The organism is Gemmatimonadota bacterium (genome assembly GCA_026387915.1).
Classification (GTDB): domain Bacteria; phylum Gemmatimonadota; class Gemmatimonadetes; order Gemmatimonadales; family Gemmatimonadaceae; genus Fen-1231.
The window spans coordinates 230687-287295 of record JAPLKS010000013.1 but is presented as its reverse complement, the minus strand read 5'-3'; the positions used below and the strand labels follow the sequence as shown (position 1 = coordinate 287295).

Annotated in this window: 55 protein-coding genes and 3 tRNA genes (2 of these 58 running past the window's edge); 37 read left to right on the top strand and 21 right to left on the bottom strand. The window is 65.0% G+C overall.

Annotation, left to right across the window (positions count from 1 at the left end; all coding sequences use genetic code 11):
- From NTZ43_08205 to NTZ43_08175, 7 genes are all read left to right on the top strand, one after another.
- On the top strand, positions 1 to 590 hold the end of the coding sequence (locus NTZ43_08205; protein MCX5767186.1) for an asparagine synthase-related protein. 1207 nt of this gene lie to the left of the window's left edge; 590 of the gene's 1797 nt are visible here — the last part of the coding sequence; its start codon lies off the left edge, out of view; it ends in the stop codon at positions 588 to 590.
- Between the two features lie 131 nt (positions 591 to 721).
- On the top strand, positions 722 to 901 hold the full coding sequence (locus tag NTZ43_08200) for a hypothetical protein (GenBank protein MCX5767185.1): 180 nt from the start codon (positions 722 to 724) through the stop codon (positions 899 to 901).
- Positions 902 to 967: 66 nt separating this feature from the next.
- Entirely contained in the window at positions 968 to 1150 is a 183-nt protein-coding gene (locus tag NTZ43_08195) for a hypothetical protein (protein MCX5767184.1), read from the top strand.
- Positions 1151 to 1187: 37 nt separating this feature from the next.
- Positions 1188 to 2177: a 50S ribosomal protein L11 methyltransferase gene (locus NTZ43_08190; GenBank protein ID MCX5767183.1), complete on the top strand. Its 990-nt coding sequence runs from the start codon at positions 1188 to 1190 to the stop codon at positions 2175 to 2177.
- On the top strand, positions 2170 to 3132 hold the full coding sequence (locus NTZ43_08185; GenBank protein MCX5767182.1) for a hypothetical protein: 963 nt from the start codon (positions 2170 to 2172) through the stop codon (positions 3130 to 3132). Before NTZ43_08190 ends, NTZ43_08185 begins: the two co-directional genes overlap by 8 nt.
- Positions 3125 to 4396, top strand: coding sequence for a nucleotidyltransferase family protein (locus NTZ43_08180; GenBank protein MCX5767181.1), 1272 nt, complete (start codon positions 3125 to 3127; stop codon positions 4394 to 4396). Before NTZ43_08185 ends, NTZ43_08180 begins: the two co-directional genes overlap by 8 nt.
- On the top strand, positions 4393 to 6180 hold the full coding sequence (locus NTZ43_08175) for an ABC transporter ATP-binding protein (GenBank protein ID MCX5767180.1): 1788 nt from the start codon (positions 4393 to 4395) through the stop codon (positions 6178 to 6180). The genes NTZ43_08180 and NTZ43_08175 overlap by 4 nt, the downstream gene beginning before the upstream one ends.
- Before the next feature lie 34 nt (positions 6181 to 6214).
- On the opposite strand, the gene ychF is transcribed toward NTZ43_08175, so the two are convergent.
- Positions 6215 to 7315, bottom strand: a complete 1101-nt coding sequence (gene ychF / locus NTZ43_08170; GenBank protein MCX5767179.1) for a redox-regulated ATPase YchF — start codon at positions 7313 to 7315, stop codon at positions 6215 to 6217.
- 141 nt (positions 7316 to 7456) lie between these two features.
- Here ychF and NTZ43_08165 point away from each other — a divergent pair, with 141 nt between their 5' ends.
- Positions 7457 to 7852: a four helix bundle protein gene (locus tag NTZ43_08165; protein ID MCX5767178.1), complete on the top strand. Its 396-nt coding sequence runs from the start codon at positions 7457 to 7459 to the stop codon at positions 7850 to 7852.
- Positions 7853 to 7944: 92 nt separating this feature from the next.
- Here the strand turns inward: NTZ43_08165 and pth are convergent, their stop codons facing one another.
- The 8 genes from pth to NTZ43_08125 all read right to left on the bottom strand — a co-directional run bounded on the left by pth (position 7945) and on the right by NTZ43_08125 (position 15203).
- Positions 7945 to 8532 (bottom strand): aminoacyl-tRNA hydrolase, encoded by a 588-nt coding sequence (gene pth, locus NTZ43_08160; GenBank protein MCX5767177.1) that lies wholly within the window; start codon positions 8530 to 8532, stop codon positions 7945 to 7947.
- A gap of 20 nt (positions 8533 to 8552) precedes the next feature.
- Positions 8553 to 9224, bottom strand: a complete 672-nt coding sequence (locus NTZ43_08155) for a 50S ribosomal protein L25 (GenBank protein ID MCX5767176.1) — start codon at positions 9222 to 9224, stop codon at positions 8553 to 8555.
- A 168-nt stretch (positions 9225 to 9392) separates the two neighbouring features.
- Positions 9393 to 10352 (bottom strand): ribose-phosphate pyrophosphokinase, encoded by a 960-nt coding sequence (locus NTZ43_08150; protein MCX5767175.1) that lies wholly within the window; start codon positions 10350 to 10352, stop codon positions 9393 to 9395.
- A gap of 379 nt (positions 10353 to 10731) precedes the next feature.
- A tRNA-Gln gene (locus tag NTZ43_08145) sits at positions 10732 to 10802 on the bottom strand.
- A 15-nt stretch (positions 10803 to 10817) separates the two neighbouring features.
- The gene (ispE, locus tag NTZ43_08140; protein ID MCX5767174.1) at positions 10818 to 11696 is read right to left on the bottom strand and encodes a 4-(cytidine 5'-diphospho)-2-C-methyl-D-erythritol kinase; all 879 of its coding nucleotides are present in this window, start codon (positions 11694 to 11696) and stop codon (positions 10818 to 10820) included.
- 2 nt (positions 11697 to 11698) lie between these two features.
- Positions 11699 to 12703, bottom strand: a complete 1005-nt coding sequence (locus tag NTZ43_08135; GenBank protein MCX5767173.1) for a lysylphosphatidylglycerol synthase transmembrane domain-containing protein — start codon at positions 12701 to 12703, stop codon at positions 11699 to 11701.
- Positions 12704 to 12709: 6 nt separating this feature from the next.
- Positions 12710 to 14359 (bottom strand): hypothetical protein, encoded by a 1650-nt coding sequence (locus NTZ43_08130; GenBank protein MCX5767172.1) that lies wholly within the window; start codon positions 14357 to 14359, stop codon positions 12710 to 12712.
- A gap of 115 nt (positions 14360 to 14474) precedes the next feature.
- Positions 14475 to 15203, bottom strand: coding sequence for a pyridoxine 5'-phosphate synthase (locus NTZ43_08125; GenBank protein MCX5767171.1), 729 nt, complete (start codon positions 15201 to 15203; stop codon positions 14475 to 14477).
- A gap of 128 nt (positions 15204 to 15331) precedes the next feature.
- Between NTZ43_08125 and NTZ43_08120 the strand changes: the two genes are divergently transcribed.
- A complete protein-coding gene (locus NTZ43_08120; GenBank protein MCX5767170.1) occupies positions 15332 to 15778 on the top strand; it encodes a hypothetical protein in 447 nt (148 codons plus the stop codon).
- Between the two features lie 32 nt (positions 15779 to 15810).
- On the opposite strand, the gene mce is transcribed toward NTZ43_08120, so the two are convergent.
- Positions 15811 to 16221: a methylmalonyl-CoA epimerase gene (mce, locus tag NTZ43_08115; protein MCX5767169.1), complete on the bottom strand. Its 411-nt coding sequence runs from the start codon at positions 16219 to 16221 to the stop codon at positions 15811 to 15813.
- 118 nt (positions 16222 to 16339) lie between these two features.
- On the opposite strand from mce, the gene trxA reads away from it, so the two are divergent.
- From trxA to NTZ43_08055, 12 genes are all read left to right on the top strand, one after another.
- Complete coding sequence (gene trxA, locus NTZ43_08110) at positions 16340 to 16666, top strand: thioredoxin (GenBank protein MCX5767168.1); 327 nt, start codon at positions 16340 to 16342, stop codon at positions 16664 to 16666.
- 137 nt (positions 16667 to 16803) lie between these two features.
- Positions 16804 to 17787, top strand: a complete 984-nt coding sequence (locus tag NTZ43_08105; GenBank protein MCX5767167.1) for a hypothetical protein — start codon at positions 16804 to 16806, stop codon at positions 17785 to 17787.
- Positions 17769 to 18608 (top strand): 16S rRNA (cytidine(1402)-2'-O)-methyltransferase, encoded by an 840-nt coding sequence (gene rsmI, locus NTZ43_08100; protein ID MCX5767166.1) that lies wholly within the window; start codon positions 17769 to 17771, stop codon positions 18606 to 18608. The genes NTZ43_08105 and rsmI overlap by 19 nt, the downstream gene beginning before the upstream one ends.
- Positions 18605 to 19357, top strand: a complete 753-nt coding sequence (locus NTZ43_08095; protein ID MCX5767165.1) for a DUF4159 domain-containing protein — start codon at positions 18605 to 18607, stop codon at positions 19355 to 19357. The genes rsmI and NTZ43_08095 overlap by 4 nt, the downstream gene beginning before the upstream one ends.
- Positions 19354 to 22848 (top strand): DUF4175 family protein, encoded by a 3495-nt coding sequence (locus NTZ43_08090; protein MCX5767164.1) that lies wholly within the window; start codon positions 19354 to 19356, stop codon positions 22846 to 22848. The genes NTZ43_08095 and NTZ43_08090 overlap by 4 nt, the downstream gene beginning before the upstream one ends.
- Positions 22845 to 24554 carry a hypothetical protein gene (locus NTZ43_08085; protein MCX5767163.1) on the top strand — a complete coding sequence of 570 codons (1710 nt, stop codon included), beginning with the start codon at positions 22845 to 22847 and terminating at the stop codon, positions 24552 to 24554. The genes NTZ43_08090 and NTZ43_08085 overlap by 4 nt, the downstream gene beginning before the upstream one ends.
- Entirely contained in the window at positions 24551 to 25855 is a 1305-nt protein-coding gene (locus NTZ43_08080) for an asparagine synthetase B (GenBank protein MCX5767162.1), read from the top strand. The genes NTZ43_08085 and NTZ43_08080 overlap by 4 nt, the downstream gene beginning before the upstream one ends.
- A complete protein-coding gene (locus NTZ43_08075; protein MCX5767161.1) occupies positions 25852 to 28467 on the top strand; it encodes a hypothetical protein in 2616 nt (871 codons plus the stop codon). Before NTZ43_08080 ends, NTZ43_08075 begins: the two co-directional genes overlap by 4 nt.
- A 17-nt stretch (positions 28468 to 28484) precedes the next feature.
- The gene (locus NTZ43_08070; GenBank protein ID MCX5767160.1) at positions 28485 to 29102 is read left to right on the top strand and encodes a fumarylacetoacetate hydrolase family protein; all 618 of its coding nucleotides are present in this window, start codon (positions 28485 to 28487) and stop codon (positions 29100 to 29102) included.
- A 2-nt stretch (positions 29103 to 29104) separates the two neighbouring features.
- Positions 29105 to 29992: a hypothetical protein gene (locus tag NTZ43_08065; protein ID MCX5767159.1), complete on the top strand. Its 888-nt coding sequence runs from the start codon at positions 29105 to 29107 to the stop codon at positions 29990 to 29992.
- Positions 29993 to 30151: 159 nt separating this feature from the next.
- On the top strand, positions 30152 to 30934 hold the full coding sequence (locus NTZ43_08060; protein ID MCX5767158.1) for an ABC transporter permease: 783 nt from the start codon (positions 30152 to 30154) through the stop codon (positions 30932 to 30934).
- Positions 30931 to 31938, top strand: coding sequence for a hypothetical protein (locus tag NTZ43_08055; GenBank protein MCX5767157.1), 1008 nt, complete (start codon positions 30931 to 30933; stop codon positions 31936 to 31938). The genes NTZ43_08060 and NTZ43_08055 overlap by 4 nt, the downstream gene beginning before the upstream one ends.
- Here the strand turns inward: NTZ43_08055 and NTZ43_08050 are convergent, their stop codons facing one another.
- The 3 genes from NTZ43_08050 to NTZ43_08040 form a co-directional block, all read right to left on the bottom strand.
- Positions 31939 to 32268, bottom strand: coding sequence for a hypothetical protein (locus tag NTZ43_08050; protein MCX5767156.1), 330 nt, complete (start codon positions 32266 to 32268; stop codon positions 31939 to 31941).
- A 114-nt stretch (positions 32269 to 32382) separates the two neighbouring features.
- Positions 32383 to 33663 (bottom strand): Nramp family divalent metal transporter, encoded by a 1281-nt coding sequence (locus tag NTZ43_08045; protein MCX5767155.1) that lies wholly within the window; start codon positions 33661 to 33663, stop codon positions 32383 to 32385.
- Complete coding sequence (locus NTZ43_08040; protein ID MCX5767154.1) at positions 33650 to 34360, bottom strand: hypothetical protein; 711 nt, start codon at positions 34358 to 34360, stop codon at positions 33650 to 33652. The genes NTZ43_08045 and NTZ43_08040 overlap by 14 nt, the downstream gene beginning before the upstream one ends.
- A 111-nt stretch (positions 34361 to 34471) precedes the next feature.
- Here NTZ43_08040 and NTZ43_08035 point away from each other — a divergent pair, with 111 nt between their 5' ends.
- Positions 34472 to 36370 carry an ATP-binding cassette domain-containing protein gene (locus NTZ43_08035; protein ID MCX5767153.1) on the top strand — a complete coding sequence of 633 codons (1899 nt, stop codon included), beginning with the start codon at positions 34472 to 34474 and terminating at the stop codon, positions 36368 to 36370.
- Between the two features lie 46 nt (positions 36371 to 36416).
- On the top strand, positions 36417 to 37244 hold the full coding sequence (locus NTZ43_08030; GenBank protein MCX5767152.1) for an FkbM family methyltransferase: 828 nt from the start codon (positions 36417 to 36419) through the stop codon (positions 37242 to 37244).
- On the opposite strand, the gene NTZ43_08025 is transcribed toward NTZ43_08030, so the two are convergent.
- Positions 37219 to 37677: a YaiI/YqxD family protein gene (locus tag NTZ43_08025; GenBank protein MCX5767151.1), complete on the bottom strand. Its 459-nt coding sequence runs from the start codon at positions 37675 to 37677 to the stop codon at positions 37219 to 37221. The genes NTZ43_08030 and NTZ43_08025 overlap by 26 nt on opposite strands.
- A 47-nt stretch (positions 37678 to 37724) precedes the next feature.
- On the opposite strand from NTZ43_08025, the gene NTZ43_08020 reads away from it, so the two are divergent.
- Positions 37725 to 37970 carry a VF530 family protein gene (locus NTZ43_08020; protein MCX5767150.1) on the top strand — a complete coding sequence of 82 codons (246 nt, stop codon included), beginning with the start codon at positions 37725 to 37727 and terminating at the stop codon, positions 37968 to 37970.
- Positions 37971 to 38038: 68 nt separating this feature from the next.
- Here the strand turns inward: NTZ43_08020 and NTZ43_08015 are convergent, their stop codons facing one another.
- The 3 genes from NTZ43_08015 to NTZ43_08005 all read right to left on the bottom strand — a co-directional run bounded on the left by NTZ43_08015 (position 38039) and on the right by NTZ43_08005 (position 40269).
- Complete coding sequence (locus NTZ43_08015; protein ID MCX5767149.1) at positions 38039 to 38656, bottom strand: hypothetical protein; 618 nt, start codon at positions 38654 to 38656, stop codon at positions 38039 to 38041.
- A complete protein-coding gene (gltX, locus tag NTZ43_08010; protein ID MCX5767148.1) occupies positions 38653 to 40116 on the bottom strand; it encodes a glutamate--tRNA ligase in 1464 nt (487 codons plus the stop codon). The genes NTZ43_08015 and gltX overlap by 4 nt, the downstream gene beginning before the upstream one ends.
- Positions 40117 to 40179: 63 nt before the next feature.
- Positions 40180 to 40269 (bottom strand) — tRNA-Ser (locus NTZ43_08005).
- A 527-nt stretch (positions 40270 to 40796) separates the two neighbouring features.
- Between NTZ43_08005 and NTZ43_08000 the strand changes: the two genes are divergently transcribed.
- From NTZ43_08000 to NTZ43_07970, 7 genes are all read left to right on the top strand, one after another.
- Positions 40797 to 41171 carry a hypothetical protein gene (locus NTZ43_08000; protein MCX5767147.1) on the top strand — a complete coding sequence of 125 codons (375 nt, stop codon included), beginning with the start codon at positions 40797 to 40799 and terminating at the stop codon, positions 41169 to 41171.
- Between the two features lie 98 nt (positions 41172 to 41269).
- Positions 41270 to 41938, top strand: a complete 669-nt coding sequence (locus NTZ43_07995; protein ID MCX5767146.1) for a hypothetical protein — start codon at positions 41270 to 41272, stop codon at positions 41936 to 41938.
- Between the two features lie 80 nt (positions 41939 to 42018).
- Positions 42019 to 42279 (top strand): hypothetical protein, encoded by a 261-nt coding sequence (locus tag NTZ43_07990; protein MCX5767145.1) that lies wholly within the window; start codon positions 42019 to 42021, stop codon positions 42277 to 42279.
- Positions 42280 to 42317: 38 nt separating this feature from the next.
- A complete protein-coding gene (locus tag NTZ43_07985) occupies positions 42318 to 43562 on the top strand; it encodes a serine hydrolase (GenBank protein ID MCX5767144.1) in 1245 nt (414 codons plus the stop codon).
- 21 nt (positions 43563 to 43583) lie between these two features.
- Positions 43584 to 44216 (top strand): HupE/UreJ family protein, encoded by a 633-nt coding sequence (locus tag NTZ43_07980; protein ID MCX5767143.1) that lies wholly within the window; start codon positions 43584 to 43586, stop codon positions 44214 to 44216.
- Positions 44217 to 44362: 146 nt separating this feature from the next.
- Positions 44363 to 46480 carry a M1 family metallopeptidase gene (locus tag NTZ43_07975; protein MCX5767142.1) on the top strand — a complete coding sequence of 706 codons (2118 nt, stop codon included), beginning with the start codon at positions 44363 to 44365 and terminating at the stop codon, positions 46478 to 46480.
- On the top strand, positions 46477 to 47076 hold the full coding sequence (locus tag NTZ43_07970) for a hypothetical protein (protein MCX5767141.1): 600 nt from the start codon (positions 46477 to 46479) through the stop codon (positions 47074 to 47076). Before NTZ43_07975 ends, NTZ43_07970 begins: the two co-directional genes overlap by 4 nt.
- A 1-nt stretch (position 47077) precedes the next feature.
- On the opposite strand, the gene NTZ43_07965 is transcribed toward NTZ43_07970, so the two are convergent.
- Positions 47078 to 47983 (bottom strand): M55 family metallopeptidase, encoded by a 906-nt coding sequence (locus NTZ43_07965; protein MCX5767140.1) that lies wholly within the window; start codon positions 47981 to 47983, stop codon positions 47078 to 47080.
- Positions 47984 to 48229: 246 nt separating this feature from the next.
- Between NTZ43_07965 and NTZ43_07960 the strand changes: the two genes are divergently transcribed.
- Together NTZ43_07960 and NTZ43_07955 are read left to right on the top strand one after the other, a co-directional pair.
- Complete coding sequence (locus tag NTZ43_07960; protein ID MCX5767139.1) at positions 48230 to 49432, top strand: amidohydrolase family protein; 1203 nt, start codon at positions 48230 to 48232, stop codon at positions 49430 to 49432.
- A 1-nt stretch (position 49433) separates the two neighbouring features.
- Complete coding sequence (locus NTZ43_07955; protein ID MCX5767138.1) at positions 49434 to 50711, top strand: amidohydrolase family protein; 1278 nt, start codon at positions 49434 to 49436, stop codon at positions 50709 to 50711.
- An 85-nt stretch (positions 50712 to 50796) separates the two neighbouring features.
- Here the strand turns inward: NTZ43_07955 and NTZ43_07950 are convergent, their stop codons facing one another.
- Positions 50797 to 51519: a chromophore lyase CpcT/CpeT gene (locus NTZ43_07950; GenBank protein ID MCX5767137.1), complete on the bottom strand. Its 723-nt coding sequence runs from the start codon at positions 51517 to 51519 to the stop codon at positions 50797 to 50799.
- A 375-nt stretch (positions 51520 to 51894) separates the two neighbouring features.
- Between NTZ43_07950 and NTZ43_07945 the strand changes: the two genes are divergently transcribed.
- Genes NTZ43_07945 through NTZ43_07935 form a run of 3 tightly spaced genes read left to right on the top strand, consistent with a single transcriptional unit; the run spans position 51895 to position 55560 of the window.
- Positions 51895 to 52986: a cobalamin-dependent protein gene (locus NTZ43_07945; protein MCX5767136.1), complete on the top strand. Its 1092-nt coding sequence runs from the start codon at positions 51895 to 51897 to the stop codon at positions 52984 to 52986.
- The gene (locus NTZ43_07940) at positions 52983 to 55037 is read left to right on the top strand and encodes an ATP-binding protein (protein MCX5767135.1); all 2055 of its coding nucleotides are present in this window, start codon (positions 52983 to 52985) and stop codon (positions 55035 to 55037) included. The genes NTZ43_07945 and NTZ43_07940 overlap by 4 nt, the downstream gene beginning before the upstream one ends.
- Complete coding sequence (locus tag NTZ43_07935) at positions 55030 to 55560, top strand: response regulator (GenBank protein ID MCX5767134.1); 531 nt, start codon at positions 55030 to 55032, stop codon at positions 55558 to 55560. The genes NTZ43_07940 and NTZ43_07935 overlap by 8 nt, the downstream gene beginning before the upstream one ends.
- 49 nt (positions 55561 to 55609) lie before the next feature.
- Here the strand turns inward: NTZ43_07935 and NTZ43_07930 are convergent.
- Positions 55610 to 55694, bottom strand: a tRNA-Ser gene (locus NTZ43_07930).
- Between the two features lie 131 nt (positions 55695 to 55825).
- Here NTZ43_07930 and NTZ43_07925 point away from each other — a divergent pair.
- Positions 55826 to 56179, top strand: a complete 354-nt coding sequence (locus tag NTZ43_07925) for an Hpt domain-containing protein (GenBank protein ID MCX5767133.1) — start codon at positions 55826 to 55828, stop codon at positions 56177 to 56179.
- 2 nt (positions 56180 to 56181) lie between these two features.
- On the opposite strand, the gene NTZ43_07920 is transcribed toward NTZ43_07925, so the two are convergent.
- Positions 56182 to 56609, bottom strand: the end of a protein-coding gene (locus NTZ43_07920) for a DUF2723 domain-containing protein (protein MCX5767132.1). Its footprint extends 1846 nt past the window's final position; 428 of the gene's 2274 nt are visible here — the last part of the coding sequence; its start codon lies off the right edge, out of view — the gene reads right to left on this strand; it ends in the stop codon at positions 56182 to 56184.

Genomic DNA, 56609 nt, shown 5'->3' with positions numbered 1-56609 from the left:
CGCACGGTCGCGTGCCGCATACTGGGCTTTGGCTCCGTCGCCGCGTCCGCGACGCGTGGCGTGAGCGCGGGGCCGCGCCGCCGTCGTTCGTGCGTCGTGACGTGGCGCGCAGGGTGGGGGAGGTGCCGATCGTCACGGCGTTGCGGCATCCCACCAGACCTGAGGCGGTGGAGTTTTTGTCGAGCACGTTCTGGCAAAATCTTATTGAGCTGTCGCGCCCCTCGTGGACGGGCGCGCCGGTGGAGACCGTGTGGCCCTTCCGGGATTCTCGCCTGCTGGCGTTTGTGTTCTCGATTCCGCCGATCCCGTGGTGCCAGCGAAAAGCCTTGATCAGGGTAGCATTTCAGGGCGAGCTGCCGGATGAGGTGTTAGCTCGGCCGAAAACCCCATTGCGGTGGATGGGGGAAGTAACGGAAGCTGATGTACGGGAGAGGTTTACGGGTCGATCTGTAAAACTAACCGCTCAAAGCGATAGTTTTCTTGACACTGCCAAATTATTGCATACCTTTTCAGTGTGGAGAGAAGGGCCGGAGTTTTGGCCTGCCTTGAGAGCGTTGCAACTTGATCGCTGGCTGGCGGGACTCGACTAAGGTTTCGCGCGGATGAGTCGCGTGCAATGGAAGCCGTCGCTATTGATTATGTATGCCCTGATCGTCGTTTGCTGCGAACCGGATGCTTCCTGTAACTAGTTCGCACTCCCCCTTCCCCCCGAGGGTAGTACATGACCGATGCACTGGAAGTGAACGGAACGGCTTCGTCGTCCGAAACTACAAAGGTTCGTGGTGCCTACGCGACACCGGTTTTACAACGTTTTGGTGTGCTCAGTCAGCGCACCGGCGCGGCTGCCAACACGAGCACCGTGGCAGATGGTGGAACAGGTAGCATGCGGAAGACGCGATAGCTGCGGCCGGCACTCGCCTTCCGTGTGTAGCGTTCGGCCGTAAGAACCGACACACCGTGGAGAGTGATGAAAACGATCGATGCCGTCCAGCAACAGCCCCGCACGCCGAAGACCGGTGTGGATCGCGCTCCGTATGCCACGCCCACGTTGCGGCGCTTTGGCTCGCTGAGCGAGCACACCAAGAGCGCGGGAACCAGGAACTCCGCCGCTGGCGATGGCGGAACGGGGTTCCGTAGAAAGACGCGCTGACCTCGCACGGCCGCGCTGCGGTCCCTCTGCTCTCAATATGATGAAGTACGACCTGCACGATTACGACGCGATGCTGGCGGACCCCGAGCGGACCCAGGCGTACCTCGCCGCAATCGCCGCGGCCGTGCGCCCGGGCGATGTGGTCGTCGAGATTGGAACCGGCGCCGGGTTTTTTGCGGTGGCCGCGGCGCGCGCTGGTGCGCGCCGCGTGTATGCCATTGAGTGCAGCGACGTCGCCGATGTCGCGCGCGAGTTGGTGGCCGACAACGGCTACGCGGACATCGTCGAGGTGTTGCACGGTGATGCGCTCACACTCTCGCTCCCCGAACGGGGCGATGTGCTGATTGAGGATCTGCGCGGTGTGTTGCCGACCTTCAGTAATCGGTTCGCCGTCATCGCCGATGCGCGCGCTCGGCATCTAGTCCCACACGCGCGCGTGACGGTGTTGCGCGACACCCTGTGGGCCGCCCCGTGTCAGACGCTCGCGTCGGACGCGTCGCTTGGCGAGATGCCATACGGGATCAGTCGCCGCGCCGTGGCGCGCCGCATCCGCGATGTGTGGCGGCGTGTGCGACTCGGTGCGTCCGATCAACTGGCCGCGCCGCGTGAACTGGCGCGCATCGATCTCGAAACCGTCTCGTCCCCCAATGTCGCGGGCGACGTGCAGTGGACGATCGAGCACCGTGGGCTCATGGAGGGGATCGCGGTCTGGTTTGATGCGGAGATGGCGGGCGGCGCCGCCATCTCGAACGCGCCGGCCGCACCGCGCGCGCTCTACGGGCAGGCACTCTTTCCGCTCACGACCGCGTTACCGGTGGCGCCCGGTGATCGCGTGCACTTCGCGTGGCGCGCCCTGCTCGTGGGCGACACATACGTGTACACGTGGGACACGACGCACGAGTCTGCCGTTGATGGTCGGGCGACGGCGTTTCGCCAATCGTCGCTGGCCGAATTGCTGCCGGCGCGTTCGGTGCGCGAGCAGGAGGCACGGCGGGCCAACGGTTCTACTGGCGACACGCATGCCTGATTACGCGTTGTGCGGACTCACGGTTCGGATCGACGGGGCGCTCTCGGGTCTTCGCGCCGCGGCCAATTGCTCGGTGCCAGATGTGGAGGTGCACCTGCAGCGCGCGCCGTTGTGGGCCAATGAACCATTGGCGGAGGACGGCGTGGTGTACCGCGCCGACACGCGGGACGAGGACGCGCCGGTGCTTGAGGCCGTCTGGCTCCGCGGTCGCGACGGCGTGCGCCTCAGCTATGACGACGGCACCACGTTTTATGTGCGTGCCGACGGCCGCGAAGTTTGGGCGGTGTGGCCGACCACCATGACGCTCGCCGACACCACGGTCTACTTGCTCGGACCGGTGCTCGGCTATGTGCTGCGTCGGCTCGGCGTGCTCTCGTTGCATGCCAGTGCCGTGGTGATCGACCGGCAGGTTTTCGCGTTCTGCGGGGCGCCGGGGGCAGGGAAGAGCACCACCGCCGCCGCATTTGCTTTGCGCGGCCATTCCGTGATGACGGACGATGTGCTGGCGTTGCGCCTGACGGGTGGCATCGCGATGGCGTCCCCGGCGTATGCGCACTTGCGGCTCTGGCCGGAGTCGGCGCATGCGCTCGTGGGTGATGACGCGCGCCTCACCGCCTTGGCGCCGGGGTGGCCAAAGCTTGCGTTTCCACTCGACGAATTCGGCGCCGGATTGTCGGGAGAGCCATTGCCGTTGGGCGGCATATTTTTGCTCATGCCGCGGTCGACGGACGAGCGGGCGCCGTATGTCGAGCCGGCGCGCGGCGCGGAGGCGTTGCTGGATCTCGTCTCTGAAACCTCGGCGAACTACCTGCTCGACGGCGACATGCGAGCAGCGGAACTCACCATGATCGCGCGCGTCACCGAACGGGTGCCGCTGCGTCGTGTGACGCCGCACGCGGACATGGCGCGCCTGTCGACCCTCGTCGACGTCGTGCTCGGAGCGAGTCGTGCCTAGTGCTCGCATCCGTGAAGCCGCGCACGCGGCGCAGACGGCAAGTCCAACGAAGGCTGAGGTGATGGCCATCGAGAGCCGGATCGCTCCGCACGAGCCACCCGCTTTTGCGTTACTGGTGGCGGCCGGTCGCCTACAGGTGGGTGTGGGTTCGGTGCGAGCGTTTGAACAGGCGGCCGGATGCGTGACGGATTGGTTCGAGGTGTTGCAGCTGGCGCACACCCATCGCATGGTTGCGCTGGTGGGGTCGCGTCTCGATCGGCTTCCGGCCGCATTGATTCCGGCGGACGCAACAGCGGCGTGGCGTCTGGCGCGCCGCGACAATGCGGTAGAGGCGCTTCGCGCCACCGGGGCGCTCGCGCGCGTGGCGGCGGCGTTTGCGAAGGCGGGGGTCGATGCGCTCGCGTACAAAGGCCCCGCGCTCGCGCTTGCCGCGTACGGCGATTCAGGCGCGCGGACCTGTGTGGATCTTGATTTTGTTGTGGCGCCGTCCGAGTTTCGAGCGGCGCGGCGCGCGCTGGTGAGCGCCGGGCTGCGCTCGCGCAGCGGCATGTCGCCGGCGCAGGAAGCCGTCGTGTTCGCCGCGCAGGGGCACGCGGCGATGGCGTGGCCCTCGGCAGACGAGCCGTTTGTTGAGCTGCACTGGCGCTTCGCGTCCGAGCGTGTGCCGTGGAGTCCACCGGTGGCCGAGGTCTGCGCCCGCGCGATTCGCACACGCATTGGCAACACGGAGGTCTTGGCGCCCTGTGACGCCGATCAGGTACTCTTGTTGGCCTTGCACGCCACGCGTCACCACTGGGAAGAGCTCGAGTCGCTAGTGGCGTTCGCCACGTTCCTGCAGCGGGCGACGTTTGATGCCGCGGCGGTGTGGCAGCGCGCGCGCGACGTCGGAGGATGCACCGCGTTACGCATCGGCGCCGCACTCGCGCGCCGGGTGCTGGGCGTGTCCGTCCCCGATGGCTGGGCGCTGGCACCTCAGGCAGAACTGCAGGTCTATGCGCTGGCGCTGACGGTGCTGGAGCACTGGCACCGTAACGGGGCATGGACGGAGCAAGAAGAATCGGCGTTTGAGCAGGCGTGCCTAGAGCGTCGACGCGATCGACTGCGTCGCGGTCTGGTGCGAACGCTATACCCCAGCATGCGAGAGTGGGAAATGATGCGGCTTCCGGCATTGCTGGCGCCGCTGTATTTGCTGTTGCGCTGGGCGCGCCTCGCCTGGCGCATGGTGCCGCGAAGCGTGGCGTCGTGGCGCCGGCTGATCGGATGAGCGGCCCGGCGCGCGTGTCGCTCCTCGAGTTTGCGTTCGCGATCTGGCATCGTGGGCGCGCGGCGATGCTTCGCTCCGTGCTGTTGCTGGTGTTGTCCGCGCTCACCGAGGGTGCCGGGCTGTTGCTCCTGGTGCCCATGCTCGCGCAAGCCGGCGTGTCACTCGGCAGCGGACCCATGGACGGCATGGCGCGGCGCGTGGGAGCCCTGTTGCTCTCCGTTGGACTGCCGATGTCCCTGCCCGTGGTCTTGGCCGTGACGGTGGTCGTGTTGGGCGTTCGCACACTGCTCGTGCAAGCCGAGTCCGTGCAGTCCGCACGTCTCGCACAGCAGGTGGTGTCGCAGGAGCGCCAGCGGCTATTTCGCGCGATCGTGTCGCTCCCGTGGCCAAAGTTTGTCCGGTTGCGCAGTGCGGATGTGGTGCAGGCGCTCACGGTGTACACCGACAATGCCAACGCGGCGACGCGTCTCCTGTTGCATCTGCTGGCGGAAGCACTCGCGATGAGTGTGTCGCTCCTGATTGCGTTACGAATCTCGTGGCCCGTGACGCTCTTCGTTGTGGCGGCCGGGCTCGCGCTGTTCGGCCTGTTGCGGTGGCTGCGAGCGCCGGGACGTGCTGAGGGGGCGCAGTTAATGGCGTTCGGCGAAGCGCTGTTCCGTGCGACCACGGACATCATCGGCGGCATGAAAGCCGTGAAGGGCTATGCGGCGGAACGACGCACGATCGGCGACTACACGCGACTGGACGATGCGCTCACGCAGAGTGCGCGGCAGTTCGACGCCCATCGCGCGCGCGCGGCAGCGGCGGTTGGCCTTGGCTCCGCGGTGATGCTTGGCGTCATCGTGTATGTGGCGCTTGCGGTGCTGCGTCTCTCACCGGCCGCGCTTCTCCTCTTGCTCGCGATCTACGCTCGGCTCGTGCCGCGCGTGGCGGCCGCACAGATGCAGTGGCAGTCGCTCCAGGAATCGCTCGCCACGTGGGATGCGCTGCAGGAAATGATTGCGACCAGCGAGCGGGACTCGGAGTCGCTCCCGGACTTGCCCGTGCGCGTGGCGCACGGCTCCGCCGCGCCGACCGTTGCGCTGGCCAACGTCACATACCAATACGAAGGTGCGACCAGAGCCGCGATGCAGTGCGGATCCTTCCACCTCCCGGCCGGACGCATGACGGCCATCGTTGGCCCTTCCGGAGCTGGCAAGAGCACCGCCGTGGATCTCATCATCGGCTTACTGCGTCCACAGGAGGGGGTCGTGAGCGCCGACGGTGCTGTCCTCGACGATCAGGCCCTGCGCACGTGGCGCGCACGCGTTGGTCTGCTTCCGCAGGATGTGGTTCTCTTTCCCGGCTCCGTGCGCGAGAATCTGCAGTGGGCGCAACCCGGGGCCAGCGATGCGGCGATGCACGCTGCCCTCGACGCAGCGTCGGCACGGTTCGTGGATTTATTGCCGGAGGGGCTCGACACACCCATCGGTGATCGGGGCGCCATGCTCTCCGGTGGCGAGCGGCAGCGTTTGGGACTGGCGCGCGCCCTGCTGAGGGAGCCCGCTCTGCTCGTGCTCGACGAAGCCACGAGCGCCCTCGATGCGGAACATGAGACGGCGATTCTTCAGTCGCTCCGCGCGCTCCTTCCGCGCATGACCGTCGTGATCGTCTCGCACCGGCTCCGCGTGGCGCGCGCGGCCGACCACGTGGTGGTACTCGACGACGGCGTCGTGCTCGCCGAGGGCACGTGGGAGTCTGTGAGCGCGACGGACGAACGTGTGAGGACGCTGCTCGCGCTCTGACCGGCCGATGATTCCCGCGACGCCCAGCGGTTGGCTAGACGTTGAAGCGGAACAGCAGCACATCACCATCCTGCACGATGTACTCCTTGCCTTCGCTGCGCACGACGCCTTTTTCCTTGGCGCCCTTCCAGCCACCGTTCGCAATGAAATCGGCGTAGCTCACCGTCTCGGCGCGAATGAAGCCGCGCTCAAAATCGGTGTGAATCACCGCGGCTGCCTTGGGGGCCGTGTCGCCGTGGTGAATCGTCCACGCGCGGACTTCTTTTTCGCCGGCCGTGAAATACGTCTCGAGGCCGAGCAGGTGATAGCCGCCGCGAATCAATCGGTCGAGGCCAGCGGACTCAATGCCAAGCGACTGCAGGAATTCCTTGCGGTCATCCGGCGCGAGATCGGCGAGCTCGCCTTCGATCTTCGCCGAGAAGGTGACGACCTCAGCGGGCTCGTGGTCGGCGGCAATCGCCGCGCGCAGCGCCGTGACGTACGCGCCTTCATCGCCCGCGAGTTCGGCGTCGGTCACGTTCGCCGCGTAGAGAATCGGCTTGAGCGTGAGCAGTTGCAGTGTGGAGAGCAGGGCACGCTCTTCGTCCGTGAGCGACACGTGCCAGAGTGCCTTGCCTTCGGCGAGTGCGGCGTTGGCTTTCTCGAGCGCGGGGAGTTCGGCGATCGCTTCTTTTTCGCCAATGCGCGCGGCGCGCTTGGATTTCTCCAACCGCTTTTCGACGGAGCCGAGATCGGCGAGTGCTAGCTCGAACTCGATCACTTCACGGTCGCGCACCGGATCCACGGCGCCCATCACGTGCGTGACGTCGGGATCGTCAAAGCAGCGGACGACGTGCACAATCGCGTCGGTCTCGCGGATGTTCGTGAGAAATTTGTTACCGAGTCCCTCACCCTGGGATGCGCCTTTGACGAGACCCGCGATGTCCACGAACTGGACGACGGCGGGCACGGTGCGCTCCGGCTGCACGATGACGGCCAGTGCGTCGAGCCGCGAATCGGGGACCTCCACCATTCCGACGTTCGGCTCAACGGTGCAGAACGGATAGTTCGCGGCCTCGGCCTTGGCGGCCGTGAGGGCGTTGAACAGGGAGGATTTGCCGACGTTGGGGAGGCCGACGATGCCGAGCTTTAGCATAAAGACTAGGGCGAGTTAACGGTAAACCGTTAACGGTTAACCGTTAACGACCAGAACACGAAAGGAAATGTAATCGCTCGCGATCATTTGATGGCTTTTCCCGCATCGCGGCCTCCGACATTGCACGGAACCGGAGGTCTGATGCAGGACTATCGCAAACTTGATGTGTGGGCCAAAAGCCACGAGTTGGTGCTCGAGACGCATCGGGGGCTTCTCGCCTCGAGCGGGCGCCCGTTTCCTGGGCTCAGCGGTCAGTTGCTACGGTCTGCGGCGGCAATCCCTGCGAACATCGCCGAAGGGTGCGGCCACAGTACGCCTCGCGAGTTTGCTCGATTCCTGCAGATTGCGCTCGCCTCGGCCTATGAGCTGCACTATCACCTGCTGCTGGCGCACGACCTTGGTTCGCTTCCCGGACCGGTGTACGCTCGGCTCGATGCACGGGCGGAGCAAGTGAAACAAATGCTCTCGGCGCTGTTGCGGCGGGTTCGTGTCCAACCGGCAGCGCTTCCGCTGCTGAAGCGGGGTGTTGCGCCGTAACAGTGTCGGTGTTTTCGGTTGTGCACTGTTGTTCGTTTGCGGTTAACCGATAACCGCTATTCGTCAACTGAAAACCGAAAACGGAGAACGGTCTACTCGCCTCTGTCTTTCCCCGGAAACGCATTCATCGCCTCCAGCATCCCCTTCTCAAGCCACATCTCCACGCCCGCCGTAAACGTCGGCATCAGCGCCCGAAGCTCGGTCGCCTCCATCTTCCCAAAGTCCCCGAGCACGTAGTCGCGCAGTACGCCCACCGCGCGCTCCGACTCTGCCGGCCCCACGCCAATGCGCAACCGCCCGTAGTCCTGCGTGTGCAGATGGTGCTCAATACTCTTGAGTCCGTTGTGCCCGCCTGCCGAACCCTTGGCGCGAAAGCGGTAGCGCCCCACGGGGAGCGCGACTTCATCGACGACTACCAGCAGATCGCTGGCCACCGCAAAGAACGGGCGGCGGGCATAGTGCCGCACCGCCGCGCCGCTCTCATTCATGAATGTTTGCGGTTTCACGAGACGCACCTTCACGCCACCGACGGTGCCGGTGGCGATCAGGGCTTCGTGATCTTTTTTCCAACCGTCGAAACGCCAAACGTCGGCTAGGTGGTCGATGACCCACCAGCCGACGTTGTGACGGGTTCCGGCATATTCGCGCCCCGGGTTGCCGAGGCCAACGATAACCTTCACCAGGATTCAGCGCTCGGGGATTACTTCTTGCCGTCCGCGCCTTCAACCGCGTCATCATCCGCCTTCGCCTTGCGGATGACTTCCGGCTCGGCCGCGGTCGTCGCGCCTTCTTCCGTCGCGGTCGGCTCAGCAGCAGCCTTCGGCACGACGCACAAGCAGACCGGCGCGTTCGCCTCGTCCATCACTTCGACGCCGGCGGGCACCTTGATGTCGCTGACGTGAATCGAGTGACCGATGTGCAGGCCGCTCACGTCCACGTCGAGGTGGTTCGGGATGTCGGCCGGATCCACGGCGATGGTCAGTTCGCGCATCATCGTCTCGAGGATACCGCCGCCCACGCGTACACCTTCCGGCGTGCCCACCATCACCAGCGGCACGCGCACCGTCACCTTCTCGCCCGCCACCAACTCCTGGAAATCCACGTGCAGGATGGCGCGATTGTACGGATGGCGCTGGATCTCGCGGATCAGCGTGCGAGCCTGCGTGCCTTCGATGTCGAGATCGATGACCGTCGTGCGGTACGAATGCTTGTCGAGCAGACGCTCAAGGTTGAACGTGTTGAGCGACAACGCCTGCGAGTCGCGGCTGTGTCCGTAAATGACGGCCGGCACTTCACCGGCGGCACGGAGCTTACGAGCGACACCTTTACCAACCGCCGAGCGTTTCTTGGCGGCGAGATTCTGCGAAGCCATGTGACACTACCTCTGAAAAATTCCGCGCAACGTGGGGTCCCGGTCATTCGCCGGCCCAGCGGCGCGTCTGTGCTGCACCTGCAATCTTTGCGCTATCGCTCGTTTTCAGTCGTTAACGGTAAACGGTTAACCGTTAACGACCAGAAACGCTGTACCACGGACAACCCGCTACTCAAACAGCGCGCTCACGCTCTGATCAGCGTGCGTGTAGCGAATGGCCTTGCCCAACAACTCGGCCACGCTCAGCACCGTCAACTGCGGAAAGAGTCGCGATTCCGGCAGTGCAATTGAGTTCGTCACGGCGATTTCTTTGATCGGCGCATTCGACAACCGCTCCACGGCCGGCCCAGAGAGGAGGGCGTGCGTGGCGCAGACATAAATATCTTTGGCGCCGAGCGCCTTGAGGGCGCGCGCCGCTTCACTCACGGTGCCCGCGGTATCAATCATGTCGTCGGGGATGAGGCAATCCTTGCCCTCGACCTCGCCAACCACGTTGACCACTTCGGCGACATTCGCCGTCGGACGTCGCTTGTCGATGATCGCCAGCGAGCCGTTGAGGCGCTTGGCAAAGCCGCGCGCCATCTTGGCGCTGCCAACGTCCGGCGCGACGACGACGAGGTCTTCGAGCTGCTTTTTGCGATAGTGCGCCGTGAACACCGGCGCCGCATAGAGATGGTCCACCGGCAAATCGAAAAAGCCCTGCAGCTGATGCGCGTGAAAATCGAGCCCGAGCACGCGATGCGCGCCGGCGGCCTCGATCATCTTGGCCATGAGCTTCGCGCCAATGGCCACGCGCGGCTGATCCTTACGATCCTGCCGAGCATAGCCGAAGTAGGGCATCACCGCCGTGATACGCGCGGCCGATGCGCGGCGCACCGCGTCAATCAGCAGCAACAACTCCATCACGTTTTCGGCGGGCGGGTTCGTGGACTGCACAATGAACACATCCGCGCCGCGCACGTTTTCGTCGATGCGTGCAAACACCTCGCCGTCAGCAAAACGCGACGTCGTCGCCTTACACAGCGCCACTCCCAAATACTCGGCGATCCCTTCGGCGAGCGCAGGGTTGCCGGTTCCGGTGATGACGCGGAAGGTGTTGATGGGTACGGAGAGGCCTTGGGAGAGCATAGCCCCTAAAAATACTTGGAGGGCGGCGGCGAATCAACCTAAGTGCCGTATCGGCTTGAGGTTGTCGGGGGCGGAGCCTCCGCGATTCGTTGACTCAATGTTCAGAGTCCCTGTCCGATACTAACCTATGGCGGGAACAGCACTTGGCCCCTATACCACCCTTGGGTGGGGGGCTGGCTGCATCCTCCACGCTCGCCGGCACGGATGCCGGCAGAGTCTCGCGTATTCCGGAACCGGCCCGCAGGACGTGGGTCAAGGCGGGGGTTGGATGGTGCAGTCGCTGTGGGAACAACCGATGAGCTCCGCATCCGCGGCCACTGCGCCGGATACGCGAAACGGCCACGGCGCCAGCAATGCGCGCCATGACCGTCTCGATCAGTTGCCCCCGGTGGATTCGAACCACCATTCTCGGATCCAAAGACCGATGTCCTGCCATTGGACGAGGGGGCACCGGTGACGCTAAAACTAGTCCGCGATACGGACCTGCGAAACGGTACCGACGCTGGACGTCCAAATTCGCCGCGTGTCGGGGTCGGGGAACGTCGGGTCAGCGCCCGGTCGCTCGCCGCCGCCATACACAGCGAAAATAGTCGAACCGCTGCCGCTCATGCGCGAAATTTGAGCGCCGGAGGCTACGAATACCTCGCGCAGCCGCGCGAGCGACGGGTGGCGGGCGAACACCGGCTCCTCCAGGTCATTCACGGCGTGCTGAGCGAGGAGCGGCCAGGTGAGCGGCATGCCGAGCCCGACGGGACCGGAGAAGCGCGGTACGGCGCCCTGTGCGGCCGCGTACCACCCGAAAGCTTCACCACTCGAGACGCCGAACGGGGGCAGGGCCAGCAGGATCTCTCGTGGCGGGAGCGGGTCGCACGCCAGCAGACGCTCTCCGCGGCCGCTGCCGAGCGCGAGCGCGTCCTCGCTGAGCAGGTACGGCACGTCGGCCCCGAGCGTAAAAGCGATCTCCCCGAGTGATGCCGCGCTGAGCGGGGTTGGCGCGAGCGCATTCATCGCGCGCAGCACGGCGGCCGCGTCGGCGCTGCCGCCGCCCAGCCCTCCGCCCACGGGAATGCGTTTGATCACTTCAATCGCGAATCCACCAGGCCAGCGCGCCGCGCTGCTAAATGCTAGGGCCGCCCGCCACGCGAGGTTTTCCTCCACAGGCCCGACATTGGCACCCACGCAATCCAGGGAACGAGTGTGCTCCGTGAGCCGCACGGTGACGTCGTCGGCCAGCGCGATCCGCTGAAAGAGGGTCGAGAGCTGGTGATAGCCGCTCGGCTCACGGCCGACGATGCGCAGAAACAGGTTGAGCTTGGCCTGCGCTTCGACGCGCGCCGATCGCATGCTCAGGCCTCGTCCTTGGTGCCGGTCCCGAAATCACTCAGGTGCAGCTTGAGTCGCGTGAGGTACCACGCGCCCATCACGGTGATGGGGATGTACGAGAGAATATGAAAACCGATCGCCCAACTCACCGCTTTGTCGCTGGGGATTCCATAGAACCCCAGACCGAGCGTACCGGCGGCCTCGAACAATCCAAAAAAGCCCGGCGATGACGGAATGGCGACGCCAATGGCAATGATGCCCTGCAAGAGCAGCGCGGCGGTGATTGGCGTGCTAATGCCAAGGGCGCGAAAGCCGAGCCAGAAGGCGAACGCGTTGCAGAGCCAGTGAATGACGGTCCACACAAAGACTTCGGCGAGCAGCCGCGGTTTGCGCATGACGCCGAGCCCCGAGGCAAATCCCTCGAGCAGATGGCGTCCTTTGGGTGCGAGCTTGGGGGCAAATTTGCCGACGCTGGCGTCGTAAATGGCGAACACGAGCTTCGGGGCCCATACCAGCATCGCCACCGCAACGAGCACGAGCGCGAGCACGGCCGCCGCAATGCGCATGTTCACGAGCAGTCCGGTGCTCTGTTGGCCAATGAAGCTCGGGTCGAGTAACGCGACCACCATCAGCAACAGCACGACGGTGCCGTCAAACAACCGGTCCACCGCGAGCGAGGCGAAGCCAGCGGTGAACTTGACCTGCGGTTCCTGCCGCGAGAGAACAAAGGCACGCGCAAACTCACCGGCGCGCGCCGGGACGACGTTGTTCACCATCATCCCAATGGCGGTGCTCTGCCACAACGAACGGAATGGCGGGCGCCCCGCTACGGGTTCGAGCAATGCGGCCCATCGGCGCGCGCGGAGCGGAAAAATGAGTGTGGCAAAGACGACACAGCCGAGCCAATAGCGCGCATCGGAATGGGCGAGCACATCCCAGATGTGGCCGAGATCCTGCCCCTTGAGCGTCCACCAGAGCAACAGTGCGCTGAGGGCAATGCCGAGCGCGCCGCGCCAGCCGAACTTCATGAGGCGTTACTCCGCGGTGGCAAGGGCGAGCAAGTCGTAGAGTTCGGCGAGCGCGTCGGGGGTAGCGGGGACGACGGCACGTTTGAGTGCGTCGCCGAGTTCTACCGCGCGTCGGAGTGCGCCTTTACCACGGTACAGAAGATCTTCGATGGGTACGATGCCGTAGTCGTCTTCGTCGACCGGCGCGGGCTCGCTGAGATGTTCATCGTTGAGTTGCGACAGTCCCGCGAGGCCGGCGTCGAGCAAACTGGAGAGCGCGGCGCCCGAGGGGGCGTCGCTGAGCGCGGTGCCGGTTTCTGCGGCAACCTGCTGCGGCGCGGACGCAATGAAATCGGTGGGCTGCCAAGCGCTGTCATCCGCGATCGCGGCGGGCGCGGGGGGCACTCCTGCTCTCGGCGGTACAATTGCGGCCACTGGCGCGAGCGATTCGATCGGAACGATCTCCGACGCGGCAGCGGAGCCAGGCCCCGCGAGCAATGCCTCGAATGCGGGGGCGAGTGGGGCGTTACCTGAGGCCGTGAGCAACGCGGTCGCTTCTTCGAGCAGACTGAGCGCGTGAAAATCCAGCAGTGAGGCGCCTTCGATGAGCGCTTGCAATGTCATCGCGACGGCGTGTTCACCAAAACTTTCCGCGCTTCGCGAGAGCGCGCGCACGGCCATGCGGAGTTCGTGACCGAGCCGCTGGCGCGTGGGAGTGTCCTGCGCACGTGCGGCGTCGGCAATCAGCCGGCGCAGATGCTCGGCCTGACTGACCACCTCTAATCGAAAGCGCTGAGCGGGCGTCGTCGGCGGATGTGGCGCGAGGTGCACCACGTGCTGTCCGCCGTCATTGGGAAAGAGGCTCGCAATCGGCACAATGCGGTCGGTGTCGCGGGCGCCGGCGTGCAGTGTTTCGGCCGCGGCGGCAAACGCCGTGACCGCACGCGACTGTGTTTCGGGGCGACGACCGGCACGGAGGGCGTCGGCGGCCTCGCCGAGCACGACCGCCGCTGCGGTGAGCAGCACGCGTTGGGGGTCAGTGATAATTCCGGAGCCGAGTTCGAGCGACTTCACCACATCGTCGGCCGCGGCCACGACTTCGGCGAGCGGGGGAAGATCGTTGAGCGCGGCCACGCCGCGGAGCGCACGGAGCAGATGCACGGCCTGCGCGCCGTCGGCGTCGGCAATGCCGCGCATGGCAATACGGCCGAGTCCGGATGCGACGTCACCCGTTTGACTCACGAGAAATGCGTGCGAGCTGGTGGCTGAGTTCGGTGCCGATCCGCCTGCGGTCATCGCGGCCGCAGCGGCCGGCGCCACCGTGCCGAGTTCAGCGGCGCGTCGCGCCGCGCGCTGATCTTCGGACGGCCCCCAGTTGCGCACGCCGTGCAGCAGAATTTTCAGATCGTCAATGGCGGCGATCACGGCCCCATACACGCTGGGGGACCAGACGAGTTGGCCCTCGCGCAGGGCGCGCGCCACACGTTCGAGACCGCCGGCAATTCCGGCGATGCCGGCGACCTTGGCCATGGTCGCGCTCCCGCGGAGGGCGCGCGCGTGCCGACCAAACGACTCGGCGTCCGGCGCGGCGCCAGCGGCGCGCGCCACGAGTCCGTCGAGTTGCTCAACGTGCTCGCTGGCTTCGAGAATAAAGAAATCGAGGAGGCCGGAGGTCATCGGAGGCGTGGAGAGGTGCGCGAAAGGGCGGACATTGAGAACGACGACCAAGGCCGCTGCGTCGAAACCCCGCGTGCCTCACTTTCGGTCACCGTCACCACCACCACCTTCAACGTCATCGGGCGCCGCGCGCGGCGTTCATGGCGGCCCGCATTTCGCGAATGGCCCGGTCGAGCCCAACGAATACGGCGCGGCTCACAATGGAGTGGCCAATGTTGAGCTCTTCGATATCGGCGATGGCGGCCACCGGTGCCACGTTGCGCACGGTGAGGCCGTGACCGGCGTGCACGGCCAGCCCGAGCGTGCGCCCCTGCTTGGAGGCGGCCTGGAGCGCGGCAAGCGGACGGTCATCGTGCGGATGATGCGCGTAAGCGCCCGTATGCAACTCGATGGCGTGGGCACCCAGCCAAGCCGAACGCTCGACAATCATCGGCACGGCATCCACAAAGAGGCTGGTGCGGATGTTCGCGGCTTTGAGGCGCGCGATGGCGTCGGCAATGGCATCGGTGGCACGCGTGACGTCGAGCCCGCCCTCGGTGGTGACTTCCTCGCGGCGCTCTGGGACGAGCGTCACCTGATACGGATTCAGGCGCTCGGCGATCGCGAGCATTTCGTCGGTGCAGGCGATCTCCAGGTTGAACGGCGTCCGCAACGACATCCGCAGGGCGTCAATATCGGCGTCCTGCATGTGGCGTCGGTCTTCGCGGAGATGCGCGGTGATGCCGTCGGCCCCCGCGTCCTCACAAAGGCGGGCGGCGGAGGTCGGATCGGGTTCGTCGGTGCGACGCGCCTGACGGAGCGTGGCGACGTGGTCGACGTTGATGTAGAGGCGGAGGGGTGCCATAGCGTTACGTTAATGTAGTGCTTGCTGTCTTTTTGGAGCACCTTCAGCTTCAAAATTCCACCCATTCCCCGGGGTTGCACTTGCGCCGAATCCTCGTTTTGGCTCTCCTCGCAGCAGGCTGTAAGACCGTGTCCGTCCCGGTTGGCCTCGGCGGGGTCGCGGTGCCGCCCGGCACGGTGATTGTGCGTGGCGAAGGGGCGGAGACGCCGCGGGCGGCGCTCGACCGCTTTTTGGCGGCTGCCAACGCCCAGGATACACGGGGGCTGATGGACGTCTTCGGCGACGAGGAGCTCACCGAACGCGAGCGTGACAAACCAGCCGACGCCGAGCGCCGCGCTGGCATGCTGATCTGCTTTGTGCGGAACAGCAAGGCGGAAATCACCGGCCCCGTGACCGGGGAGGGCGGACGCCAGCTGTTTCAGGTGAAGCTGACGCAGGGCGACAACGAGGCGTCCACGCCATTTACCGTGGCTCGCAACAAGAAAAATCAGCGCTGGTACGTGATGGCGTTCGACAACGTCGTGCTCCAGAACAAGGGGTTCTGCTCCAAGAAATCGCAGACCGGCCGGCCGTAGCGGGACGAGGCGGGCGGCGGTTGACGCCCCCGTTAGTATTCAGAGAGTTCGATAAGCACGCCGCCGGTGGACTTGGGATGCAGGAAGGCGATGCGTTTTCCTTCGGCGCCAATGCGGGGCTGTTCATCGATGAGCGTGAGGCCGGCGGTCCGGCACCGCGCGAGGGTGGCGTCCAGATCATCCACGTTGAAGCAGACGTGGTGAATGCCAGGGCCGCGTTTATCGAGGAACTTTCCGATAGGCGACAGCGGTTCTTCTGGTTGCAGGAGTTCGACGAGCGAATCGCCAGCGGCAAGCCCGGCAATGCGGGCGCCATCGGCATCGTCGAGCGGAGTTTCAGGCAGGCCGAGGACGTCGCGATAGAAGGGGATCAGCTCGTCGAGGGCTCGTACGGCAATGCCGATGTGGGCGATGCGGGTGCCGCGACGGGGATGGTCCGACATGAGATAGGGCTCCGGGTTCGCCCGCGGCGAGTCCGCGGTGCCCTGATACGTTAGCGAGGTCGCGGGGCGAGGGACACCCGCGGCATGAACCGTTCAGCGTGAGGCGCAGGATACGGCAATGTCGAATGCAATCGTGGTGACGGACGGCGATTTCGCGGCGCAGGTTGAGCAGGCGCCGGGGCTGACGGTGGTGGACTTTTGGGCGGCGTGGTGCGGTCCGTGCCGCATGATCGCGCCGATTTTGGACCAGCTCTCCGTGGAATACGCGGGGAAAGTGAAGGTCACCAAGCTCGACGTGGACAACAATCAGGCGACGTCGACGAAGTTCAATGTGCGGTCGATTCCGACGCTGTTGTTCTTCAAGGACGGCCAGCTCGTCGATCAGGTGGTGGGAGCGGTTCCGAAGGCTGCGCTGGCAGCGAAGTTCGCGCAGCACTCGGCGTGACGGTTTGGCGGGACGCCGCGTTGCGGCGCCCCGCTCCCTCGTCGCAACTTTAGAGACGGAAGCTGGCGCGGCGCGTTCCGAAGTACGGAGCGTAGCCGGCGGCTTCCGTCTTTCGCGTCCGGCCCCGTAACCCCTGTATGGCCCTTCCAGCCGCCACGCTCCGATTTCCTCACCACCGGGTGCTGCTGCATCGCACGCGGCTCGCGTACGTGCATCTCGGTCATCTCCTGACGGATGCGAAGCGCGACCGTGCGGCACGGGTGTACGGCTACGTGGCGGTGTGGCTGCCTGAGGAACTGCTGGTGTTGACGCTGCAGGAGGGCGAGGTGGTGAACACGGTGGCGACCACCGATGGGCTCTCGTTCCGCACGCTTTCGATTGCCGAAGCGTTGGCGAGTGTGCCGAGCGCGGCGGAAATCGGCGAAATCTGCTTTCACGAGGCAGACGACGAACAGCTCGCGACGATGCACTTCACGCAGACGACGGAGCCCCTCCCGTGGCCGCCCGAGCTGGCGACGGACGATGCGCAGGCACTGATGGCGTGGTTGCACGCGACGATGCACGACGGGGTGGTGGAGGTGTACATCGCCGGCGGGCTGAACTACGCGGTGCTGCGTCATGGTGAGGTGGTGCGTGGGTTTTTTGCGGATCCGACTTCCGGGCTCGCCGACGCGGCGCTGGCGGCGTTGGTGTTGCCGGGGCGGCTGGGCGCATCGCAGCGCCGGATTCGGTTGTTTGGGGTGCCGCCGCAGCTGCCGGTGCTAGCGGCGCCGGCGCTGATCACGGCGTACCGCGACCTCATGGCAGCGCTCGTGCGGCGGTTGGTGAGCGCTGGGCGCAACAGTGCACCGACGGTGGCGGAGCAGGCGCGGCAGTTACTGATTGCTCGTCATCCATCGCTCGAGCAGATGCCGTTTGGTGTGAGCGCAGGGCGCGACCCGGTGGCAGATGTGGCGACGTTGTCGGCGGCCGTCGGGGCGTGGATGTCGGAAATGCTGTTTGCGATGCCGCTCGACGACGTCACACCGGAACGGTTGCTGGGCGAGTTGACGCATGACCGCCGCCACATGTTCCAGAGTGCCGGGCTCTACGACGTGCTGCCGTGGAAGGCGCAGTGGTAACGGCGGCGGGCACGCTCTACGTGGTGAGCACGCCGATCGGCAACATGGGCGATCTGAGCGAGCGCGCCGTGGCCACGTTGCGCGCCGTGCAGGCGGTGCTCGCGGAGGACACGCGGCACTCGCGGCCATTGCTGGAGCGTTTTGGCATTGAGACCCAGTTAGTGGCGTATCACGAGCACAACGAAGCCAAAACAACACCAGGGATTGTGGAGCGCCTGCTCGGCGGCGCGTCGTATGCGCTGATCAGCGACGCGGGGACGCCGTTGCTTTCGGATCCCGGCGCGCGGCTCGTGCATGCGGCGATCGAGGCTGGCGTGGCGGTGTCGCCAATCCCTGGCGCGTCGGCGTTGCTCTCGGCGTTGGTGGGGGCTGGGATTCCCGCCGACCGGTTCACGTTCTACGGGTTTTTGCCGCGGAAGGGACGCGAGCGGAGCGCGTTGATTGACGAGATTGTGGGGAGTGCGCACACGGCCGTGGTGTACGAAGCGCCGCCGCGCGTGGCCGACACCCTCGCCGATCTCGCGGCCGCGGGCGCTGCCGAGCGGCCGGCGGCGGTGGCGCGCGAACTCACCAAGCAGTTTGAGGAGTTCCGGCGGGGAACGGTACGGGAGTTAGCGCTGTCGTACGAGGAGAAGGCCCCACGAGGGGAAGTCGTGCTCGTGGTGGGCGGCGCGGTGGCACCCGTGTTGGATGAAGAGGCATTGCGGGAGCGGGCTCGAGCCCTAAAGGAAACCGGGGTGAGCGCGCGTGACGTGGTGCGCGTATTGGTAGAGGAGATGCACGCGCCCAGAAACCTGGCTTACCGGATCGCACACGAATGATCAGCAAGGTGCTTGCAGTAGCGATTCTGGGTTCGGCCGCGCTGGTGGCGCGGCCGGAGGCCACGGCGGTGTCGCGCACTCGGTCGCGCCTGCCGGCGACGGGTGCGCGCGCTCGGGTGCGCGTGCCGGCGACACCGGCGGCGCCACGGCTCACTGTTGCGCGCCTGCAGTACGAGGGCGGGGGTGACTGGTACGCCAATCCATCGAGTCTTCCGAATCTTTTGCGCGCGATTCGTGAGCGCTCCGCCTTTGCGGTGGAGGCGGCCGAAGCCCGCGTGACACTGATGGACGACCGGCTGTGGGACTATCCGTTTTTGCACCTGACGGGGCACGGCAACATCGCGCTCAGCGAGCCGGAGGTGGTGCGTCTGCGCGAGTATCTCACGCGCGGCGGCTTTCTCCATGCGGACGACAACTACGGTCTCGACGAAAGTTTTCGTCGCGAGATGAAGCGCGTGTTTCCCGATCGCGAGTTGGTGGATGTGCCGCTCTCGCATCCGGTGTACCACATGGTGTACGAGTTCCCGAAGGGGTTACCGAAGGTCCACGAGCACGACGGCAAGCCGGCGCGCGGGTATGGGATGTTTATCGGAAACCGTTTGGCGGTGTACTACAGCTATTCGAGTGATCTCGGCAACGGGTGGGAAGACGTAGGCACGTACAGCGATCCGGCGGAGCTGCATGAGGCAGCGCTCCGGATGGGCGTGAACCTTTTTGTGTATGCCGTCACGAGTCGGCCCTCGCCATGAGCATTTGGGAACTGGTTGCGCGGGAACGCGCGCGGGTGTGGGGCTGGTTGGTGGCCGGAGTCTCGCTCCGGTCCGCCGCCGCGCTCGCGATGGTGCTGGCGCTCGGTGCCTGGTTGTTGGGTGGCACGCGCTGGATGCAGTTGCCGCCCATCGTGCCTTTTGCGGTGTGGGTGGTGGCGCTGGCGCTGGCGGCGTGGTTGTTGCGGCGCGGGATTCGCTCGGCGCGCGCGTCGGCTGAGCCGACCGCGATTGCTGACGTGGTGGAGCGTGAACAGCGCATGCGGCGTGGTGCGGTGCGCGGTCTCGTGGAGTTGGCCAACGACGGCAGCGTGTTTGTGCGAATCGCGTCGCAGAAACTCGGGGCGGAGTTGGGTCGAGTGAGCGGCGCGCTCGCGCCGGCGCTTATTGCGCGGTTGCGTCGGGCGGCGTTGGTGTCGGTGTTGGCGCTACTGCCGGCGGCCGCGTTTCTCGTGCTCGGTGCGGCACGCAGCGCGTCTGGGTGGCGCGCGTTAGCGCATCCGGTGGCCGCGTGGCGTGGGACGTTGCTCTCGCCCATTGTGATGGCCGACGTGCCGCATCGTGCGATGCGTGGCTCTCCGTTGCGGTTGACGGTGCGCGCGGCAGGGCGCACGTCGTTGGTGCTGAGGCGGCGCGCGACCGGCAATGCGTGGTCAGAGCAGACGGTGATGGTGACGAACGGCGTGGCGACTGCCGATGTGGGGCCGCTCGACGCAGACCTTACGGTGGTCGCGACCGACGGCCGCGCCACGAGCGACACACTCGTGGTGCGCGTCGTCGATCGGCCCTTCCTCGGCGATGTCGCGTTGCGCGCCGTGTATCCCGCGTATTTGCACAAGCCAACGGAAACGCTTCCAGGCGACGCCAACGTTCGCGTGCCAAAGGGCACGGAACTCTTGATAGATGGGCACGCCTCGGAGCCGTTGGCGAGCGTGACGCTCGCACAGGGCGGCGACAGCGTGCGCCTCGTGCCGTCGGATCGCCGATTCAGCGGGCATTTTGTGCCGCAGGCCACCGGGAGTTGGATGTGGACGGCGCGCGGACTCACCACGGCGATTGCCGATGTGCCGTCGCCGCTCGTGGTGGATGTGGTGCCGGACTCGGTGCCGGTGGCAGAGATTCTTGCGCCAGCGAGTGATTCACTCATTGCGCCGACGGACAAGATTGAGTTGCAACTGCTCGCGACGGATGATCACGCGTTGCAGTCGGTGTCGCTCAAGTTGTGGCGCGTGTCGCGCGACGGGCGTCCGGATGTGCCTGCCGTGGAGAAGCTCGGTGGCGCCGGCAGTCCGGAGTTTGCGACGGCGGTAATGATCGACCTCAAGAACTTTGTGCTCGGCGCTGGTGATGCGGTGCACGTGCAACTGGTGGCCCGCGACCAAACGCCGTGGGGGCAGGAAGGGGTGAGCCGCGAGCTGATTCTGCGCGTGCCGGCAACGGATGAGCAGCGCATTGCAGCGCGCGCCGCCGCCGACTCTGCCGCGTCGCGTGCGGCCGCAGCGGCCAAGGCGCAGGCGCAACTGATGCAGCGCACGACCGAAGCCGCCAACTCGCGCGGCGCCCGCCCCGAAGCGGGCAAAGCTGGGCAGCAGAACATGGCGTTCGACAAAGCGCAGCAGCAGAAAGCGCTGGCGAGCGACCAGAAGCAGATGGCCGAACGCGTGCAGCAGTTGCAACAGGCATCCAAGGCGCTCGAAGATCGGTTGCGCGCGGCCGGTGCGCTCGACACCGCGCTCGCGCAGCAGTTGCGCGATGCCCAGCGGATGTTGCGCGACGCCCTCACGCCCGAGATGCTCGACGCGCTCAAGAAGCTCGACAACGCCACGCAACAGCTCTCCACCGAGCAGAGCAAGATGTCGTTGCAACAGCTCGCCGAGCAGCAGAGGAAAATGCGCGAAGCGCTCGAGAAGAGCGCGGAGATTCTCAAGCGCGCGGCGCTTGAGGGCGCGATGCAGACGTTGCGCGACGAAGCGAAGGAGCTGGCCAAGCAACAGCGCGAAATGACGAGTGGCGACACGGCCACGCGTCGGCGTGCGACGGACGAGGCCAAGCAGCGCATGTCGCAACGCACGGAGCAGCTCGCCAAGGATATTGCGGCGCTCAAGGAGCGTTTGCAGAAGGAGCAGGCTGATCCGGCGGCGCGCAAAGCCACGGAAGCGCTGGCCGAAGCGATGAAGGCGCGCGATGCGCTCGACGGCAAGCAGCCGCAGGGTGAGCAGGAACAGGGCAAACAAGGCGAGCAGCAGCAGCCTGGCAAGCCTGGTCAGCAGGGGCAACAAAATCAGAAGGACCCGCAGGGGCAGCCCGGGCAGAAGGGGCAGCAAGGTCAGCAGGGTCAACAAGGCCAGCAGGGACAACAAGGCAAGCAGGGACAGGCCGGCGAGCAAGGAAAGCAGGGCGGAGAGGGGCAAAAGCAGGCCGGTCAGAAGGGTGCGCAGGGCGCCGGTCAGCAGGGGAACGATGCGGCCGCCGATGCGATGGACCGCGCGGCCGATGCGTTGGGTGAAGGGCGCAAGCAACAAGTGGAAGAGTGGAAGCAGGAAGTCACCGGTGAACTCGATCAGTCCATTCAGGAACTGATGCAGTTGGCGCGTCAGCAAGATCAGCTCGCGCAAAAGGCCAAGCAGAGTCCCAGTGATCCGTCGTTGCGATCGGAGCAGAGCGCGTTGCAGCAGGGCGTGCAGAAAGCGTCGGAGCGTTTGCAGGGTGAGTCGCGGCGCTCGGCGTTGGTGTCGCCCAAGTCGCAGAAAGCGGTGAGCGACGCGGAACAGAAGGTGGGGCAGGCCACGCGCGATGCATCGGAGGCGCGCACGCAGTCGCAGGCGGCGTCGACGATGAACGACGCGGCGAATGCGTTGCGGCAGGCGATTTCGTCGCTGGCGCGTGACCGCGAACGTGCCGGGCAGTCGCAGTCGGCGTCGGGGTTGCCCGAGTTGCTGGCGCAGTTGCAACAACTCGCGCAGGCGCAGGGCAGCCTGAACGGTCAGATGCAGAACTTCTTGCAGATGTCACAGCAGGCCAAGGCGCAGCAGCAGTCGCTGAGTGAAGACGCTAAGGCGCAGGGGCGTGCGTTGGCGCGCAATCAGCGTGATGTGGCGCGTCAACTCGACGAGGCGGGCGATGTCGATCCGTCCGGTCGCGCCGCGGAACTCGCAAAGGAAGCGCGCCAGCTGGCGCAGTCGCTGGAGCAGGGGGCCGTTGACCCCACGGTGATGGAGCGGCAGCAGCGTTTGTTCAAGCGGATGCTCGACGCGGGCAAGGCGCTTGAGAATGATCAAACGGATGAATCGGGACGTCGCGAGTCGAAGCCGGGCGATCAAAACAATCCGTTCGTTCCGCCGTCGGGTGCGGCGAGTGGACGCGCCGCGGTGAAGTACCGTGTGCCCGAGTGGAGTGAGCTGCGCGGCCTGAGCCCCGAAGAACGGCGGCTCGTGATTGAATACTTCCGCCGGCTGAACGGAGACAAACCGTGAGGCGTGGCGCCCTTCAGCGGCTTGCGGCGATGCTGGTCGTAGCCGCGGGCGCGTTGTGGTGCCCCCTGTCACCGGTCGCGGCGCAAGCGCAGAATGTGCTCGTGCAGCGCGCGATGGATCTTGAAAATGCCGGCAAGTGGCGCGACGCTGTGACCGCCTGGCGCACCGTGCTTTCCACCGGCGATGTCGCGCAGGGGATTCTCGGATTGGAGCGCGTGTATCAGCAGATGGGACAGGACGATTCCGTCCTGCCGCCGCTCGACAGCGCACTCGCGCGCTCGCCCAAAGACCGATTGCTCCACGGCGCGCAGTTGCGCGTGTTGCGCTCCCTTGGCCGTGACCGCGATGCGCGCGCGGCGTTTGCGGCGTGGACGCAGCTCGTGCCAAATGATCCGACGCCGTATCGCGAGTACGCGCAGCAACTGCTCAACGACGGTCGTGCTGCGCAAGCCGACACGGTGTTGCAGGAAGCATCACAAGCGTTGGGCGGCACCAAAACGTTGGTGATTGAGGTGGCGCAGTTGCGCGCCGCTCTCGGGCTGTGGGGGCAAGCAGGGCCCGCGTGGCGCGAGGCGCTGTTGAGCGAGATGTATCTTGAGCAAGCGGCGCTCTACTCGCTGTCTCCGGCACCGCGCGACCGTCGCGATTCCATTCGGACGGCGCTCCGCGCGCCGCCCATGCAGGCCCCGCTCATTCGTACGCTCGGTGCGCTGGAGTTGGCCTGGGGCGCCCCGCGCGAGGGGTGGCGCGTGCTCTCTGCGCTCACAGTGGCCGACAGCGCGTATCCCACTTGGAGCGATTTTGCCGACGACGCCGAGCGGCTGGGCGCGTGGCTGCCGGCGCGTGACGCGCTCGTGGCGATGATGGCGCTCCAGCCGAGTCCGGTGCTCACGGTGCGGGCCGCCAACGCGGCGCTGAACGGTGGTGAAGCCGCATCCGCCGTGGAACTCCTCGCGAAGGTGGCGCCCACGCTCAAGCCCTCGGTGCTACGCACGCAGGTGCTGCCGCTGCAGGTGCGTGCGTTGAGTGCGCTCGGGCGCGGCGCTGAGGTGGAAGCGCTCGTGGCGCGGCACGCAGACTCACTCGATGCGGGCACGCGACACGGCTTTGTGCGCCAGGTGGCGTGGGCGTGGATTCGGTCGGGCCAAATCGAAAAGGCGCGTGCCACGCTCGTTGGCGCGACCGGCGACGACGAAGACGAAGTGACCGCGTGGCTCGCGCTGTACGACGGCGATCTGCGCAAAGCACGCGCGGGGCTCAAGCGGCCAACGGAGTCGACGACGCAGGTGGTGCTGGCTATCGCCTTTCTGTCGCGGACCAAAGCCGACAGCGCGAAATCGGTTGGTGCCGCCTTTCTCTCGCTCGCGCGCGCCGATACGAATGATGCGGCTCGGCGATTTGAACGGTCGGCCGATGAACTTCCCGATGCCGCGGCGCTATTGTTGGGGGTGGCCGCGCGCTTGCGGAGCGCACGCCGCGATGATGCGGGGGCGATTGGCCTCTGGCAACGGATTGTGACCGATTATGCGGCGGCACCGGAAGCCGCCGAAGCAGACTTGGAATGGGGACGGACGTTGCGCCGGCACGGCGATGCCACGGGCGCTACGACGCGATTCGAACATTTGATTCTCACCTATCCGCGCAGCGCACTCGTGCCGCAGGCGCGACGGGAGCTAGACGGCTTGCGCACGGGAGCAGCGGAATGAACGGGACGGCATGGATGGATTGGGCGCGCCGCGGTACTGCCGTGCGGCGGATGGCGTTGGTGACGGCACTGCTCGGCGCGGCTGTTCGGTCGGTGCCGGCGCAGCACCTGCTCGTGCCAATGGACGACAGTCAGCAAAACCACCTCAAGGCCTACGGCCTGACCTTTGGCGTGCTCAAGGCCGGCGGCAAGGCCGAGTGGTTCTTGAACTACAAGGGTGGCAGCTTTCTGCTCCCCGACGACGCCCCCACACGGCGTCGTGCGGCGGTGGACGGCATTACGGTGCAACCGCTCGACGATGGCGCTGTGACGGCCATTCGCCGCGAGGTCGCGAGTTCGAATATGGACGCGGTCACGCTCGAGAAAGCGCCGCGCATCGCGATCTATGCGCCCGCCAAATCGCCGCCCTGGGATGACGCGGTGACGCTGGCGCTCAAGTATGCCGGCATCGAGTTCACGCAGATTTGGGACGACGAAGTCCTCAAGAGCGATCTCGGAAAATTCGACTGGATTCACTTGTTCCACGAAGATTTCACGGGGCAGCTCAACAAGCTGTACCTCGGATTTCGCGACGCCGGCTGGTTTATGGAACAGCGTGATCGCGATCTCGCCACCGCCCAACACAATGGTTTTCAGACCATTCCCGCGCTCAAGAAAGCCGTGGCGTGGCGGTTGCACGACTTTGTGCAGAAGGGTGGCTTTCTCTTTGCGATGTGCGGCGCCACGGAGACCATCGAACTCGCGATGGCAGCGCAGGGCGTGGACATCGCCGGCCCGTTCTCTGACGGCACACCGGTGGACCCCGATGCCGACAGTAAGATGGACTGGACGAGCGCCTTTGCCTTTCAGGGCGTGCATCTCGAAATGAGTTCCGGCGTCAACGCGATGAGCGATATCGACGGCCATCAAGTGAACGTGCCGGCGCGTCGGCAGGCGCTGGGGATGTTCACGCTGTTCAACTTCTCCGCCAAGTTTGATCCCGTCGCCACGATGCTGACGCAGAATCACCGCAAGGTCATTCCGGACTACTATGGCGTGACCACGTCCTTCAATCGCGCGGTGCTCAAGTCGGGCGTGACCGTGCTGGCGAGCGAAGACGGATCGCCGTGGGCCAAGTATCTGCACGGGGATTTCGGTCGCGGATCATGGACCTATCTTGGCGGTCACGATCCGGAAGACCCGCAGCACAACATCGGCGCGGCGCCCACCGACCTCGGCTTGCACACGGGTTCGCCCGGTTATCGACTGATCTTGAACAACGTGCTGTTTCCGGCCGCCAAGAAGAAGCCGCTCAAGACGTGACCGAAGACACCACCGGGTCCCGACTCGCGGCCGGACCCGCGAAGGCCATTCGCACGGCTATCACGCTCGCTGGCGGCAACGAAGTCTGCTTCGCATGCACCGTGGATGATGCGGGCGTGATCACCGCCGCGCGCCCCGTCGCCCGCGGCGACGTGCGCAGTGTGCTGGCACTCCCCGGCTTTGCGCAACGCGGCGAGATGTTGGTGCACAACCATCCGTCGGGGATTCTCGACCCGTCGGGCCCCGACATGGAAATCGCCGCGCGGATGCACGACGACGGCATCGGCTTTGGCATCGTCAACAATCACGCGACGCGGCTCTATGTGGTGGTGGAAGTGCCGCGCGCCGCTTCGTTGGTAGCGCTCGATCCCGACGCGGTCAGCGCGCTGCTCGGTCCCGACGGCCCCGTGGCGCAGGCGATGGGACGGTACGAAGACCGTCCGAGCCAGCGCGAGATGGCAGCGCGCATTGCCAAGTTGTATTCGCATAACGGCATCGCGCTCATTGAAGCGGGCACCGGCGTGGGAAAATCGCTCGGCTATTTGATTCCCGCGCTGCGCTGGGCCGCGGCGAATGGCGAGCGCACGGTGGTGTCGACCAACACGATCACGTTGCAAGAGCAGCTGGTGGGGAAGGATCTCCCCTTTCTGGCTGGGGCGCTCACCGATCAGCCCGTGCGTTTTGCGCTACTCAAGGGGTGGCGCAACTATCTCTGCCTGCAACGTCTCGATCAAGCACGGGCGGCAGGCGGGTCGCTCTTCGAGAAAGATGCCGGCAACGAACTCGACGCATTAGCGGCGTGGGCGGAACGCACCTCCGACGGTTCCACCGCGGATTTGCCGTCACCGCCGCGGCAGGACGTGTGGGACGAAGTGAGCGCCGAAGCCGATTTGTGCACGCGCTTGCGATGCCCGCATTTCGCCAACTGTTTTGTCTTCATTGCCCGTCGGGCCGCGGCGCAGGCTGATGTGGTGGTGGCGAATCACCACCTGTTGATGGCCGATGTTGCCGTGCGCCGCGCGTCGCAGAACTGGTCGGATGCGGCGGTGCTCCCGTCGTACACGCGGCTGATTGTGGACGAAGGACATCATCTCGAAGACGCCGCAGCCGGACACCTTGGCCAGACCGCCACGCGTCGTGGCCTGCAACGCTTGTTCTCGCGCCTTGAGCGGCGCGGCAAAGGCTTGCTGCCCGCGCTGGATCGCAAACTCGCCACGGCTGGCGACTTGTTGAGCGCGGCCAGTCTCGACCTCGTGCGTGCGCGGCTCACCCCGTCCACGAACGCGTCGCGCATGCTCGCCTCGCGGTTGTTCGACTTGCTCGACGACTGGCTGGCCGGTCAGCGTGATGCGCAGGTGCGTCTCACCGACGCCTTTGAGGATGATCCCATCTGGCGCGTGGGGCTCAGCGTCACGCTCGACGATCTGTTGCGCGAGTTGGAGTTGCTCACCGAAGGACTCGTGATGGTGCGCGAGCGTTTTGAAGTGGACGAACGCAAGTCCGAAGAAATGGCGCCGCTCCTCAACGAACTGCGTGGCGTAATTCGCCGTCTCGACAACGCCGGCGATGCGCTGCGGAATGCGTTGCGGCCCTCGGCGGATGCGGAAAGTCGTGTGCGTTGGATTGAAGTGCGGCGCCAATCGCCGCGCGATGCCGACACGCGCGGCGAAGGTGGTGGCGAAGACCGCGGTGAGAGTGGCGGGGCCGGTGCCGGGCGCGGCTATAGCCGTGGCGATTCGGCGGAGAGCGGGGGCGATCGCAATGTGGTGGTGGCCTCGGTGCCGCTCGACCTCGCGCCGCTCCTGCGCGACAACTTGTTCCGGAAAGTGAAAACCTGCGTGGTCACGAGCGCCACGCTCTCGGTGGGCGACGGCTTTGATTTTATTGCGGGGCGTCTTGGGCTCGACGAAGATGACGTCGAGCCGGAAACAGTCTCGCTCCCGTCGCCCTTTGATTTTGCGCGGCAAGCGGTGCTCGCCATTCCCACCGATTTTCCAGCGCCGAATGTGGATGGCGCTCTGCATCTACGGCGCGTGGTGCAGGCCGCGGCGGATCTCGTCGAGGCGGCGGACGGTGGTGTCTTTCTGCTCTTTACGAGCCACCGCGATGTGAAAGAGGCAGCGCAGGCATTGCGCGCCCTCGGTGCCGATGCGCGTTGGCCCTTGCTCGTACACGGCGAGGATTCGCGCGACAACCTGCTGCGCCGGTTCCGTGAGTCTGGGAACGCGGTGTTGATTGGCACCGCCACCTTCTGGGAAGGGGTGGACGTGCCGGGGCGCGCCTTGCGCGGGCTCCTGCTGGCGCGGGTGCCGTTCCGAGTGCCAAGCGAGCCGGTGACGGCGGCGCAGTGCGAGGCACTTGAGGCCACCGGCCGCGATGCATTTGCCGAGTATATGGTGCCACACGCTGCCCTCCGCCTGAAGCAGGGCTTTGGGCGCCTCATTCGCACCGCCACCGACCGTGGCGCGGTGGTGCTCTGTGACCCGAGGGTTGTGAAAAAGTCGTACGGACGGGCCCTGATTGCTGGCCTGCCTCTCGCGCGTCGAATTGACGCGCCGTGGGCTGTGGTGCGGGACGAATTACGTAAGTTTTACGCGACCAAATCCATTTAGTGGGGTACATTAGAGTCATGGAAAAGCCAGGGAAAATTGTCTGCGTGGGGCGGAACTATCGCGAACACGCCAAGGAAATGGGCAATGACGTGCCGACCGAGCCGCTACTCTTTCTGAAACCGCCATCGACGGTCATTCCGGCCGGTGCCGCGATTGAGTTGCCGCCCGATGCGGGGCGTATCGATTTTGAAGGCGAGCTCGGTATCGTCATTGGCACGGTGCTCCGCAAAGCGACTCCCGCCGAGTGTGAGGCGGGCGTGCGGGGCATTGTGGCGGCCAATGACGTGTCGGCTCGCGACTGGCAGAAGAACGACGGGCAGTGGGCGCGCGCCAAGGGTTCCGACACCTTCTTGCCGCTCGGCAGTGAGTCACACGCACCGTTCGACTTGGCCAACTTGACCGTGGTCTCGCGCCTCAACGGCGTCGAGCGCCAGCGGGCGAACTCTTCCGAGATGGTGTTCTCGGTGCCGACGCTTCTCTCGTACATCTCCCGCTATATCACGCTCGAGCCCGGCGATCTCGTCCTAACCGGCACGCCTGCTGGCGTGGCGCAGCTCTCGCCTGGGGACGTGGTGGAAATCGAGATCGTCGGTCATTCGAAGGTGTCGAGTCCCGTCGTGGCGGGACACGGCTGATCGTGAAGGGCAAGCGCCAGCTCATCACTGTCCTCGCTGATCGCCGCGAGCCGGACCGTCGCGGTCCGCTCGGCGTGGTGGCGGCGATGGTGCTGCACGTGCTGGGGTTGGCGCTGCTCGTTCGCATCGCGGTTGAGCCGCGCGTGTGGGATTTGTTTGAGGCGCAGACGCGCGAGCGCGTAAAGGTGGAGCACATTGGGTTTATTGCCATTCCGCGACCAGCGGAACAGCCGCATCAGCCGGCGCGCGCCGGTGGCGACAACCGCGTGGACACGGGCAAGCCGTCGCTGGCGCCGCCCGCGCTGGTGACACCGACGGTGGTGCCTTCGGCGATTCCGGAACCAGCAAAGACCGCGCCGCCGACTGCCGCCGAGGGCGGCAGTGGTCCGTTGGTGGGCGGTGGCGGCCCCACCAAGGGCGTGCGCCCCTCGTATGCCGACCCGCGCATCTGGATTCCCACGGGCCCCGTGGTGCGGGGGCCCAAGTCGCCTACGCAGCGGCTCGACAGCGCGATCATGGCGGGCATCCAGCAACTCGAGGATTCGCTCGAAAAGCTTCCCGCCGGCAAGAAGGCTGGCGACTGGACGGTGACGCGCAACGGCAAGAAGTACGGCATCGATCAGGGGTTGATTCACTTGGGCAACTTCTCGTTGCCCACAGCCCTTCTGGCATTGCTGCCGATCAACGCGCAGGCGAATCCGGTGGCGATGGAGCGCGATCGCCGCCTGTCGCAGATTCGGGGTGAAATTCTGGAGCAGGCCGCGAAGATGGCGCGTGACGATGAGTTCCGCGCGGCCGTGAAAGAACTGCGGCAGCGCAGGGAACGGGAGCGCGCCAAGAAGGCGGCGGACGACGCGGTTGCTCCGGTGCCGGTGCCGATCAAACCGTAAGGCGCGTGGGAGGGGCGGCCGCCGAGGCTGTCGGGCAAACCCTTCCACTGAACCATCTATAAATCACTGGCGAATGCCGTCGCGCGGCATATTCTCAATAGTATGACGCCGGTTACCAGTTCCCCACTAGCGGGCTCGCCTTCGGCTCTCGTGTCTTGGGTGGAGCGAATCGGGCGAGGCACGCGTCAACGGATCGCCGACCTCGGCGCCACGGCGCGCTTTCTGGGTGAGACGGCGCGATCGTTTGGAGAAGTGCGAACGTGGGCGCCGTTGTTTATGGATCAGGCGCGGCGACTGGGTGTGGACTCGCTCCCCATTGGATTGTTCATTGCCGCGTTTACGGGCATCGTTCTCGCGTTGCTGGCGAGCTACTCGTTTACCGGTGCCGTGCCGCTCTATTTTATTGGCACGCTCGTCGGTAAGACGGTGATCCTCGAGCTGGCACCGGTACTCACCGGCCTCGCGCTCGCGGGGCGCGTCGGCGCCAACATCGCCGCCGAGATCGGGACGATGCGCGTGACCGAGCAGATCGACGCGCTCGAGACGCTCGCGTACGATCCGCTCGCGTATCTCGTGGTGCCGCGCGTGCTGGCGGGGACGTTGATGTTTCCGGTGATTGTCGCCGCGGCTATGGTGATGGGCGTTTTTTGCGGATGGGCCGCGTCGGGTCTCTTGCTGAATGTGTCGAGCGCCGAGTTCCTCAAAGGATTGCGACTGTTCTTTCAAGTGTTTGATGTGCGCTACGGGCTGGTGAAGTCGGCGAGCTTTGGGCTTGCGGTCACCCTCATTGGTGCGCGCCGCGGGTTGAATGCACAGGGCGGAGCCGTGGGCGTCGGGAGTGCCTGCACATCGGCCGTGGTCTACTCGGCGGTGATGATTCTGGTGCTCGACGCGTTTTGGGCCGTGACTTGGTTGCTCGGACGGGAGGCAACTGCTCCATGAAGAACCGAACCAGTGATGTGATCGTTGGCGTGGTGGTGCTGGGGGTGATTGTCACGCTCCTCGCCTCGCTCGCGTGGGTCCAGCAATCCGACTTCGGGCAGCGGCGGAGTGAGGTGGTCGCGCGGGTGCGTGACGTGGGGAACGCGCGCGTCGGCAACGCCGTGGTGATTCGTGGCGTGATTGCCGGACGATTGCAGGCGATTGAGTTGGCGCCCGCCGGTTGGGTGCATGTGCGGATGAAGCTCGACCGCACCATGGAGATGCCGCCCAACGCGGTGGTGCTTCTGAACGAGTCCAGTCTCTTTGGCGAATGGCAGGCGACCATTCTCGAGCGCAGTGCGCTCCCGGCCGACGTCACGGTGCGTCAGCAAATTGCCGAAGCCACCGGCGAGCGGAACGTGTTGGCTGGCGCCTCGCTACCTGGGATCGGCAAACTGACGGCGGTGGCGGGGCAGATTGCCGGCGACGTGGCGAGCGTGGCCGCACGCGTGCAGGTGGCGTTCGACGACCAAGCTGCGCGCGAGTTGCGCAACTCCATCCGGAATGTCGCCGATCTTTCCACGGTGCTCTCGACCACAGTGCGCGCGCATGCATCGGACCTCGACACCGTGGCGGTCCAACTGCGCGCGGCGGTGACGTCACTCAACAAAACCGCGGCGAATGCGCAACGCATGGCGGAACAGCTCGACGCCTCCGCGACCTCGGGCGACGTGCGGAAAGTCGTGGACAACATTGCCGTGGCGTCGGTGGACCTGCGTCGCGCCACGCTTCAGGTACGCGAACTCGTCGAAAAGTTCACCGCCACGCAGGGGCGCCTCGACAGCTTCCTGGCGAATGGCGATTCGGTACTGAAGAAGGTGAACAGCGGACAGGGGTCGTTGGGATTGCTCGTCAACGACCCCTCGCTCTACCGCCGCAGCGACTCCTTGATGGTGCAGCTCAATGCACTCGTCGCCGACATCAAGGCGAATCCGGGACGCTACGTCAGGCTACGGATCTTCTAGTCAGTCGCGACGGAACACGCGCCCGCTCACAAACCCGAGCACAATCGCGCCGATCACCGCGAGCCCCGCGTGTTCCTTGATGAGCGCCCGGACATTGCGCGCCACCGTCCGTTTGCGATTGCCGCGCAGGAGCGCGGAGGTGTTCTCAAGGGTATCCGCGGTGTCATGCGCCACGGTCGTTACGCGATCTGCGCCAGCGTTGATCCGATCGGCGGCTGTTTCGAGGACGTCGGCGGTGGCATCGCGACCATTCCTGAATGCGGCAGCGGCTTTCTTCTGTGTGCGCGCGGCGGCGGCAGCGATGTCGTGGGTGTGGGTAAGGACGGCCATATGACCCTCCGGTGCAGGTGATCTTCCAACCCCTCACCGTCAAACTTGGTCGCGCCCGCGCCGTCCGCAGTCGGGGAAGGGGGCATAACGCACGCCCCGTCCGCCTACGTAGCGTTACGTCGTCACAAACATCCCGATAGCCGCAACCGTCATGACTGTTGCGGTGAGCCACCCAATCCCCCGGAGCAGCGGCGAGTTCACGCGCGCGCCCATCACCTCGCGGTTGCTGGTGAGCATTGTGACCAGCACAATCAGCGGCGGTGCGAGCACGCCGTTGAGGACGGCGGCGTAGAACAACATTTTGACCGCGTCAAAACCCGCCGCCGCGAGCGCGAGGCCGAGGAGCATGGCGAGCGTCACCACGAGGTAAAAACGGGGCGCCATCCTCGGACGGTCATCCAAACTGCCGCGCCACGACTCCGCTTCCGAAATCGCATAGGCCGCCGAACCTGCGAGGACCGGCACCGCGAGCATTCCGGTACCGATGATGCCGAGCGTGAAGAGTAAATAGGCGGCATTGCCCGCCACGGGGCGTAGCGCTTCGGCGGCGTCCTGCGCGGTGGCAATGTGGGCCGAACCGTGCGCGTTCACGGTTGCGGCGGACGTGAGCACAATGAAGTACATCACCACGCCGGAAAAGAGCATTCCCGTAAAGACATCGACGCGTGCCGCGCGGAGTTCCTCGTCGCTGGCGTGGTCGCGCTTCGTCGACGACCGCCTCCCGCGCGACTCCACCACTTCCACTTCCTGCGACGCCTGCCAGAAAAAGAGGTACGGGCTGATCGTCGTGCCGAGGATGCCGACAAACATTGCAAGAAACGAGCGCGACCACTCGATGTGCGGAATAAAGGTGGCGCGCAGCACGGCGCTCCAGTCCGGATGCGCCATGAAGGCGGCAATCACGTACACAAAGAGCACGAGCGTCAGCCATTTGAAGACGCGCGCGATTAAGCGGTACGAAGAAAAGACCAACACCGCCACCAGCACAACCGCGTACACGGGGGTCCAGACGGCGGCGCGAACTCCTGTGACCATCTCAGTAGCGGCCGCCATGCCGCCAAGGTCGGCGCCGATGTTGAACACATTCGCCACCACGAGCACGCCGCACGCGCTCCAGAGCACCCAGCGCGGGTAGTAGCGCCTGACGACGCCCGCCAAACCGCGACCACTCACGAGGCCCAGTCGCGCGCACATCAGTTGCACCGCGGCCATCAGCGGAAAAGCAAAGAGCGCGGTCCAGAGCGGCGCATAGCCAAAGGTTGCGCCCGCCACCGAGTACGTCGAAATGCCAGAGGGGTCATCGTCCGCAGCGCCCGTGATGAGCCCCGGGCCGAGGTCATGGAAGAACCGGTTTACGGCGCTCCGCTGCGGCGCCTCGCGGTCAGCGTTCGGCATTCGGTTCGGCGCGGCGTCGCGGCGGTGGTTTGACGGTGCACACCAACAACGTGTGCATGGAGCGGGAGGTACCGTATACCGGCACGGCCGTCATCGCGACCGCGAGTCCTGCTTTCCGGAGCAGCGTAGCAAAGGCGTGGTCGGCATCGGCCGACCAGTACGCCAAACGGCCGCCGGGGCGGAGCGCGGCGATCGCAGTTTGAATGCCGGCGGCTCGATACAGCTTCGCGTTGCCAGCGTTCGTGAGCGCGGCCGCGCCATTGTCCACGTCGAGCATGATGGCGTCGAATGTGGCGGGATGCTCGGCGAGCACTTTCGCGACGTCGGCGTGGCGCATCTCCACACGCGAATCGCGCAGGGCGTCGCCCGCGAGCGCGGTGTATTCAGGATGGCGGTTCCAGTCGATGACCGCACCGACGATTTCTGCAACCATCACGCGGGCGTCTGGTGCCAGCAATGCAAGCGCGGCCTTGAGCGTGAAGCCGAGCCCCAGTCCGCCAATGAGCACCTGAACGGCCGGTAGCTCCCGCAGCGGCGTGCACGCCATCTCCGCCAGCGCGTCCTCCGACTGGTGGCGTCGGGTGGACATCAACTCCACGCCGTTGACGCGCATCAGGTAGGCGCCGTCGTGTTCGAAGAGCGACAGCACCGTGCCGTCGGGCGCAGTGGCCTCGCCGAGCCGTCGGAAGGGCTTCATAGGCTGGAGTGGGTAAACATTCTCTCAGGAAAATAGTGCGTGGCACCACGCACAGTCGTAATTTGAGGGTCAGCGTATGGTTGGACCCCACTCCGCCCTTTCCGAGTAGTTATGGCCCTTTTGGGCATGCAGGATATTGGCATCGCCTTTGGCGGCCCCCCAGTTCTCGCGAACGCGCGCTTCGCCATCGAGCGCGGCGAGCGCGTCTGCCTGCTCGGCCGTAACGGGGCGGGGAAGAGCACGATCATGAAGTTGCTCGACGGATCGATGGTCCCCGACAGCGGCGAGATTGTGCGGCAGACCGGGGTGACCGTTGCACGACTGGAACAGGAAGTGCCAGACGACGTGCACGGCACCACGTTTGACGTGGTGGCCGCCGGGCTCGGCGACGCTGGGCAGTTGCTCGCGCGCTACCATCAGGCGAGCCACGACGTGGGCGCCAACGCTACCGACGCGGCGCTCCGCGAACTCGACCGGTTGCACCACGCCCTCGACGCCGCCAACGCCTGGGAAATGGCGTCGCGCGTGGACACCGTACTCGAGCACCTCGGACTCGACGCCGATCTCCCCTTTGCCTCCGCCTCAGGCGGGCGCAAAAGGCAGACACTGCTTGCGCGTGCCCTCGTGCGCCAGCCCGACATTCTGTTGCTCGACGAGCCCACCAACCATCTCGACGTGGATGCGGTGGAGTGGATGGAGCAGTTCCTGATTGATCGCGGCGTGACGCTCGTATTCGTCACGCACGATCGCGCCTTTTTGCGTCGCGTGGCGACGCGCATTGTGGAACTCGACCGCGGCCGCCTCGTGGACTGGGGCGCCGACTACGACACCTACCTGCAGCGCAAAGCGGCAGCGCTTGAAGTCGAAGCCAAAGAGTGGGCCGACTTTGACAAGAAGCTGGCGCAGGAAGAAGTGTGGATTCGCACTGGTATTCAAGCGCGCCGTACGCGCAACGAAGGGCGCGTGCGTTCGCTGGAGGCGCTCCGCGTGGAGCGCGGCGAGCGGCGCGAACGCACGGGCACCGTGCGACTCCAAGCGCAGGAAGCCGAACGGTCAGGGCGACTGGTGGTCGAAGCGCGCGGGGTGAACTTCGCTCGCGGAGATAAATCCATTGTCCGCGACTTCAGCACCACCATCACGCGTGGCGATCGCGTGGGGCTCATTGGCCCCAACGGCTCCGGCAAGACCACACTCCTCCGCCTCCTGCTCGGCGAACTCGCGCCGGACTCCGGTACCATTCGCACCGGTACCGGCCTCGAAGTGGCGTACTTCGATCAGCTGCGTGAGCAACTCGAGCCCGAGCGGAGCGTGTTCGATAACATCGCCGACGGCGCCGACTGGATTACCGTGGGCGGTGCGCAGAAACATGTACTGAGTTATCTGCAAGACTTTCTCTTTTCGCCGGATCGCTCGCGCACGCCGGTCAAGGCACTCTCCGGCGGCGAGCGCAACCGCCTGCTGCTGGCGCGCCTCTTCACGCGTTCGTTCAACATGCTCGTGCTCGACGAGCCGACCAACGACCTCGATATCGAAACGCTCGACCTCCTCGAAGAACTGCTCCTCGATTTTTCGGGCACGCTCATGGTCGTCAGTCACGATCGTGCGTTTCTCGATAACGTCGTGACGAGCACGCTGGTGTTTGAAGGTGGCGGACGCGTGGGCGAGTATGTGGGCGGCTACGCCGACTGGGTACGTCAGCGGGATGCCGCAGCGGCCGCGTTTGCCGCCGCCGCGCGCGTCAAGCGCGCCGCGCCGCCGCCCGCCGCAAAGTCTCCGAAAAAACGGAAGTTGTCATTCAAAGAATCGACAGAACTGGCTGCCCTTCCGGATTCTATTGACGCGCTCGAACTTCAGCGCGCCTCGGTGTATGCTTCGCTCGCCGACCCAGCGCTGCTCCGAGACGGCGCCGCCGTGGCAGAGGCGCGCACGCGTCTCACGTCACTGGAACGGCAGATCGCCGAGGCAACGGCGCGCTGGGAGGCGTTGGAGTTGCTCTCGACCGAAGGCTGATGCAACAAGGGAGTGCGGGTAGAAACCCAGAGCGACGGAGCGGCGCATGAAGCAAGCGATTCGAATGATCAAGCGAGCGGTGCCTCGGCCGATTCGGGACGCGGTCAAGCGACTCCTACACCGTCTCCGCCATCCGCCCATTGAACCGTACCTCAAGCATAAGAACGTCGAGGGCGTGGAGTTTGATTTCTGGATTGGCGATCGCGACGGCCGCGACTGGTACGATCTGCAGAGCACCGATCCGCACTGGCCGGAAATGCGGTTCCTGCGCGACCATGTCGTGGTGCCAGGGGACGTCGTGCTGGAGTGCGGCGGCCATCATGGCTGCACCGCCATCGTCCTCTCGCGGTGGGTGGGGGCGGCGGGCCGGGTCGTGACCTTTGAGCCGCTGCCGTCGAACGCGCGCATCATTGAACGCAATATGCGGCAGAACAACCTTGCCAACGTGACGCTCCAACAACAGGCGATCGGTGATGCCAATCGCACGATCACCATCAGTACCGAATCCAATGCGTCGGTGCTCAAGTCAGGACGTGGCGTCGCGGTTGACATGATCCGGCTGGATGACTTCGCGCACCTCGCCCCGACGTTCGTGAAAATTGATGTCGAGGGGTTCGAGCTCCAGGTGCTACAGGGCGCGCCAAAGATTTTGGCAACGTGCCCCAAACTGGCCATCGAAGTGCACACCGAGCAGTTGGCCCAGTACGGTGCGTCCGTACAGGCTTTGCTCGACGTGATTGGCGTCGAGCGATACCACGTGTGGGTTCAGTGGGACGACGACCAGGCGCCCGTGCCGTACGATGCTGCCGTCCCCATCGACAAGCGCGTGCACCTCTTTCTGCTGCCCATTATCGCCCCCGCATCGCCCGCGTGAGCGCGCGGTCCAGCGCATTCGCAAACGCCTGCTTCTCCTTGGCGCCATACGGCGCATGCCCGCCCGTCTCAACCCCTTGCCCGCGCAGCTCGTCCATGAAGTTGCGCACCGAGAGTCGCTCGCCGATGATCTCCGGCGTGTACTCCTCGCCGCGCGGATCAATCACCACCACACCCTTGGGCACAAGCAACGCCGCGAGCGGGATGTCGGCCGTGACGGCCACATCGCCAGCCTCGGCGTGCTCGGCGATATACCGGTCGGCTTCGTCGGCACCCGAGTCCACGCGCACGGCGGTGAGGTGCGTATAGCCCGGCGGCAGGGGCACCCGCTGGTTGGCCACAAAGACGGCATCGAGCTTGAGCCGGTCGGAGGCGCGGAAGCAGACCTCCTTCACCATCATGGGCGCGGCGTCGGCGTCAATCCAAAGTTTCATGGGCGCAAGCTGGCGCCGCGCGCGTCAGTAGGCAATCGTTCACGTTCATGACCACCCCACACGATCACTCCAGCAACCCGCTCCACGGCGTCACCCTTGAGCGTATGCTCACCGAGATGGTGGAGTGGTACGGCTGGGAGCGGATGGGGCGGCGCGTGAAGATCGCCTGCTTCACCACCGATCCTAGTGTGAGCTCGAGCCTCAAGTTCCTGCGCCGCACGCCCTGGGCGCGCGACAAAGTTGAGCAGCTGTATCTCGAGATGTACCACAAACGCAACAAGCCGAAGCCCTAGTCGATCGGCGGCCGTGCTCCATCGGCTGTGCCGTGACACGAGACCGGCGTTGCGGCAGACGAGAATCGTTATCCGAGTGCTGGCGGAGCAGGGAGGCGAATCACACTGATAATCACGCCGAGCACCGAGTAGTCGTCGCCGGGGCCGAGCTCGAGTTCAGCGCCGGCACCGGGGTTGTCCAGCACCAGCGTGGCGCCCCGACGTTCCATCGCGCGCGCGAGGACCGCGCCGCCGACGCGCACCGCCACCGCATCGCCCTCGCGCGCGCGCTGTGACGGGTGGACCATCACCAAATCATTTTCGCGAATGCCGAACGCGGGCGCGTCGCCCGGAAATACGCGCACGAGAAACACCTCGGCGGTCGGCATCATCGTGCGGTCGAGCGTCAGGTAGCCGTCGGGCAACAACTCGGCCGCGCCGGCCACCGGGCGCAGCACCGGCACCGGCGCAGTGCCGAGTCCGCCGGCGTAGCCCACCAGCGTCACCCCGCGTGAGCGTCCGGGTTCACGCGTGACATAGCCTTTGCGCTCAAGTGCACCAAGCAGATCCACGACGGACTTGGTGCTCGGAATGCGCAGCGCCTCGCCAATGTCCCGCACACTCGGCTGGAACGTGTGTTCCGCGAGATAGTCGAGCAGGAAGTGGTACACCTGCTGCTCAATAGGCGAGAGCGCAGCGCGAATCACGCGGCCGTCTGTCCGGCGAGATGCTGCTCGGCGGCCGCCAGTCGTGCGAGCGTCTGCTCGCGGCCAACAATCGGCAGCATGTCGTAAATGCTTGGGCTATTGCTCAGGCCGGTGAGCGCGACGCGAATAGGCGCCAGCAGCTTGGAGGCGCCCAGTCCTTTGGCTTCACCGAGTGCGGTGAGCGCCGCTTCGAGCGCCGCACGTTCCCACGTGCCGCAGGCGGCCAGCGTTTCGTGCGCGGCACTGAGCACCGCGCGTGCTTCCGCGGGATCCTTCCACGCTTTGGCAGCGGCTGCGGCGTCGTACGTCACGGTCTGCACGAGGAAGGGCTTCGCCATCTCGGCGATCTCTCCGAGGGTGCGGGCGCGGGCGCGCAGTAAGTCGATCAGGCTCAGGTACCACGCGTGCTTGGCCTCAAGCTCAGCGGCCGTGACGAGCCCCGTGGCCACCATCGATGGCAACACGCGCGCGGCAATGTCGTCGAGGGGAAGGCGAATAATGTGCTGGCCATTCATCCATTCGAGCTTTTTTGTGTCGAACACCGCCGCCTTTTTGAGCAAGCCGCTTTCGCTGAACAATTCGGTCATCTCCGTCATGGTCATGACTTCGCGATCGCCCCCAGGGCTCCAGCCCATAAGTGCGAGGAAGTTGCACATGGCTTCGGGGAGAATGCCGAGGTGTTGATAGTCGCCCACGGCGGTGGCGCCGTGGCGCTTGGAGAGCTTTTTGCCGTCGAGCCCGTGAATCATGGGGAAATGCGCGAACACGGGGAGCGCGGCCCCCAGCGCCTGATAGAGCAGAATCTGCTTGGGCGTGTTGGAAATGTGATCGTCGCCGCGCATCACGTGCGAGATGCGCATGAAGATGTCGTCGCTCACTACCGCCAAGTTGTAGATGGGGGTGCCGTCGGAACGGAGGATGACGAAGTCTTCGATGTCCTTGTTGGGGAACGCAATGTCCTCGTGCACCATGTCGTGCCAGCCGGTGCTACCTTCCGGAACACGAAAGCGAATGACGAATGGCGAGCCCGCGGCCACGCGCGCGGCAACATCATCCGCGCTCAGGCGGTCGCAACGGCGATCGTACTTAAAGGAATCTTTGCGAGCCTCGGCTTCTTTGCGCCGCTCGTCGAGTTCGGCGGCAGTGCAGAAGCAGCGGTAGGCGTGTCCGCTCTCCAGCATCGCGCGGGCATCGCGCTGATGCCGTTCGAGAAAAGGCTGCGATCCCTGGTAGACCACCTCTTCGTCCCACGCGAGCCCCAGCCAGCGCAGCCCTTCGAAAATGGCCGCGGTGGATTCCTCGGTGCTACGCGCTTTGTCGGTGTCTTCCACGCGGAGCAGGAAGACGCCTCCCAGCTGGCGGGCGAACAGCCAGTTGAAGAGCGCGGTGCGTGCGCCCCCCACGTGCAGATAGCCCGTAGGGGAGGGGGCAAAGCGGACGCGGACGGCGGAGGCAGTCATAGGGAGCAAAGATACCGGAAAAAAAGACGCGGGCCCACCGAAACTGTCGGCGGGCCCGCAGAACGGAGACGGAGGGATTCGAACCCTCGATACAGGTTGACCCCGTATAACGGTTTAGCAAACCGCCGCGTTCAGCCTCTCTGCCACGTCTCCTCTGGGCGCAAACGGCGCACAGAACAAGAAAGATGACCGGGTGCGGGGGGTGTGTAAAGCTCGCCGGCAGGGCGACTTGCAGGGCTCTAACAGCCGCTCGGAGGGCTCCCGCGAGGCATTACCTTGACGTCGCTTGTACCGGGCCACCATAATAAGGTATCCAAGTTACCGGTTACTTAGCTCTTGCTGGGATTACCAAAGAGAGCTAACAAATAGTTCGTTGTAGGCTATCCCCAGTTGGTCGATCGCTTCCCCCCCCAGGGATCTGAACCGACAGATGGAGCCGCAGACGCTGGCATCCGTTGCTTTGCCGACGACAGGATCGCGTTCGGCGGGACGGTCGCGTCCACCTCCGCCTCTACTAATGACTATCTAAGGCTCGTCACTGCGGCGGGATTTTTCGTAGTTGGCGCGGTTTGGTTTTCGGCAGTGCCGTTTAGCACGCATTTCGAAGCCGTTGCTGTTTGATACGTATTGCATGGTCGGAGCCATCGAGCAATCCCCCTTCTCGAAGGAGTCTGAACCCTATGTCCATTTTGCCCAGCGTGGACGCGGCCACGCTCGTGGAGCAGTTCTTAGAAAAAACGCGCGGCTTGTCGCACGTGGAGGCCGCCCGCATGTGGGGCGTGAACCCGAGCTACATCCGCCAACTGCGCCACGGCAAACGGGTTCAATGGTTGCATGCGTCGAACCGCGAGTCGCTCGTGGCCGCACTCGAGCGCCTCGATGTGGCGGAGAGTTCGGATGTCCGCGCGCAACTCGCGCGGTTTTCCCTCGACAGCCCAATCGCGAGTCGCCTCTTGCTTGCCGAGGCGCGCATTACGGAGCTGGCGCAGGCATTGGCCCGTCTTACGAACGCCCATCAAGACCAGTTCGATGACCTGGCGCGGGGCAATAGTTAGTCTTTCGGTGGTGTTCGGCCAGCGCGCTGGACGCGAAGAGGCGGCCAGTACCGGTGTGTGCGTCGACGCCGCCCCCCACGTAGCGGAGGATGACAGGCATGGCCACCTCAGGTAAAAGCGACGGGCTCCGGATCATCTTCTCGTTCTTTCTCGGGCTCATGCTGACGGCGTTTGTGGGCGTTGGGGTGTACACCTTTCACGCCCCGCCTGACCAATACGAAACGCAGCTCCGCGATCTTTCGCGACGCGAGCAAGCCCTTCGAGAGTCGCGGCCCGCCAGTGAGTTGCCGGCTTCTGACCGCGATCAAATCAAGGAGCTGAATCGCGAACGCGCCGCGCTCCTCGATAAAGCCTCAGAGGCACGCAAACCGTGGGTTCGCAGCACCAGCGTCATCTTGATGGTGTTCGCCACCATCCTGATGGCCGTTTCCCTCGTGCGCGCCGATCAACTCCCCGTGATCAGCAATGGGCTCCTGCTCGGCGGCGTGTTCACGATGCTCTACGGTGTGGGGTGGATCATCGGCTCCGATGACAGCTCGGTCGCCAGATTCCTCGTGATGGCGGGAGCGTTGGCGATCACGATGGCGCTTGGGTATGTCCGCTTCGTAAGGCGCGGGGCGGTAGAGGCGGCCTCGAGCGCTGCAGGCGGCTCGGGCGGAGCGGATAGCGCGGCCGGCGCGGGCGGCGCATCGGCTGAGTTGGAACGCCGCGTGAGCGAGCTTGAGGCTCGGCTGAATGAGGCCGCGCAGGCGATGGGGCCGCGGTAGGGGAAGCCGCCTCGGGGCTGACACCATAGTATTCCTTGATCCGTAAGGAATCTCGAATCTCAACCCCCGAGGCGAGTCTGTTGAACCCCGCGTCACAAATCGCTCTCATTATTGGCGGCTGTACGACGATCGTCGTTGTGACGAAGGCCGTCACAGAGGCTGTGGTTCGTATGCGGCAGTTGCAGCTCCCGTCGGAGCCGCTCGGCGTTGAGGCGCGCCTCGAACGCATCGAGGCCGCCGTGGAGGCCATCGCCATTGAGGTTGAGCGTGCTGGAGAATTGCAGCGATTCACCGCTCGCCTGGAGGCGGGGTCACCGCCGTCGAGCCGGTCGAACGACTGATGCGTGTTGCGCTCGCTCACCTCAGCCACTCTGAGTCCATGCTCTTCTCCCTTGGCACCTCGCGTCGTGTCGCCCTGTTGCTTGGCACGGCCCTCAGCTTCAGCACCGTTGCCTCGGCGCAATCCGTCGCTGACCGCGCCGACCACATGGTGCGCTCCCTCGAGCGCGCGCCGGCGCCGACGTCAACTGCGACCCCTGCGACCCCTGCGACCACTGCGGCCACAGCGGCCGCACACATGACCGTTGCCGAAGAAATGGCGCGACTGCATGTGACCGGCGCGAGCGTCGCCCTCGTGGTGGACGGCAAAGTGGCGTGGGTGCGTGCCTATGGGAGCAAAGAGGCAGGCAAGCCCGCGCCGGTCGACAGCACCACGCTCTTCTTGGCGGGTTCTATCTCCAAGCCTGTCTTTACGTCGGGGGCGATGGCGCTTGTGGACAAGGGCACGCTCTCGCTCGACGCAAACATCAACGACGCACTCAAGTCGTGGAAGCTTCCCGACAGTCGCTTTACCGAAAAAGAGAAGGTCACCTTACGGCGACTCCTCAGTCACTCTGCCGGACTCACCGTGTGGGGATTTCCCGGCTACGAAGTGGGGAAGCCGGTACCGACCGTGCCGCAGTTGCTCGACAGCGTGCCCCCGTCCAACACGGGCGCCGTACGCAACGACACCACGCCGGGCGCGCGCTGGCTCTATTCGGGCGGCGGCATCACCGTGGCGCAGCTCGCGGCCACCGACGCCACCGGTGAACCGTTTGTCGCGCTGATGCAGCGGTTAGTGCTTGCCCCAATGGGGATGAAGCGAAGCACCTACGAGAATCCGATCCCCGCCGCGCGCGCGTCGGAGACCGCCTCTGGGCACGAAAAGCCCGACACTGCCGTTGCGGGGCGGTGGCACGTGTATCCCGAGATGGCCGCCGCTGGGTTGTGGACCACGCCGAGTGATCTGGCGCGGTGGGGGATTGGGATGATGCGGTCGTATCGCGGCGAAAGCGGGGGCCTGCTCTCGAGCGCGATGGCGCGTGAGATGCTGCGGCCGCAGGTGCGGCTTCCCACCACCGGACCGCTCGCACGGCCAAACGTTGGGTGGTGGGGGCTCGGCGCTGAGGTTGGCGGGAGCGGCCGCGATTTCAATTTCTCACACGGCGGACGCGACGAAGGCTTCGTGGCGACGATGGTGTTCTACCCAGAGCGCAACGTGGGGCTCGTGGTGATGACCAACGCGACCAATAGTGCGTTTCTCAACGAGCTGACGCGTGCGTTTGTAGCCGAGTTCGTGAGATAGCAGGGGCCACCACCCGTCACGTTGCTTTCTGAGGTACCGAGCCTGTCCGAGTTCGCGCTGTATCTTCGCGTCGGCTTTCACCATATCGTCGCGCTCGGTGCCTGGGATCACATCCTGTTCGTCGCGGCGCTGACGGCGGCGTATGGACCGCGCAAGTGGAAACGAGTGGCGTGGCTCATCACCGGCTTCACCGTTGGCCACTCGATTACACTCGCGCTCGCCACGTTCGATGTAGTGCGCCCATCGGCCAAGCTGGTGGAGCCGCTCATCGCGCTGACGATTGTGGCCACCGCCGCATTCGCGGTGCGCAATCAGATCGTGGCGCCCGCGACCCGTGGGGAAGAGCGGACCGCGTGGCGCGGGCGCTTTGGCATTGCCTGCGGCTTTGGCCTCGTGCACGGATTGGGCTTTGCCTCTGGATTGCGCGCGATTCTCGGCGCTGAGCAATCGGTGACTGTTCCACTGCTCGGCTTCAATGTTGGGATTGAGGCGGGGCAACTGCTAATTGTGAGCGCCATCTTTGCCCTCGGTGTGGTGGCGCTTCGGTGGCTCGGGGTGTCGCGCCGCAGCTGGGTGCTCACGATTGGGATGGCCGCCGGCGCCGCGGGGCTGACGCTGCTCCTTACCCGCCTCGTAGCGATGGTGGGGGACTAGGCGGGGAGTAACCTCACTGAGTTGCGGGTCTCGGTGATATTGTTTGTGGATAGGATTTGGCGACGTTCGCATCCGCGTCGGCGTACCTCCCCCGCGACCGATGTGGCGCTCTCACGTAGCTTCGTTGACGACAACGGGAGATAGACGTGGACCAGTTAAAAAAGATTTCGGCCATTGCGCTGCTCGTGGTAGGTGCGGTGAATGCGCAGGCGCAACGCCCCGCGCCGCCGCCAGGACAGAACGGGCCGCAGTGGCTCAATGCGGACAGCTCCAAAAAGGTGAACCAGTCGAACTTCCGCGGCATGGAACAGTGGCCCACGCCGAACGAGTATCGCACCGGCAGCGGCGCACCTGGCCCCAAATATTGGCAACAGAAGGTGGACTACGTTATGCGCGCCGCGCTCGACACGGTGCGTCACGAGATTACCGGCCACGAGCGCGTGACCTATCACAACAACGCGCCCAACGAACTCGGCTATCTCTGGTTCCAACTCGACCAGAATGTGGAGCGGCAGGATTCGCGCGCCACACTCTCGGCGCGCGCGCTCCCCAAGGGAATCGCGCAGGTGTCGCCCGCCACGCTCAAGCTGCTCGGCTTTGGCGACACGGATGTGGCCGACCTCGGTATGCGCATCGTGAAAGTGCAGACGGTGGCGGCTGACGGTTCGCTGCACCCGGCGGCCTTCTATGTGAATGGCACGTCCATGCGCATTGATCTCCCCGCGCCGCTCGCGAGTGGGCATGCCGTGTCGCTCGAGGTGGACTGGGCGTACCGCGTTCCCGAGAATGGGCACAACACCCAGCGCAATGCGCGCGACAAAGTGAAGGACGGTTGGCTCTACGAGATTGCGCAGTGGTATCCCCGCGCCGCCGTGTACGACGACGTGAGCGGCTGGACCAACGACCAGTTCTACTCCCAGGGCGAGTTCTATCAGGAGTTCGGTGATTTTGATGTGACGGTCACGGTGCCGCACGATCACATCGTGCGCGCCACGGGTGTGTTGCAGAATCCGAATGACGCCCTTACGGCGGTGCAGCGCTCGCGCTTGGCGCAGGCGATGGCGGCCGACACGCCCGTGTTTATTGTGCGTCCGGAAGAAGTGGCCAAGGCCTCTGCGCGTCCGGCTGGGGCGGCGCCAATTTCTTGGCACTTCACCGCCAAGAATGTGCGCGACTTTGCCTGGGCGAGTTCGCGTACGTTTGTGTGGGACGCCATGGGCTTTCGCTACAAGCCAGGCGGCCGACTGATTGAACTGCACTCGGTGTATCCGCGCGACGCAATGCCGCTCTGGAACACATACAGCACCAAGGCCATCAAGCAGACGATGGTCACCTACGGTCGTATGACCATCGAATATCCGTATCCGGTGGCGAGCAACGTTCACGGTTCTGTGGGCGGCATGGAATATCCGATGATCGCGTTCTGTGGCGCGCGTCCGCGTCCGGACGGCACGTATGACGAATCGCTCAAGTATCGCTTGATCTCGGTGACCATTCACGAGGTGGGACACAACTGGTTCCCGATGATTCTTGCCAGCGACGAACGCCGCTGGGGATGGATGGACGAAGGGATGAACTCCTTCGTGCAGTACTACGCCGAACAGGACTGGGATCCCGCCTATCCCACGCGTCGCGGCCCGGCCAAGTTGATTGTGCCGTACATGCAGGACGCCAATCAAACATCGTTGATGACGGAGTCGGATCTCGTCTTTGCGAATTATGGCAATCAAGGGTACAGCAAGCCCGCCGCCACGCTCGTGATGCTCCGCGAGCAGGTGCTCGGACCCGCGGCCTTTGATCGCGGCTTCAAGGAATACGCCGAAAAGTGGGCGTTCAAGAAACCGCAGCCGGCCGATTTCTTCCGTACGATTGTGAACGGGGCGGGCGAGCATCTCAACTGGTTCTGGCGCGGCATGTTCTACACCACCTATGCCAACGATCAGGCCATTGCCGACGTGAACACGCAGAACGCCGCCGAGCTGGTGGGGAGCACGAGCAAGGGGAAGTTCTATCACCGCATTACGGTTGAGCAGCGGGGCGGGCTCGTGATGCCCATTCAACTCGGCATCACCTACGCCGACGGCACCAAGGGGAAGATCACCCTCCCCGCGGACGTGTGGCGGTATGACGAGAAGAGCTTCACCTATGGATTCTTCTCGGACAAGCCACTCCAGAAAGTGGTGGCCGATCCGGACGAAGTGCTGGCCGACGTGAACCGTCAGAACAACACGTGGACGGCGCCAGAGCGGAAGCCGTTGCCGTGAGACTGAACCAAGCACGCGCGTCGACAGTGGCGCGCGTGCGGCAGGTGCTCGCGACGCGAATGCGGCCGCAGGTGGCCGCATTCGCGGTCATGGGGCTGGGGGCGGTGACGCTCGCCGCTGCTGCGCCGACGGGGCGCTTAATGAATGATGCGCCGACGCTGACCGTGCGTCACAACACACACATTACGTCCACTCGACTCGTGCTCGACGGGCCAGTAGTGTTGGCGCGCGTGCGAATATTTCGCGATGACTTCGAAAAAGCGCTCAAGCGCAAGATCACCGACGACGCCACCTCGAAAGCAGCGATCGCGGCCTATATGGTGCCGCGCTTCGTGGTGCGCGCCGACGGTGTGGCACTCACCGGCGAGGTGATTGACGGCGGTGGTGACCTTGACGGCGATCAGCCGGTGTGGTGGGTGCTCATGCAGTGGAAGGCGAGCACGCCGGCGCGGAGCTTGGGGCTCAAAGTACAGCTCCTCTTCGACAGCTTTGACGATCAACAAAACCTGGTGATCGTCAATCGCGAGCCCAGTGGGGAGCGCCGGTCGCTGTACTTTCATGCGGGCGACCGGAGTGAGCAGCTGCTGAAGTTCTAGCTTACGGCGTCAGGTCAGCGCGGTACGAGAGCGCGAATTCAATAAACCGCGAGATGTCGATGATGCTCGCTGCCTTGAAACGCACCGTGTGTGAGTCCACCCGCTCCGTGCCTGGCATATACGCCATCATCTCGGCCGGCGTGTAGCTCTTGTAGCTGAGTTCCAACGCCCACGGCCCGCGTGCCGGAACTGGCTTGAAATCCTTCAAGCGTGTGATGGCCGCTTTGGCTTTTGCCCGGATGATCGCCTGCGATGCGTCAGGCGTCATCACCGCCGCCGCATGAAACGAAATCGGGCGCTTGACCACCGCACCCTCAGCGCTGCCGTATGCCGAGGTGAATTTCTGCAACTCGGCCACCGCCTGCTCGTCGCCGGAGATCATTACTACCGGCACGCCAAAGTAGCCAGCGATTGTGGCGTTGAGCCCCGACTCCGCCAACGCCTGATTGTTGAGCGAGACTTTGGAGAACGTGGCGCTGGAAATGGTGTGGGCGCGCACCCCAACGGCGTTGGTGGTCGCCGGGTGGTAGCCGATGAAGAAGGCGGCTGCGAAGGTCGAGTCGATCCCTTCCATCATCATGAGCGGACGCGGCGAGCCACGGATGATGGTGACGCCGGCTGGGAAGCGCTCAATGAGCAAGTTCTGCATGTTGCCGTGCGAGTCGGCCACCACAAACTCTGTGGCGCCCGCTTCGCGAGCCCCCGCGATGGCCGCGAGCGCTTCGGCGGTCATAAACTCGCGAAAGCGATTGTACTCAAAGCCGGTGGGGCCGAGTTGTTCGGCAGTCACCACCCCGCCAATGCCTTCCATATCAATGGAGATAAAGACTTTGACTGGGCGTTGGGCGGCGAGCGGCGCGACGGCCAGCGCGAGGAGGCAGAGCGCGGCGGTGATCGGCTTCAGCATCGAGATACTCTCGGAAAGGAGGGTGCATAATCGGCTGGTGGAAGTATGGTGCCGCATAGGCCATGGCGCTACACAGCGCACCGCGGCGGGCGAAACGGCGCAACGGGCGTCGCGGCCGAGCGGGCCATGCCGGCGCTCCATGAGCGGGCGTGACCCTTGCCATTGAGAGCGGCAGACTCTAGCGTATCGCCGCACGGTTGTGCTTCTGGCTGGCATTCTTCATGTGATATCACCCCGAGGGTTGTTATGCATCCTGCTCGGCTATTCTCCGCGCTCGTGCTGTTGAGTGCGCCGTCGTGGCTTCTCGGTCAGGGCGACGTCACGCTCATCCGCGGGGCCACGATTCACCCAGCGTCGGGTGCGCCCATCGTGAATGGGTCTATTCTCATTCGCGACGGAAAGATCGCCGCCATTGGGGCATCGGTGGCCGCGCCAGCCGGCGCACGTATTATCGAGGCCGCGGGGAAGGACGTCATCCCTGGGATGATCGACAATCACTCACACATTGGCGCGAAAGTTTCGGACCTCAATGACTCGCCGATGCTGATTGGCCCGCAGCATCGCTTTATTGACGCGCTCGACCTCGGCGACACCGACTTCAATGATGCGGTGAGTGGCGGCGTGACGACGATCGTCACTGGCCCCGGGAGCGGCGAAAATGTGAGCGGCATGGCTATTGTCATCAAGACCTTTGGCGACAAGCTCGACCAACGCCTCCTGCTCGAAAAAGGCGGCATGAAGTTCGCGATGGGCGCCAAGTCGCGTGACCGGTATCCCACCACCACGATGGGCGTGGCCGCCAATCTGCGTCAGTATTTGATTCGCACGCAGGAGTATATGGCCACGCAAAAGAAGTTCACCGACGAGGGCCAAAAGGGAGCACCGCCGGCTCGTGACCTTGGCTACGAGGCCATGACCGACGTCCTCACCAAAAAGACGTACGTGCGCGCGCACGTGCACGCCGCGACGGATGTGATGACGTTGCTGCGCCTCAAGGATGAGTTCGGCTTTGAGCTGACGCTGCATCATTCCACCGAGGCCTATAAGGTGGCTCCGGAGATCGCCAAGCGCGGCGTGTCGGCGGTGGTGCTTCCACTGGGCCCTCGCATTGGGGCGACCGATGATGCGATGGCTGGTCCGTATGTGCTTTGGAAGGCCGGTGTCAAAATCGCGATGCACACCGATGCGCCCGTGATCAATCAGAAATGGCTTCGCCTCTGCGCCGCGATCGCCATGCGCTACGGCATTCCAGAGGAAGAAGCGCTCAAGATGGTGACGCTCAACGCCGCGCAGATTGCGCGCGTGAGTGATCGCGTGGGCAGTTTGGAAGTCGGCAAGGATGCCGACATCGTGATCTTTGATGGCGCGTGGTACGAGCCACGCTCGCGTGTGGATGTGGTGGTGGGGAATGGCAAGGTGATCTTTGAACGCGCCAAGGAGGGGAACTAACATGACCCGCCAGACGATCACTTCCATGTTCGCGTCGTTGTTCGTGGCCGCGACGCTCGCGACGCAGCCGCTTGCCGCGCAGGAGAAGGTCATTGCCATTCGCGGCGGTACGGTGCTGCCCATTAGCGGCCCCGCTATTCCCAATGGGACGGTCATCATTCGCGGCGGAAAAATTGCCGCGGTTGGTGCGGATATTGCCATCCCGCAGGGCGCCGAGATTGTTGACGCAAAGGGGATGTACGTGATGCCGGGCGTGATTGACGCCGCATCGCAGATTGGCCTAGAGGCCAGCGACCAGAATGAAGCGAGCGATCCCATCACGCCGGCGCTGCGTGCCTTTGAGAGCTATAACCCGTACGGCACCTTCGGTGAAGGCAAGCCTGCGCCGCTGCGCAATAAGGAACTGCTCGCCGGCGGCGTGACCACGATGTACCTGAGTCCGGCCGACGCCACGCTCATTGGCGGGCAGGGATTCATTGTCAAGAACGCGGGCAACTCGCTCGACGCGCTTGTGGTGCGCAATCCGGCGTCGATGGACATGACGCTCGGCACGCCGCCAAAAACAGCGGCGCGCGCTCGCAACCGCGACCCGTACACGCGTATGGCCGAGGTGGCGCTCATTCGGCAGGCGCTCATCAAAGCGCAGGAGTATCAGCGTAACAAGCAGGCCAAGCCCGACCTGCCGCGCGACCTCGGCAACGAAGCGCTTGGTGCGATGCTCCGGCGCGAAATCCCGGCGCGCATTCAGGCGAACAACGCCACGGACATCCGCTCCGCGCTGCGGCTTGGCGAAGAGTTTGGCCTCGATGTGATTATTGACGGTGGCGCTATGGCGTACGAGTTCAGAACGGAACTCGCGGCGCGGCACATTCCGGTGATTCTCGGGCAGCTCTCAAATCCGTATGTGAGCAACGAGGAGATCCCCGACAAGACCGACTATCCGCCGGTGGACGAGCGGCTCGCGGGTCGACTGACCGCGGCCGGCGTCACGACCGCTATCGCGACGTTCTCGCGCGCCTTTGGTTCGCTCGCGCCGTCGGGGAGCGGGAAGTGGTTGCTCGTGGATGCCGCCATTGCGGCGGGCTATGGCATGTCGGAGGCCGACGTGCTCAAGGCGGTGACGATTGTTCCGGCCAAGATCCTCGGTATTGCCGACCGCGTTGGGACGCTCGAGGTCGGGAAGGATGCGGACGTCATCATTTTGAACGGGCCTCCGCTCAGCGTGAAGTCATGGGTGCAGCGGACGTATGTGAATGGGGAGTTGGTGCACAAGAAGTGATGTGAGCCTCGGAAATGCCAAAGCCCCACGACTGGTGTCGTGGGGCTTTGTTGTTGGAGGGCCTTACAGCATCCGCTCCGAAACCCTAGCCGGTTACTTTCACGCGTCGAGAGGGCGTGGTGTGTGCGGTGCCGCTGGCCTCGGCGCTTGCCGCTCGCGCATGCGGCCGCTTCACGAACACATGCCCTTTCACGCCGAGCGGCGGACCCCAGTGGACGGCGCCGTCGTCGCCGAGGCCCTGGTCGAGCGTCACGAAGAACTCCTGACTCAACGCGAACGTCGATCGCGCGTGTGTCGCGCCGCGCAGCGTCGACGGGCAGCGTTCCTGCATACCGGCCGAACCGCGGAACGTGGAATCCGAGGCACGCTCCCACGACGCGTCACACCCCGCCTCACGGTTGAAATCGCCAAGCGAGAGCGGCGTCGCTCCAGCGAAGCCCACGAGTGATCGCGCGTCCCGCGGGCGATAGAGTTCGTTGATGATCGTGCCGTTCCGCCGCCGCAGCACGATGACGCGCTGCCGATAGGGTTCGCGCTCCTGCCCCTCGAGCGCTTGCTCCAGGTAAAAGGCGAACGCATCCGGATCCGGTGCCGTCAGGGCGACGGGCGTGACCGTGAGCACCGCGCGCACATGCTGGTACGTCGCGCTGCTCGACTCGTCGGCGGACGCTTGTGCGAACGTGTCGTAGGTGCCGGGGAGCCAGGCGGCGATCGTGGCGAGTTCGGCGTCGGGCGCGGCCCGCAGCGCGAGACACAGCGCGAGGCATAGCGCTGCGGCGACGATGCGTGGTACGGTGCCCAAGGTCATGCGATCCTCCGTTTCCAAGCCGCGACAGCAAAGCGCCTCCACCAACGAATCATACGGTGCGGGCCCCTTCGATGCAGGAGTGGCGATCACGGTGGGAGAGAGACAACGGGTGCGGAACGCCCGCACGGTGCGCGGACACTTTGTCCCTTGTCCTGCCGCGGGAAAGGGCGATGTTTCAGAGAGTAATTCGCGTCGCGAACTGCTGGTCCTTCAAGCGGCGCTCCTCGTTCGACACTGTCGGCTGGATTTGGTTGCCCCGACAGTCGGCCCTCACGTGCTGGCACGCATGCGGTGATCCCCATGCGTACGTCCCGCGCCTCCGCTTGTGTCCCTCAGCGGTCCGCGCTGCCCGAGAACCGTTCGTATCAACGAGCAATGGCGCAACAAGTCGAGATCACGCACCAACTCTCCCCAGAAGGCGTCGCGCAGTTCCAGTCACTGCGTGATGACGCGGTGCGCGCTGTTGCCGCACGCTTCCACGCCACGTACGCGGCCGAGTACGAGCGATTTGGTGCGCGCGGACGCGAGGCGACGCGCGAGGACCTGCAGTTTCACCTCGAGTTCCTGCGGCCGGTGCTGGAGTTCGGGTTCCTGCAGTCGATGGTCGATTACCTGCGCTGGACCCACGGCGTGCTCGCGGCACGCTCGGTGCCAGTCGCGCATCTCTCGCTCTCCATCGAATGGCTCGCCGAGTACTTCGCCGAGCACATGGACGTGGCGCACGGGGCCATCGTGGCCGGTGCGCTTCGGTCGGCGCGCGCCGCGTATCTTGCGGCGGGAACGACGCCCACTGCCACAGAGGTGTTAGACCAGTCGTGGCCGGAGGCGGTTCCGTTCCATAACGCCTTGTTGGCCGGCAACCAGCGCGACGCGAGGGCCGTGATGAACGGGTGCATGGACCGCGGCGCGACGCTCATCGAGGTCGAACGCCACCTGATGCAGCCCGCGCTCTACCGTATCGGCGAGGGCTGGCACGCGAACGTCGTGTCGGTGGCACAAGAGCACCTCGCCACGGCAATCGTGCAGTCGTTGATGGCCGCCGGCCTGTCGCGGTCAATGCCGGCGGACGACAATGATCGGCGCGTGTTGCTCGCATGCGTAGCCGGGAACCATCACAGCGTGGGTCTGCAGATGGTGTCGGACGCCTTCCATCTCTCCGGTTGGCACGTGCAGTTCCTTGGCGCGAACGTGCCCGAGAGGGCGCTCCTCCAGCAGGTCATCGCCTTCAAACCGGATCTCGTCGGCATGTCCGTGACGTTGGAGTCGCAGCTCCCTGCATTGAAGCGCTTCCTTGCGCTACTCACCGAACGCCTCGGCGACGCGCGGCCCCCGGTGATGATCGGCGGAATGGCCATCAATACGGTCGGAGCTGCAGTGCTGCGACAAGTCGGGGCGGACGCCACCGCGGTTGATGCGAGCGCGGTGGTCGGCGCCGCGACGGCTCTGGTCGACGGAGTCGCAACATGACGCGCCTCTCCGCGCGGGACACAACGGAAGGATTCGAAGCACTGGAAGCAGTCGAAGCACTGGCGGCGCTGGAAGCCGTCTGCGCGGCAACCGTGGATGAGCACGGCGCGCTGGTGTGGACCAATGCCGGCTTTCGCCGACTTTTTGAAACGCACGACCCGATGCCGATTGGTGCGCTGGTGGCTGGGTATTTTATCGAGCCGACCTTTGCGGCGCTAACGTGTGCCGCCGCCGAAGGGCAGGGCTATCGCGGGCTGATGACGATCGGTCATCCCGACGGCCACGCACGCTCCCTGCGGGCGCATGCGTGGCGGGAGGGGACGCAGGTGCAGTTGCTCGCCGAGTTCGATATTGCCGAACTCGAGCGGATCAACGAAACGGCCTTTGGGCTGCAACGCGAGAGCGCGATCGCGCACGTGAGCCTTTTGCAGAGTAGCCAGCGCCTGCAGCGGCTGCACAACGGACTGGTGGAGAAGCATAGCGCCCTCGTGGCGAGCGACGCACGCCACCGGCTGCTGTTTGAGGAAATGCAGGAAGGGTGCTCCATCAACGAGATCATCACGGACGCGGATGGCCAGGTCGTCGATTTTCGCGTGCTCGAGGCCAACGCGGCCTACGAGCGCCACGTGGGCGTCAAGCCGGAACGCGTGATCGGGAGAACGATCCGCGAAGTCTTTCCGGATGCGGACGTGCGGCAGATCGCCCGCATGGCGTCGGTGGTGGAGACCGGCGAACCGCAGAGCTGGGAGTACTTCTCGCCGACCATCAACCGGCACCTGCGCGTGCGCGCGTTCCGTGGGCTGCCCCGGCAGTTCGTGGTGATGTACGAGGACATCACCGAGCGCATGGCAGAAGTGGCGGCGCTCGCCGCGGCGCGCGCAGCGGCCGACGCCGCCAACGCCGCGAAGACCGTCTTCTTGCGCAACATGAGCCACGAGATCCGCACGCCGCTGAACGGGATCCTTGGGTTCACGCAACTGCTGCAGGAGGAGGTGCTCTCGCCGGAGGTGGCGGAATCCGTGGAGGCCATCGCGACGTCGGGCACCGTGTTGGGGCAGCTCATCGACGACCTGCTCGACATGGCGAAGATCGAGGCCGACCGCGTGGACATCGAACGGTCCGCGTTCAACCTGCGCGCGTGTATTTCCGACGCCGCACGGATCATCCGTCCGCGTGCCGAGGACAAGATGCTCTCGCTGAAGCTGACGGTGGCGAGCGAGGTGCCGGCGGAGCTCATCGGCGACGGGCATCGCATCACGCAGATCGTGCTCAACCTCGTCGGCAACGCGGTCAAGTTCACGGAGCGCGGCGGCGTCACGGTCTCGGTGAACGTGCACGAGCGCGACGGAAGCACGATAATGATCGAGATTCTTGTGGCAGACACGGGGATCGGTATGTCTGCCTCGGCGATGCTCGAGGTCTTTGAGCCGTTCACGCAGGCCGAGCACAGCATCACGCGCCGGTTTGGCGGCACCGGGTTGGGGCTCACGATCTGCCGCCAGCTCACCAATCTGATGGGTGGCAGCGTCACGGCCGACAGCGTGGAGGGGGTGGGCAGCACCTTCCGCGTGCTGCTGCCGCTGGAGATGAGCGAGGCCGATGTGACCAGCATCGACGCGGCGCAACGGGTTTCGCAGACGCTCCACTGGTCCGGCGCGCCGCTGACGGTGCTGCTCGTGGAGGATCACCGCATCAACCAGGCGTTAGGGCGCGCGCTGTTGCAAAAACTGGGTCACACGGTGAAAATAGCCGCCGATGGCGCAGAGGCGCTGCAACGGCTCTTGGAGGATGCCTTTGACCTCGTGCTGATGGACATCCAGATGCCGGTGATGGACGGTCAGGCCGCGCTGAAGGTCCTGCGCGCCCGTGAGGCCGTGACCGGGGCGCACACGCGCGTGATCGCGCTCACCGCGTTCGCCATGCAGGACGACGCCGAGCGATTCCTCGCGGCCGGCTTCGACGGCTATGTGAGCAAGCCGCTGCACGTCAAGTTCTTTGCTCTGCCCCCCCCCCCCCCCCCAACGCCCCCCGCTGATCCTCGTGGTGGATGACGAGGAGCTGAACGTCCGGCTGATTGTCCTCGCCCTCAAGGATCAGTATACGATCCTGACCGCCACCAACGGGCTCGACGCCCTGCGCATCATGAAAGAGCAACTGCCGGATTTGGTGTTGCTCGATTTCATGTTGCCAGACATCGACGGACTCGAAGTGTCCCGACAAGCTCGCGCTGACCCAACCCTCGTAGACATTCCCATCGTCTTCGTGACGGTCGTGGCGGACTCCGCACGGCAGACGGCCGCGTTGCAGATGAGCGCCGTCGACTACGTGATAAAGCCCTTCAACCTCACGCATCTGCGGCTCCGCGTGCGCAATCAGCTGGAGATCAAGCTGCAGCGGGACACGATTCGCGCCCTGAACGGCGACCTGGAATCGCGCAACGCGGAGTTGCAGCGCACGCTGGCTCGGGTGCTCGAACAGGAAGCCATCATCGTTTCGATGGCGCTCGCGTCTGTATCAGGCGCGAAGAAGGGCCCGAGCACACCCAGCGGTACGCCTGACGCGAGCACAGTCTGATACGGTAATAACGACATCGTGCTGTGTACTCTGAAGACGGCTGGTTCCACGGAGGGAGTGGGACTCGAACCCACATGTCCTTTCGGACGGCGGTTTTCAAGACCGCTGCCTTAGCCAATTCGGCGCATCCCTCCCCAAGACACCGAAACCTCACGGGCGCGGCCTAGTGGCGCAAGGTTTGTGCGGGTGTCTAGATTCAAAATACGTTCAGCTGCACCCTCGTGCCGATCGAACGAACTCTACTGCACCGACGGAGCACGCCCCCATGTCGCAAGTTCCCCAGGACGCCGAGTCGGCCATTGAGCTGCTCAAGAGCGTCGGCGGTGATGAAATGGTCGCGATGATGATGCAGACCTTCATCCAGTTTGCCGAGGAACGGCTTGCCAAGCTCAATGAGGAGCGCGAGAGCGGCAACGTCAGCGAGGTGGCCAGCATTGCGCACGCCCTCAAGTCCAGCGCCCGCCAACTCGGCGCGCACTCTATGGGCGAGGCCTGTGCCGTGGTCGAGCACGCCGGCAAAACAGGGGATAACGACGGCGCGCTGAATGGCGTGGCCGCCATTCAGCGCGAATATGCCGTGGCCAAGACCTGGATGCAGGCCTTGGCGACTGGAGCCTAGCCCTACGGCTTTGGCTTGACGGGCACGGTCGTCTTCTTGGCCGAGTCGCTCGGAATCACTGGCGCCGGCTCCGCTGACTCCGGACCAAACAACTCGCGATCGAGCTGCGTGGCACGCGCCACGGCTCGTGCCTGTTTCATCATCGCCGCCGATTCGGTGGCGTTCCCCTGCAACCGGTACGCCTCCGAGAGCAGGTACGCGGTGGACACGTACAGGTAGGGAATCCCCACCGACGGGCGGTCCACCCACTCGTTCTTGCGGATCAGCGACGCCGGCGCACGGAGTTCCTTCACAAGCGCGCCGGTGCGAGTGACGTCCACCCAGCCTTCGGGCGATACTTTCATCACGTCCGCGCCGGCCACGACGCTGTCGCGCATCAGCTTGCGCGCGAGCCCCTGCGTGACGAGATAGTTCGAGAGCCCGAGCTCCG

Bases quoted from the DNA above. Each gene is read 5' to 3' on its own strand.
- NTZ43_08195 (MCX5767184.1), top strand. From the start codon at position 968: ATGAAAACGATCGATGCCGTCCAGCAACAGCCCCGCACGCCGAAGACC.
- NTZ43_07965 (MCX5767140.1), bottom strand. From the start codon at position 47,983: ATGCTGAAGCCGATCACCGCCGCGCTCTGCCTCCTCGCGCTGGCCGTC.
- NTZ43_08150 (MCX5767175.1), bottom strand. From the start codon at position 10,352: ATGCTCTCCCAAGGCCTCTCCGTACCCATCAACACCTTCCGCGTCATC.
- NTZ43_07985 (MCX5767144.1), top strand. From the start codon at position 42,318: ATGCTCTTCTCCCTTGGCACCTCGCGTCGTGTCGCCCTGTTGCTTGGC.
- NTZ43_08155 (MCX5767176.1), bottom strand. From the start codon at position 9,224: ATGGCTTCGCAGAATCTCGCCGCCAAGAAACGCTCGGCGGTTGGTAAA.
- NTZ43_08020 (MCX5767150.1), top strand. From the start codon at position 37,725: ATGACCACCCCACACGATCACTCCAGCAACCCGCTCCACGGCGTCACC.
- NTZ43_08125 (MCX5767171.1), bottom strand. From the start codon at position 15,203: ATGGCACCCCTCCGCCTCTACATCAACGTCGACCACGTCGCCACGCTC.
- NTZ43_08035 (MCX5767153.1), top strand. From the start codon at position 34,472: ATGGCCCTTTTGGGCATGCAGGATATTGGCATCGCCTTTGGCGGCCCC.
- NTZ43_08105 (MCX5767167.1), top strand. From the start codon at position 16,804: ATGGCCCTTCCAGCCGCCACGCTCCGATTTCCTCACCACCGGGTGCTG.
- ychF (MCX5767179.1), bottom strand. From the start codon at position 7,315: ATGCTAAAGCTCGGCATCGTCGGCCTCCCCAACGTCGGCAAATCCTCC.
- NTZ43_08200 (MCX5767185.1), top strand. From the start codon at position 722: ATGACCGATGCACTGGAAGTGAACGGAACGGCTTCGTCGTCCGAAACT.
- NTZ43_07960 (MCX5767139.1), top strand. From the start codon at position 48,230: ATGCATCCTGCTCGGCTATTCTCCGCGCTCGTGCTGTTGAGTGCGCCG.
- NTZ43_08090 (MCX5767164.1), top strand. From the start codon at position 19,354: ATGAGCATTTGGGAACTGGTTGCGCGGGAACGCGCGCGGGTGTGGGGC.
- NTZ43_08025 (MCX5767151.1), bottom strand. From the start codon at position 37,677: ATGAAACTTTGGATTGACGCCGACGCCGCGCCCATGATGGTGAAGGAG.
- NTZ43_08095 (MCX5767165.1), top strand. From the start codon at position 18,605: ATGATCAGCAAGGTGCTTGCAGTAGCGATTCTGGGTTCGGCCGCGCTG.
- NTZ43_08000 (MCX5767147.1), top strand. From the start codon at position 40,797: ATGTCCATTTTGCCCAGCGTGGACGCGGCCACGCTCGTGGAGCAGTTC.
- trxA (MCX5767168.1), top strand. From the start codon at position 16,340: ATGTCGAATGCAATCGTGGTGACGGACGGCGATTTCGCGGCGCAGGTT.
- NTZ43_08130 (MCX5767172.1), bottom strand. From the start codon at position 14,359: ATGACCTCCGGCCTCCTCGATTTCTTTATTCTCGAAGCCAGCGAGCAC.
- NTZ43_08045 (MCX5767155.1), bottom strand. From the start codon at position 33,663: ATGCCGAACGCTGACCGCGAGGCGCCGCAGCGGAGCGCCGTAAACCGG.
- NTZ43_07945 (MCX5767136.1), top strand. From the start codon at position 51,895: ATGGCGCAACAAGTCGAGATCACGCACCAACTCTCCCCAGAAGGCGTC.
- NTZ43_08190 (MCX5767183.1), top strand. From the start codon at position 1,188: ATGATGAAGTACGACCTGCACGATTACGACGCGATGCTGGCGGACCCC.
- NTZ43_08185 (MCX5767182.1), top strand. From the start codon at position 2,170: ATGCCTGATTACGCGTTGTGCGGACTCACGGTTCGGATCGACGGGGCG.
- NTZ43_08030 (MCX5767152.1), top strand. From the start codon at position 36,417: ATGAAGCAAGCGATTCGAATGATCAAGCGAGCGGTGCCTCGGCCGATT.
- NTZ43_07940 (MCX5767135.1), top strand. From the start codon at position 52,983: ATGACGCGCCTCTCCGCGCGGGACACAACGGAAGGATTCGAAGCACTG.
- NTZ43_07955 (MCX5767138.1), top strand. From the start codon at position 49,434: ATGACCCGCCAGACGATCACTTCCATGTTCGCGTCGTTGTTCGTGGCC.
- NTZ43_08055 (MCX5767157.1), top strand. From the start codon at position 30,931: ATGAAGAACCGAACCAGTGATGTGATCGTTGGCGTGGTGGTGCTGGGG.
- mce (MCX5767169.1), bottom strand. From the start codon at position 16,221: ATGTCGGACCATCCCCGTCGCGGCACCCGCATCGCCCACATCGGCATT.
- NTZ43_08050 (MCX5767156.1), bottom strand. From the start codon at position 32,268: ATGGCCGTCCTTACCCACACCCACGACATCGCTGCCGCCGCCGCGCGC.
- NTZ43_08165 (MCX5767178.1), top strand. From the start codon at position 7,457: ATGCAGGACTATCGCAAACTTGATGTGTGGGCCAAAAGCCACGAGTTG.
- NTZ43_07995 (MCX5767146.1), top strand. From the start codon at position 41,270: ATGGCCACCTCAGGTAAAAGCGACGGGCTCCGGATCATCTTCTCGTTC.
- NTZ43_08175 (MCX5767180.1), top strand. From the start codon at position 4,393: ATGAGCGGCCCGGCGCGCGTGTCGCTCCTCGAGTTTGCGTTCGCGATC.
- NTZ43_08135 (MCX5767173.1), bottom strand. From the start codon at position 12,703: ATGAAGTTCGGCTGGCGCGGCGCGCTCGGCATTGCCCTCAGCGCACTG.
- NTZ43_08070 (MCX5767160.1), top strand. From the start codon at position 28,485: ATGGAAAAGCCAGGGAAAATTGTCTGCGTGGGGCGGAACTATCGCGAA.
- NTZ43_08080 (MCX5767162.1), top strand. From the start codon at position 24,551: ATGAACGGGACGGCATGGATGGATTGGGCGCGCCGCGGTACTGCCGTG.
- gltX (MCX5767148.1), bottom strand. From the start codon at position 40,116: ATGACTGCCTCCGCCGTCCGCGTCCGCTTTGCCCCCTCCCCTACGGGC.
- NTZ43_07925 (MCX5767133.1), top strand. From the start codon at position 55,826: ATGTCGCAAGTTCCCCAGGACGCCGAGTCGGCCATTGAGCTGCTCAAG.
- NTZ43_08040 (MCX5767154.1), bottom strand. From the start codon at position 34,360: ATGAAGCCCTTCCGACGGCTCGGCGAGGCCACTGCGCCCGACGGCACG.
- ispE (MCX5767174.1), bottom strand. From the start codon at position 11,696: ATGCGATCGGCGCGCGTCGAAGCGCAGGCCAAGCTCAACCTGTTTCTG.
- NTZ43_07950 (MCX5767137.1), bottom strand. From the start codon at position 51,519: ATGACCTTGGGCACCGTACCACGCATCGTCGCCGCAGCGCTATGCCTC.